Genomic DNA, 56,899 nt, shown 5'->3' on the forward strand with positions numbered 1-56,899 from the left:
TCTGGACAAGGCGGCGAGGGAAATGCTGGACAGTCGTCATGCGATCTGGCGATCCCGCTCAAGATCAATGGTCTAGACCAGCCCGCCGCGGGCGGCCGGACGAGGAGGATGGATCAGGCGCCGATCGGAGCCGTCGCGAGCACCTCGTGGCGCGGTCGACGTCGGGGCCCCTCACCGAGGTGGGACGCGACGACGGCCACCTCGTCGGCGGTCCAGGTCGGCCCGACGTACGTGTCGAGGAGCTTGACCCAGTCACCCATCGGCACCGGGAGGCCCGACCGGGCGACCGTCACGTGCGGCCGGAACCGGCCGCCGTCCACCTCGGCCCCGGCGGTGCTGGCCGCCGTACGCGCACCGGCGGCCAGGAGGTCGAGCTGCTCGGCCCCGTGGCCGTCGAGCGCGAGACCGGCCCAGAGCACCCGGGCGGCGTCGACCGCGGGGAAGGTGCCACCGCTGGCGACGCGGGCCTCGAACGGGGTACGGCGCTGCGCGGCCGCCGCGGTGCGCTCGAGCACCTCGTCGACCCGCCACTCGTCGACGTCGGCGGCGAACGCCAGAGTGACGTGGAAGGTCTCGGCGGGCGACCACCGGAAGTCACCGGCGGCACGGCGCACGTCGAGGAAGTCGTCCAGGTGCTCGCGGACGTCGTCGGGCAGGACCAGGGCGGTGAAGAGGCGCATCGGGCTCGACGCTACGGCGCGCGGCGCGGTGACCGCACGTGAATTGGCGTCAGGCCGCCCCGCGGAGCGCGACGGCGCGGAGGCACGCGACCACCCACTCGGGGTGGTGCATGACCTGCCACCAGGTGAAGCGGAGCACCGTCCACCCCTCGACGACCAGGGCGGTGTAGCGCCAGCAGTCGGTCTGGAACTCCTCCTTGCCGGCGTGGAACTGCCAGGAGTCGGCCTCGAGGACGAGGCGGCGCTCGCGGTCGACGACGTCGGGCCGCAGGGTCCGGGTGCCGCCGGGCGAATCAGCGTCGGGGACCTCGATCTCGACCTGGGCCCGGACCTCGAGGCCGGCCTCGACGGCGAGCGCCCGCAGCATCGACTCGAAGGGGTTGGCGGCTTCGGCGGTGGCGAGGGCCGCGACCCGACGCGCGGCTGCGGCGCCCTTGCCCCGAACGGCGTGGGCGTCCGCGACCAGGGTCTCGTGGTCGAGGCCGTGCCGGAGAGCGGAATCGAGGACACAGAGCGCGTCGCGGAACGGCAGCCGCCGCGCGCAGTCGACGGCCGTCCGGCGCCGGCTCGTGACCAGTCCGTCGTCGTGGTCCTCGGCCTCGCCCCAGAACACGTGTGCCCGGGTCGTGGTGGTGGCCCGGCTGCCGCGAGCGATCATCACCCAGGGCTTGCTCGGGGCCGTGGCGATCTCCCAGCCGTGCGCCTGAGCAGCACTGAGCGCACCCAGCCGCCCCCGCAGCTCGGCCGCCAGGCGCAGGGCGCGGTCGACGTCGGGAAGCCGGTAGAGGCTGCGGGTGACGCGCACGATCTCGCCGTCGGCGAGGGCGCTCTCGATCGCGGACCTCTCGCACATCTCGTCGAGCCGGGCACGGGTGGCGATGCCCCCGAGCATGGTCAGCGCCTCGGGCGGGGTCACGTCGGTCATGGGGAGCTCCTTCCCCACGGCCGCGGGGGTCACCAGCGCTCTCCACAGGCTGCACGGAAATCGCAAAACGTCCCCCGCCAGGCCCTGATCCGGGCGTTTCGGAGGACGTCTTACGAATCTCGTGCGTGCGTCGTCGGGCTACGCGGCCCGGCGAGGCGTCAGAGCCCCAGGTCGCGCCCGATGAGCTCCTTCATGATCTCGTTCGAGCCGGCCCAGATCTTCGTGACGCGGGCGTCGCGCCAGGCGCGCGTCACTCGGTACTCGTTCATGTAGCCGTAGCCGCCGTGCAGCTGGACGCAGTGGTCCAGCACGTCGTTCTGCACCTGCGAGCTCCACCACTTGGCCTTCGCGGCGTCGATCGGGGTGAGCTCGCCCTTCGCGTGGGCGGCGACGCAGGCGTCCATGAACGACTGGGCCACGTCGATCTGCGTGAAGAGCTCGGCGAAGAGGAACTTGTTGTGCTGGAACGAGCCGACGCCCTGGCCGAACGCCTTGCGCTCCTTGGCGTAGTCGAGGGTCTCGCGCAGGATCTGCGCGGCGTGGGCGAGGTTCGCGACGGAGCAGTTGAGCCGCTCCTGCGGCAGCTTCTGCATCATGTGGATGAAGCCGTTGTCGACCTCGCCGATGATCTCGTCGTCGGTGACGCGCACATCCTCGAAGAAGAGCTCCGCGGTGTCGGACTCCGGCTGGCCGGCCTTGTCGAGCTTGCGCCCGCGGCTGAAGCCCGGACGGTCGGCCTCGACGGCGAAGAGCGTGATGCCCTTGGCCTTCTTCTCCGGGCTGGTGCGCACGGCGACGACCACGAGGTCGGCCGAGTAGCCGTTGGTGATGAACGTCTTCGAGCCGTTGATGACCCACTCGTCGCCGTCGCGCACGGCGGTGGTCTTCAGGGCGGCGAGGTCGGAGCCGCCGGACGGCTCCGTCATCGCGATGGCCGTGAGGATCTCGCCCGCGGCCACGCCCGGCAGCCAGCGCTTCTTCTGCTGCTCCGTGGTCAGCTCGACCAGGTACGGCGCGACGATGTCGGCGTGGATGCCGACGCACGACGCGAAGGCCATGTTGACGTGCGCCAGCTCCTCCGTGAGCACGGCGTTGAACCGGTAGTCGCCGGCGCCGGACCCGCCGAACTCCTCGGGGATCTCGAGACCGAGGAACCCCTGGGCGCCCGCGGCGAGCCAGAACTCGCGCGGCAGCACCTTGTTCTCGATGTAGGACTCGAGGTGCGGCTCCACCTCGCGGGCCAGGAACTCGCGGACCGAGCCGCGGAAGGCCTCGTGGTCCTCGTCGTAGATCTCACGCTTCATGCGCCGGAGACTACTCGCAGGTAACAACGGCGCCAAGACGTCGCCGTACGGCGTCAGTCGTCGCTCGTGCCGGACCCCGTGCCGGGCCCGGCGGCGGGCGGACCGGACGTGCGGTCGTCGGCGGCCGCGCCGCGTCGTCCGGGCATCACCAGCACCGCCGCGACGAGCACCAGCGTGAGGGCCGCGGCCAGCGCGAAGACCGCGCGCACGGCGGGATCCAGCACGCCGGCCGGCAGGTCGGCGAGCTCGGGCACGACACCGCCGGCGTCGCGGGCGATCAACCCGTTGGCGACCGCGCCGAACACCGCCACGCCGACGGCGCTGCCGACGGACCGGCCGAACATCGTCATGCCCGTCACGACGCCGCGCTCGCCCCAGTCGACCGCGGCCTGGGCCGCGATCACCGACGGGCTGACGACGAGCCCGAACCCGAGGCCCATCACGAAGCACGGCACGGCGAGGTAGTAGATCGAGCTGTCGGCGGTGACGGTGAGCAGCAGCGCTCCCCCGGCGACGGTGACGGCGGCGCCGAGCACCATCGTCGCGCGGAAGCCGAACCGCAGGTAGAGGCGGCCCGCGTTGGAGGCGGCGATCGGCCAGCCGATGCTCATCGCCGCCAGTGCGGCGCCGGCGGCCACCGCGCTCGACCCGAGCACCTGCTGGCCGTAGACGGGCACGTACGACGACAGCCCCAGCGTGAGCACACCGACGACGAAGCCGGCCGCGGTCGCGGCGGCGGCCGTCCGGTGGCGCAGGATCCACCCCGGCACGACGGGATCGGTGGCGCGGCGCTCCGCGAGGACGAACGCACCGAGGAGGAGCACCGCCGTCCCCAGGATCGCGACGCTCGGTCCTGACGCCCACTCCCAGCGCACACCGCCCTCGAGGACGCCGAGCAGCAGGAGTCCGCAGCCGCCCGTCAGCAGGAGGGCGCCTAGCCCGTCGATGCTCTGCCGGCGCCGCTCGACCTGCTCGGAGAAGCCGCGCTGGAGCATCACGTACGCCGCGAGGCCCAGCGGCAGGTTGATCAGGAAGATCCAGCGCCACGAGAGGTAGTCGGAGAAGAGGCCGCCGAGGGCGGGCCCGACGAGCGAGGAGACCGCCCAGACGCTTGCGATGTAGCCCTGGACCTTGGCGCGCTCGGCGACGGAGTAGATGTCGCCGACGATCGTCATGCCGATCGGCTGCACCGCCCCGGCACCGATGCCCTGCAGCAGGCGGGCCGCGATGAGGGAGCCCATGCTCCACGCCAGCCCGCAGAGCAGCGAGCCCACGACGAAGGTGGCGATCCCCGCCAGCATCACCGGCTTGCGGCCGAAGACGTCGGCGAGCTTGCTGTAGAGCGGCACCGTCACGGCCTGCGCGAGCAGGTAGATCGAGAAGAGCCACGGGAACTGGGCGAACCCGCCGAGGTCGTCCACGACGGCCGGCACGGCGGTGGCGAGGATCGTCGCGTCGAGCGCCACCAGGCCCGTCGACAGCATGACCGCGCCCAGCACCGGTCCGCGCTCGCTGCGCAGGCCGATGTCGGCCCGCTTCACGTCGCTCTGCCGGGGACCGCTCACATCCAGGCGGCAACCGGCGTACGGGCCGGCGCATTCCTTGGGTTGCGGTTCGCGGTACCTCGTACCCGTGGAACGGGTGGCACCTACCGCGAACGGAGGGGCCGCGCGACCGGCCTCAGTCGCGGGGCTGGAGCCTGCGGTGCACCTCGCCGACGACGGCGACGAGGGTGACGAGCACGCCGGAGAGCACGAGGCCGAGCACGAGGCTGTGCTTCAGGGCCAGGGCACCGGCCGCCGCGCCGAGCAGGATCAGGACGACCGCGGCGACCCGGCGCGCGGACGACCCGGGCTTGCCGGCACCGAGCGCCGAGTCGGAGGCGAGGCCGGTGAGGGTCGAGGTGACGACGACGGTCGTGACGTCCTTGACCGCCACGACCCGGGCGGCGGCGGCCTGGACGCCCATCGCGAGGCCGAGCACGGTGGTGACGACGGCGGCGGTCACGTGGTCGGGGTCGTCGACGACCGCGAGGCCGGCGGCGCAGCCGAGCATCAGCACCGCGACCAGGCCCAGCAGCAGCGACGAGCGCCCGCCCCACGCCTCGCCCGTCGACCGCAGCGTGCGTCCGGCCAGGGCCGCGCCCGCCATGAAGCCGAGGAGGGCGACGACCGGCCCGAGGATCGGCAGGTCGTCGGCGCCGACGATCGCCATGCCGAGGATGACCACGTTGCCGGTCATGTTGCCGGTGAAGACCCGGTCGAGCCCGAGGTAGCCGACGGCGTCGATGACGCCCGTGCCGAAGGTCAGGGCGAGCATCAGCAGCAGGTGCACGCGCGTCACCGGGACCGCGGCGAACCGCCCCACCGGGCCACGCCGCTCCGTCGTCGTACCGCTCACCGCCGCGTCTCCTCGCCCCTACCCCGGTCCGTCCCGTTCACCGGGTGATTCTCCCCGCGCTCCTGGGGCACCGAAGCGCCGGGTGGGTACGGGACCCTGTGCTTGGATCGATCCACGCACCGGGGCTCGTCCCGACATCCACTGAGGGAGCAACACATGGTTGAGGTCTGGCCGGGGCACGCCTACCCGCTCGGCGCAACGTTCGACGGGAGCGGCACGAACTTCGCGCTCTTCAGCGAGGCCGCCGAGAAGGTCGAGCTCTGCCTTCTCGACCCCGACCCCGAGAAGCCGGGCGAGTGGGTCGAGACCCGCGTGCAGCTGGTCGAGGCCGACGCGTTCGTGTGGCACGGCTACCTGCCGACGGTGCAGCCGGGCCAGCACTACGGCTACCGCGTGCACGGCCCGTGGGACCCGTCCGCCGGCCTGCGCTGCAACCCCGCCAAGCTGCTGCTCGACCCGTACGCGAAGGCCACCAGCCGCGAGATCGACTGGGACCCGTCGCTGTTCGCCTACACCTTCGGCGACCCCGAGTCGCGCAACGACGACGACTCCGGGCCGCACATGATGCACGGCGTCGTCATCAACCCCTTCTTCGACTGGGAGGGCGACCGCCGGCCGCGCACGCCGTACAACGACACGATCGTGTACGAGGCGCACGTCAAGGGCCTCACGCAGCTGCACCCCGACCTGCCGGAGGAGCTGCGGGGCACGTACGCCGGGCTGGCGCACCCCGCCATCACGGAGCACCTCACGAAGCTCGGCGTCACCGCCATCGAGCTCATGCCGGTGCACCAGTTCGTGCAGGACAACACGCTGATCGAGAAGGGCCTGCGCAACTACTGGGGCTACAACACGATCGGGTTCTTCGCGCCGCACGCGTCGTACGCCGTCAACGAGGCGGCCGGCCAGCAGGTGCAGGAGTTCAAGTCGATGGTCAAGGCGATGCACGCCGCGGGCATCGAGGTCATCCTCGACGTGGTCTACAACCACACCGCGGAGGGCAACCACCTCGGTCCGACGCTCAGCTTCAAGGGCATCGACAACCCGGCGTACTACCGCCTCGTCGAGGACGACGAGCAGTACTACATGGACTACACGGGCACCGGCAACAGCCTCAACGTGCGCCACCCCCACTCGCTGCAGCTGATCATGGACTCGCTGCGCTACTGGGTGACCGAGATGCACGTCGACGGCTTCCGGTTCGACCTCGCCTCCGCGCTGGCGCGCGAGTTCTACGACGTCGACCGCCTCGCGACCTTCTTCGAGCTCGTGCAGCAGGACCCGGTGGTCAGCCAGGTCAAGCTCATCGCCGAGCCGTGGGACGTCGGGCCCGGCGGCTACCAGGTCGGCGGCTTCCCGCCGCAGTGGACGGAGTGGAACGGCAAGTACCGCGACACCGTGCGCGACTTCTGGCGCGGCGACCACACCCTCGGCGAGTTCGCCTCGCGCCTGGCCGGGTCGAGCGACCTCTACGAGCACTCCGGACGTCGCCCGTTCGCCAGCATCAACTTCGTCACCGCCCACGACGGCTTCACCATCCGCGACCTCGTGTCGTACGAGGAGAAGCACAACGAGGCCAACGGCGAGGACAACAACGACGGCGAGAGCCACAACCGCTCGCAGAACTTCGGCGTCGAGGGCCCGACCGACGACCCCGAGGTGCTCGAGCTGCGCGCCCGCGCCCAGCGCAACCACATCGCGACGCTGCTGCTGAGCCAGGGCGTGCCGATGCTGCTGCACGGCGACGAGCTGGGCCGCACCCAGGACGGCAACAACAACACCTACGCGCAGGACTCCGAGATCGCGTGGGTGCACTGGGACAAGGCCGACAAGCCGCTGGTGGAGTTCACGGCCGCCGTCGTGCGGCTGCGCAAGAACCACCCGACGTTCCGTCGCAAGCGGTTCTTCACCGGCGGCCCCGTGCGCGTGCCCGACGGCGCCGAGGGCGACCGCCTCAACGACATCGTGTGGCTGCACCTCGACGGCCGCCCGATGGAGGACGCCGACTGGGAGGACACCTCCGAGCCGTACGGCAAGGCGCTCGGGATGTACCTCAACGGCTACGGCATCAAGGGCCGCGGCGAGCGCGGCGAGCGCATCACCGACGACCACTTCCTGCTCTACTTCAACGCCGACGGCGACTGCGAGGTCGTGCTGCCGCCCGACGAGTACGCCGCGGCGTGGGACGTCGTGATCGACACCGGCGGCACGCTCGCCGACGACCAGCCGCGCGAGGCCGGCTCCCGTCTCTCCGTCGCCTCCCAGAGCGTCGTCGTGCTGCGCGAGCACTCGGCGCCCGAGGAGGAGCCCGACCACTCGGTCGCGGCCAGCATCGCCGCCATGAGCGACGAGGCCTGACGGGCCGGCACCGCAGCACGACCACCCGGGCCGGGGCGAGCGCACGCTCGCCCCGGCCCGGTGCGTCAGAAGACGTTCTCGGGATCCACGACCTCGTCCGCCGGCGGCGGCTCGGGATCGAACGGCTCGTCGAAGTCGGTGAGGTCGGCCGTGCTCGTCGCGCCCTGGTCGGCGCGCAGGAAGTAGTGGGGCTCCGCGACCGCGACGCTGGCGACCGTCTCGGTGCCGTCGCTGGTGGTGTAGCTGATCTGCACCGCCTCCTGACCGCCCACGCGGCGGGTCTCACCGGTCTCGAAGTCGGTGGGGCGGCCGTCGTCGTCGCCGAGGAACGACTCGATGTTGCAGAACTCGGCGAAGTCGCCCGACGTGTCGAGCACCCACTTGTCGACGAGCAGCCCGATCGCGAGGTCGTCGAGGCCCCCGCTGCTCTGGGCCTCCCAGAACTCCTGGCCCGCCCGGAACCAGTAGGTGCCGTCGACGCCCAGCAGGTCGACCGTGTCGCCGTTGAGCGCCATCGTGCCCTCGCAGCCGTCGGTGCCGAGGAACAGGTCGACCCCGACGCTCTGGCCGCCGTCGGCGAAGTCGCCCACGAGCCGCAGCGACGACGCGCTCGCCGTGGCCGCTGTCGCCTCGTCGAAGATCTCCTCCGCGCTCAGCCCGGCGAGCGAGCCGAGCTCGCCGTCCGGACCGGCCGACGTGGTGGTGTCGTCGGTCGGGTCGTCGTCACCGTCGCCGCCCATCAGGGACACCCCGACGATCGTGCCGCCGACGAGCACCGCGGCGCCCAGCGCCGCCGCGCCCCAGACGAGGCCCTTCCTCCGCGGTGCGCCGGGCCGACCCGGCTGCTGCGCGAACGCCGGGTACGGCGCGCCCTGGCCGCCGTACGCGTGCTGCTGGCCGACGTGGGTGGGGTGCTGCCCGGAGCCCGGCACCGGCACGGGCGACCACCGGTCGGCGGCGGCGGTCGGACCGGCGGTGGGCGCCGCGGTGGGCACCGAGCCGCCCGGCGCGACGGCGGGTCCGAGGATGGTGGCGGGGTCGGGGTCGTACGACGGGGACCAGCCACCCGCGCCGCCGCCCCGGCTGATGCGGGCCACGACGGCCTCCAGCTCGAGGCGGAGGACGGCGGCCGAGGACGGGCGCTGGGCGGGGTCCTTGGCGAGCAGCGAGCGGAGCACGGTGTTGAGCTCGGCGTCGAGGGGCCCGCGGACGGCCAGCTGGGGGACCGGCGCGTTCACGTGGGCGAGCGCGACCTCCATGTCGGTGCCGGAGTACGGCGGGCGACCGGTGAGCGTCGCCCACAGCACGCAGCCGAGGGCGTAGAGGTCGCTGGCGGTGGAGGCGGGCAGACCGTGGTGGCGCTCGGGCGCGAGGTAGGCCCAGGTGCCGACCACGGTGCCGGTGCGGGTCTGGTCGCTGACCCCGGCGGCCGCGATGCCGAAGTCGCAGAGGTAGCCGTGGAGCGTGCCGTCGGGCAGCACCCGCAGGAGCACGTTCGAGGGCTTGATGTCGCGGTGGAGCACGCCGGCCCCGTGGGCGGCGTCGAGACCGATCGCCAGCTGCCGCACGACGTGCAGCGCCCGCAGGGGCATGAGCGGTCCGTCGGCGGCCAGGCGCTGACCGAGGTCGCCGTCGCGCACCAGCTGCATCGCCAGGTAGAGCCAGCCGTCGAGCTCGCCCGCGTCGTGGATGGCGACGATGTGCGGGGAGTCGAGCCGCGCCAGGGTGCGGGCCTCGCGCAGGAAGCGCTCCCGGTACGACGCGTCGTCGGCCATCTCGGGCGGCAGGAACTTCAGCGCCACCTGGCGCTCGAGGCCGCGGTGGGTGGCCTCGTAGACGATGCCCATGCCGCCGCGACCGAGCTGGCGACCCACGTGGTAGCTGCCGAAGTCGCTCCCCGGCCCGGGCACGAAGCGCTCAGTCATCTCGGTGGTCCCTCCGTCGTACCGATCGCGGAGTGCCGAACCCGTCCGACGCCGCTTCCGTCGGCCCCGCGCACCTCCGCAGAGGCGTCGGGGCCCGGCGCCGTGTCGGCGCCGGACCCCATCTTGACCCGCTCGGCGGGATCTGAACCCCGCCGATCCGTCAGCCGAGCTGGCTGGGGTCGAGCACCTCGTCGGCCGGCGGCGCCTCCACGTCGAGGTCCTCGTCGAACTCGGAGAACGCGATCGTGCCGTTGTCGCCCTGCTCCAGCTGCAGGTAGTAGTACGGCTCCTCGGTCGCGACCGCGGCGGTGACGTCGTCGCCCTCGCTGGTCGTCCACGAGATCTCCTGGGCCGCCTGGCCGTCGACCTCGGTGGTGTCGCCCTTGGCGAAGTCGGTCGGGCGGTCCTCGTCGTCCTGGTCGCCGAAGAACGAGTCGATGTTGCAGAACTCGCTGAACTCGCCCTCGGTGTCGGGGACCCACATGCCCGACACGAGGTCGAGCAGCGCCTGGTCCTCCGGGGTGCCGTCGGACTGCGACGCCCAGAACGCGTCGTCGCCGCGGAACCAGTACTCGCCGTCGACCCCGAGGAGGTCAATGGTCAGCCCGCTGATCGTCATCGACCCGTCGCACGAGTCGGTGCCGAGCGCGATGTCCATCTCGATGGCCTGGCCGTCGCCGTCGATCGACCCGACGAGGCGCACCGACGACGAGCCCGAGGTCGCCTCCAGCGCGGCGTCGTAGATCTCCTCGGCCGACATGTCGTCGAGGGCGCTGCCGCCCTCGGTCTCCTCGGTGCTGCTCGACTCGCCGTCGGCGGCGTCGTCGCCGTTGTCGTCGCTGCCGCACGCGGCGAGCATCGAGGTCGCCAGGACGGCTCCGGCCGCGATGGCCACGGTGCGGCGGGCGCCGCGTCGCATGGTGCGCATGTCTGTTCCCCACTTCGTCGAAAGGTCTGCCCCTGCCCCCATGAGAGCACGCTCACCCCTCTCCGCGCGCAGGACTCCCCCGACCCTGGGTACCTGTCCCCACGCTCCGGTCGGCACGTCCGGGGCACGCAGACCAGACCGTCGACGGGGGACGTCGGGCCGGGCACCACGCCCTAGGCTGGCCGGACCGCCGCGCGACCCCCAGACGGCAGCCATGGACGGGAGCACCATGACCACCCCCCGCACGCCGAGGAGCACCTACCGGCTGCAGATCACGGCCGACTTCGACCTCCACGCGGCGGCCCGGAGGCTGCCCTACCTGGCCGACCTCGGCGTCGACTGGGTCTACCTCTCGCCGCTGCTGGCGGCCGAGCCGGGCAGCGACCACGGGTACGACGTGGTGGCCCACGACCGCATCGACCCCACCCGGGGCGGACCGGCCGGTCTCTCGGCCGTGTCGGCGCAGGCCCGCGCCCTCGGCATGGGTGTGCTCGTCGACATCGTGCCGAACCACGTGGGGGTAGCGACCCCGACGCAGAACGCCTGGTGGTGGTCGCTGCTGTCGGCCGGGCCCGCCTCGCCGTACGCCGAGGCCTTCGACGTCGACTGGGACGCGGGCGGCGGTCGCCTGCGCATCCCCGTGGTCGGCGACGACGACCTCGGGGCGGAGGGGGCGATCTCGCACCTCTCCGTGGTGGACGGCGAGCTCCGCTACCACGACCACCGCTTCCCGGTGCGGCCCGGAACGCTCTCGGCCGACCCCCAGGCGGTGCACGCGGCGCAGCACTACGAGCTCGTCGGCTGGCGCACCGCCGACGACCGCCTCAACTACCGACGCTTCTTCGCGGTCAACACGCTCGCCGCCGTGCGGGTCGAGGAGCGCGAGTGGTTCGACGCCAGCCACGTCGAGATCGGGCGCTGGTTCACGGAGGGCCTCGTGGACGGCCTGCGGGTCGACCACCCCGACGGCCTGCGCGCGCCGGCGTCGTACCTCGACGACCTGGCCGGCCTCACGGGCGGCGCCTACGTGCTCGTCGAGAAGATCCTCGAGACGGGCGAGCAGCTCGAGGCGGGCTGGGCGACGTCGGGCACGACCGGGTACGACGCGATGGCCCTCGTCGACCGCGTGCTCGTCGACCCCGCCGGCCAGGCGCCGCTCGACGCGCTCGAGACGCGGCTGCGCGGCGGGCCGGTCGACTGGCACGCGATGGTGCACGGCACGAAGCGGGCCGTCGCCGACGGCATCCTCGGCTCCGAGGCACGCCGCATCGTGCGCGAGCTCGACGGCACGCCCGGGCCTGCGGCGTACGTCGACGCGGTCGCCGAGCTGCTCACCACCATGCCCGTCTACCGCTCCTACCTGCCCGAGGGCCGCGAGCACCTCGAGGAGGCCTTCACGGCCGCCCGGGCGCACCGCCCCGACCTCGGCGCCACCCTCGACGCGCTCCACCCGCTGCTCACCGACCCGACCCACCCGGCGGCCCTGCGGTTCCAGCAGACCTCCGGCATGGTGATGGCGAAGGGCGTGGAGGACTGCGCGTTCTACCGCTACTCCCGCCTCACCAGCCTCAACGAGGTCGGCGGCGACCCGTCCGTGTTCGCGGTCGCGCCCGACGAGTTCCACGCCGCGATGGTGGAGCGCCAGGAGCACTGGCCGCACGCCATGACCGCCGGCTCCACCCACGACACCAAGCGCGGGGAGGACGTCCGCGCCCGCATCACGGCGCTGGCCGAGCTGCCCGGCGAGTGGGAGGCGGCGCTCACCCGCCTGCTCGAGGCCTCACCGCTGCCCGACCCGGGCTTCGGCGCGCTGCTGTGGCAGGCCGTGCTCGGCGCGTGGCCGACCGTCGACGCGAGCGACCTGCGCGACCGGCTCCACGGCTACGCCGAGAAGGCGATGCGCGAGGCCGGCGACCGCACCACGTGGACGGCGCCCGACGCAGCGTACGAGAAGGCCGTGCACCGGGCCGTCGACGCCGCGTTCGACGACAAGGGCGCGCGACGCGCGCTGCGCGACCTGCTCGCCCGGGTGGCCGGCCCCGGCTGGTCCAACTCGCTGAGCGCCAAGCTGGTGAGCCTGACGATGCCGGGCGTGCCCGACGTCTACCAGGGCAGCGAGCTGTGGGAGCAGTCCCTGGTCGACCCGGACAACCGGCGGCCGGTCGACTTCGACCTGCGCGCCCGCGTGCTGCCCGCCGTGCTCGGCGGCGTGAAGCCGCCGCTCGTCGGGGGCACGACCGACTCCGGGGCGGCCAAGCTGCTCGTCACCGCGGCGGCCCTGCGCGCCCGGCGCGACCGGTCGGAGCTCTTCACGTCGTACACGCCGCTGACGGCGACCGGGCCGGCCGCCGACCACGTGCTCGCCTTCGACCGCGGCGGTGCGATCACGGTCGCGACCCGCCTGCCCGTCGGTCTCGAGCGCGCGGGGGGCTGGCGCGACACCCGCCTGACGCTGCCCGCCGGACGCTGGACCGACCTCGTCGGGGGCGGCTCGATCGACGTCACCGGCACGCCCGACACCCCCGGCGGCGCACCCGTCGCCGACCTGCTCGCGACGTACCCCGTCGCCCTGCTCGTGAGGGAGGACGCATGACCACCGCGCCCAGCACCCGTGACCGCGGCCCGTTCGACGTCTGGGCCCCGCGGCCGTCGTCGATCCGGCTCGTCGTGACCACCGGCGAGCACGACGAGGTCGTGCCGATGACCCGCGGCACCGACGGCTGGTGGACCCCCACCGGTACGCCGCCCGACGTCGCGGCCTACCCCGAGGGCGTCGACTACGGCTACCTCGTCGACGACGACACCACCCCGCGGCCCGATCCGCGCTCGCGCCGTCAGCCGGCCGGCGTGCACGGGCTCTCGCGCACCTTCGACCCCGGCGCCTTCACCTGGAACGACGGCGCCTGGACCGGCCGTCAGCTCGCCGGCTCCGTGATCTACGAGCTGCACCTCGGCACCTTCACCCCCGAGGGCACGCTCGACGCCGCGCTCGACCGGCTCGACCACCTGAAGTCGATCGGGGTCGACCTCGTCGAGCTGCTCCCGGTCAACGCGTTCAACGGCACCCACAACTGGGGGTACGACGGGGTCGACTGGTTCGCGGTCTCCGAGACGTACGGCGGGCCCGCGGCCTACCAGCGCTTCGTCGACGCCTGCCACGCGGCGGGCCTCGGCGTCGTCCAGGACGTCGTCTACAACCACCTCGGCCCGTCCGGCAACTACCTGCCGCTGTTCGCGCCGTACCTGAAGAGCGGCCGCAACACGTGGGGCGACCTCGTCAACCTCGACGGCGAGGACGCGGGCGAGGTGCGCCGGTTCGTGCTCGACAACGTGCGCATGTGGTTCGAGGACTTCCACGTCGACGGCCTGCGCCTCGACGCCGTGCACGCGCTGCACGACGAGTCCCCCACCCACGTGCTCGAGGAGATGGCAATCGAGACGGCCGCGTGGTCGTCGTACGTCGGTCGGCCGCTCTCGCTGATCGCCGAGTCCGACCTCAACGACCCCGTGATGTTCACGCCCCGCGAGGCCGGCGGCTACGGGCTCACCGCGCAGTGGAGCGACGACTTCCACCACGCCGTGCACGTCGCGCTCAGCGGGGAGACGGCCGGCTACTACGCCGACTTCGAGCCCCTCGCGGCGCTGCAGAAGGTGCTCACCCACGGCTTCTTCCACGACGGCACCTACAGCTCGTTCCGCGAGCGCGACCACGGGGTGGCGATCGACACCGCCACCGTGGCCACCTCGCGGCTCGTGGTGTGCAGCCAGAACCACGACCAGATCGGCAACCGCGCCGTCGGCGACCGCCTCACCGACCACCTCGACGACGACCAGCTGGCCACCGCGGCGCTGCTCACCCTGGGCACCGGGTTCACGCCCATGCTGTTCCAGGGCGAGGAGTGGGCGGCGTCGACGCCGTTCCAGTTCTTCACCTCGCACCCCGAGCCCGAGCTCGGCAAGGCGACCGCCGAGGGCCGCATCGCCGAGTTCGAGAAGATGGGCTGGGACCCGGCCGTCGTGCCCGACCCCCAGGACCCCGAGACCTTCACGCGCTCCAAGCTCGACTGGTCGGAGCCCGAGGGTGGTCGGCACGCGGTGCTGCTCGAGGTCTACCGGCAGCTGGCGGCGCTGCGCGCGACGTACCCCGACCTCACCGACCCGTCCTTCGGCGCCACCACCTGCGAGGTCGACGAGCGCACGCGCCTGGTGCGCATCGGCCGCGGACGCCTGCGCTTCGTGCTGGTGCTCGGCACCGAGGCGGCGACCGTGCCGGTGCCCGAGGGGTACGGCGTGGTCTTCGCGACGCCGGGCGGGTACGACGAGGGGTCCGGCACCGTCGGCGCCACCGTCGTCGTACCGGCCCACGGGGCCGTGGTGCTCGCGCCGGTGTGACGGGGGCTGTCGGGCCCGGCCTCACCGGTGCGAGGCGAAGAACCCCTCGAGCAGGGCGGCCGACGCACCGGCGAGGACGCCGGTGACGACCTCGGGGCGGTGGTTGAGCCGGCGGTCGCGCACGACGTCCCAGAGCGAGCCCACGGCGCCGGCCTTGGCGTCGTACGCAGCGAAGACCACTCGGTCGACCCGCGCCAGGACCGCCGCGCCGGCGCACATCGTGCACGGCTCGAGGGTGACGACGAGGGTGCAGCCGGTGAGGCGCCACTCGCCGCGGGCGCGGGCGGCCTCGCGGAGCGCGACGACCTCGGCGTGACCGGTGGGGTCGGCGTCGGCCTCGCGGACGTTGCGGCCCCGGCCGACGACCTTCCGGTCGGCGTCGACGACCACCGCACCGATGGGTACGTCGTCGGTGGCCAGGGCGGCGCGGGCCTCGGCGAGGGCGGCCTGCATGGGCTGCTCCCAGCGGCGGTCCTGCGGGTGGATCACGCGGAGGTGAGGCCGACCGCGTCGTCGAACAGCGGACCGAACCCCAGCTTGCGGGCGATCTCGGAGACCGTCTCGTCGGGGTAGAGGTCGAAGTCGTCGAGCAGGAGGCCCATGTCCATGGCGTTCATGCCGAGGTCGGCGAGCAGCGACAGGTCGCCCGCGGGCTCCTGGTCGTCGTCCTCCTCGGGCAGCGGCAGGTCGAGCGCCTCGAGCGCCGTGCGGGCCAGCTCCCACTCGTCGGCCGCCGTCACGTCGGAGAGCAGGATGCGCACGCGCGGGCCGGCGACGCGGACGATGAGGAAGAACTCCTCGTCGACGGCGACGAGGCCGAGCGCTCCGCCGTCACCGGGGAAGCGGCGCAGGGCGGCGGCGAGCGTGTCCGTGGACTCGAGCACGTCGTCGACGATCTCGTGGAGCTGCCAGACGCCCTCCTCGCGGTAGGCCACCAGGGCGAAGTCGATGCTGTCGGACTCCTCGGTCACGGCCCCTCCTCGATCGCCTCGCCGGACACTGCGTCCACCAGCGTGACAGACCCGCGGGCGACACGCCACGGCAAAACGACCAGGATCGTTGTCGGGCATGTCTCGTCCGGCTCTCGGCGCCCTCGGTGCGTGCGCGCGGAGCACCACGGCGGCACGCCTTAGGGTGCTGCCCATGGACACTCTCGTCGTCGACCACCCGCTCGTCGCCCACAAGCTGACCGCGCTGCGCGACGAGAGCACCGACTCTCCGACCTTCCGTCGCCTGGCCGACGAGCTCGTCACCCTCCTCGCCTACGAGGCCACCCGCGACGTGCGCGTCGAGCCCTACGGCATCACCACCCCGGTGTCGCCGACGACCGGCGTGCGCCTGGCGTCGCCGAAGCCGCTCGTCGTCCCCATCCTCCGGGCGGGCCTCGGGATGCTCGACGGGATGATGCGCCTGCTGCCGACGGCCGAGGTCGGCTTTCTCGGCATGGTGCGCAACGAGGAGACGCTGCAGGCCTCGACGTACGCCGAGCGCCTCCCCGACGACCTGTCGGGCCGCCAGTGCTACGTGCTCGACCCGATGCTCGCCACCGGTGGCACGCTCGCCGCGGCGATCCGCTTCCTCGTCGACCGGGGCGCCGACCACATCACGGCGATCACGCTGCTCGCGGCGCCCGAGGGCACCGCGCGGCTGGAGTCGGAGCTGGCCGACCTGACGATCCCGGTCCGCGTCGTCACCGCCGCGATGGACGAGCGCCTCAACGAGAAGGGCTACATCGTGCCGGGCCTCGGCGACGCGGGCGACCGCCTGTACGGCGTGGCGCACTGACGCAGACGTGCCGGTTCGGCGCCGTACCGGTGTGCAGACGCGCCGGCTCGGCGCCGTACGACACCGCAGGGCTGCCGGCTCGGCGCCCTAGGTGCGGGGTTCCGAACCCGTCAGCACCGCGAAGGCCACGAGCCGCTCGTCGGTGTGGAACAGCGACGCGCAGGTGGTGAGCGTGAGCAGGCGCTCGCCCTCGCCCTGCGGTGGTTGCACTCCGCCGTCGCGCGGGTTCACCGGTGCGGGGTCGACGACCCAGGTGTCCTCGAAGTCCACCTCGAGCGCGTCACCCGCGGTCACGAGCTCGTAGGTGTAGGTGGTCGACCGGGTCTCGACGACGACCGTGTCGCCCACCTCGAGGTCGGGCATCGCCCGCAGAGGCTCGCCGTGCGTCACCCGGTGGCCGGCGAGCGCGTAGTTGCCGACCTCCCCCGGCGCCGCCGAGGTCGTGAAGTGGCCGAAGCCTGCCTCGAGCGCGTCGTCCTCGACGCCCTCGAGCACGGGGACGGCGTAGTCGTCGCCGAAGCGGGGGATCCGCACCACCGCGTCGGCCTCGCCCTCGTCGCGGACGACGGTCTCGTCACCACCGTCCCAGGCCCGCTCCAGGGCGGCGACGGTGTCGGCGTGCCGCCGCTCCGAGGCGAGGTTGGTGCCCCAGAGCTGCCACGCGACGTACGCGAGGACGCCCAGGCCACCGACCACCAGCACCAGGCCGGCGGCCGTCAGCGGGCGCACCCGTCGGCGGACGGTCGCGGTCGCACCGGAGCCTCGGGTCACGCCCCCGATCATGTCCGACGCACCCCCGGACCGCACCCGATCGCGGCGTAGGGTCGGCCGGCATGAGCACGCCCGCCCCGCTGGCCCGACGGTTCCACGGCATCGAGCCGACGATCTTCTCGGCCATGTCGGCCCTCGCGCTGCGCACCGGATCGGTCAACCTGGGCCAGGGCTTCCCCGACACCGACGGCCCGGCCTCGGTGCTCGAGCGGGCCCGCACGGCGATCGACGAGGGCCGCAACCAGTACGCGCCCGGCATCGGCGTGCCCGAGCTGCGGGAGGCCGTCGCCCGCCACCAGGCCCGCCACCACGGCATCGACCTCGACCCGGCCACCGAGGTCGTCGTCACCACCGGCGCCACCGAGGGCATCGCCTGCGCCCTGCTCGGTCTCGTCGACCCGGGCGACGAGGTGGTGCTGCTCGAGCCCGCCTACGACTCGTACGACGCGATGCTGCAGGCCGTGGGCGCCGTACGACGGCCGGTCACCCTCCGCGCCCCCGACCACCGCCTCGACGTCGAGGCCCTGCGCGCCGCCGTGCACGACGGCACCCGGCTCATCCTGCTGAACACGCCCCACAACCCCACGGGCACCGTGCTGACGCCCGAGGAGCTGGCGGTCGTCGCCGAGCTCGCCATCGCCCACGACGTGCTCGTCGTGACCGACGAGGTCTACGAGCACCTGGTGTACGACGGCCGCCGCCACGTGCCGATCGCCACCCTGCCCGGGATGGCGGAGCGGACGCTCACGCTCTCCAGCCTCGGCAAGTCGTGGTCGCTCACCGGCTGGAAGGTCGGCTGGGCCACGGGACCGGCGGCCCTCGTCGGCGCCGTGCTGGCGGCCAAGCAGTGGACGACGTTCACGTCCGGGTCGCCGCTGCAGCCGGCGGCGGCGCACGCGCTCGACCACGAGAGCGACTTCCCGACCCGGCTGGCGGTGGACCTGCAGCGGCGCCGCGACCTGCTCTGCGCCGGGCTCGCCGACGCGGGACTGACCCCGCACGTGCCCGAGGGCACCTACTTCACGCTCACCGACGTCGCCCACCTCGGCTGGCCGGACGGCGCCGCCTTCTGCGCCGCGCTGCCCGAGCGGGCCGGGGTCGTCGCGGTCCCGATGCAGGGGTTCTACGCCGACCCCGCGACCGGGCGCCACCTCGTGCGCTGGGCGTTCTGCAAGGACGAGCCCGTGGTCGTCGACGGCCTGCGGCGCCTCGCCGCGGCCGAGCTGCGGGCCTAGGGGCGGCACCGCGCCGGCTGCCGACCTCCGGAGACGACAATCGCCGGCCACCCCCGAGGGGTGACCGGCGACCGGGCGGAGCAGGTGGGACGGGGCTCAGCGGCCCTGGAGCTTGGCGATCTTCTTGTTGCGGAACCAGTCGCTCGCGCCACCCGTGTAGAGCAGCACGATCGTCGCGATCGCGGCCAGGGTGAAGATCAGCGGGACGATGGCCGCGAAGAGCAGCAGCGTCAGCAGGATCGTCACGACGCAGGACACGACGAGCGTGACGCGCGCGCCGTTCGAGCCGCGACCGGTGAAGACGGCCAGGGCGAACGCGATGAGGCACCAGACGAGCAGGATGATGCCGACCACGATGACGACGACGAGCACGAAGTCGACGACCGAGTTGATGTCGCCGGAGTCGGCGCCGGCGTCCTCGAGCTGGCGGCGCAGCTCGGAGTCGTTCTCGATCTGGCTGCGCACCTCGTCCTTGAACGCGTCCGCGCCCAGGAGCGAGGCCACGACCAGGAAGAGCGCGGCGAGGCCGGCCAGGATCGACGAGATGTAGGTGATGAAGACGGCCGCGGTGACGGTGCCGGGACGCTTGAGCGAGCCGGTCGGGCCGCCGTAGGCACCGCCGTTGAAGGCCTCGCCCTGGTAGGCGCCGGGGGCGTTGCCGCCGTACGGCGAGCTGTCCTTGCCGGGCTCGCCGTAGCCGGACCCACCCGGGGCGGGCTGACCGTAGGGCGAGCCGCCCTGCTGCGGGGCCGGGGGCTGCGACCCGCCCGGCGGCGGCTGGTACGGCGGCTGCTGCGGGTTGGGCTGGTTCGGCGGCTGGGACGAAGAGTCCGGGTTCCAGTTGCTCACCCGGTCATTGCACCACGTATCCGCGCGATACGTCAGCGCCGAGCCGTCAGCCCCAGGGCTTCTGCGACGGCGGCTGGTCGCCGCCACCCTGCGGCGAGGACCCGTAGCCGGGCTGCTGGCCGTACTGCTGACCCTGCTGGCCGTACTGCTGCCCGCCGTACGGGTCGCCCTGCTGCGGGCCGCCGTAGCCGGGGACGCCGTGGATGGGCCCGCTGCCGCGGAACCACTCCGAGGCGGAGCGCTGCCACATCGTGACGATCGCCGCGATGCACATGCCGGTCCACACGAGGCCGAGCGGCGCGAAGAAGACGGAGACCGGGATGGCGAAACCGGCCAGCACGGTCAGCACGATCCGCGCCCACCGGCGGCGCTTCATCACGAAGAAGGTCACGACGAGGGCGGCCAGCGCGAGAATGGCGCCCGGGCCGCTGACCACGCGGACGATGAACGTGATGTCCTCCCCGTTGACCCCGCCGCCGGCGGCCTGCTGGAAGCCCTCGATGAAGGAGTCCGCGCCCGCCATCGCGAAGAGCAGCAGGCAGCCGAGCAGCGCCAGGCCCGACCCGATGAAGGAGAGGATGACGGTGGCGGTCACCGAGCCGGGGCGCTGGCCCCGGGCCGCGGCCGACGGCGTGTACGGGTTCTGGCCGTAGGGGCTCTGGCCGTACGGGTTCTGGCCGTAGGGGTCGCCCTGGCCGTAGGGGCTCTGGCCCTGCCCGCCGTACGGGCCCTGCTGCTGCCCGCCGTAGGGGCTCTGCCCCGGCTGCTGTCCGTAGGGCTGCTGACCGGGGTCCGGGTTCCAGTTGCTCACGGACTCATTGCATCACGCGACGACGGCGCGTGTGACGGACTGTCCGGACTCAGCGCCAGGAGGCCGGGGGCTGACCGCCGTGCTCGTGGCCGCCGTACCCCGGGGTCATGGCCACCGCGGAGCGGCCGCCCCGGTCGCGGAACCACGGGCCGGCGGGTCCGACGAAGAGCAGCACGACCACGCCCACGCAGACCACGACCCAGGTCAGCAGGACCCCCGCCACGTCGCCGCTCGGCTCGGCGACCACGCCGACCACGCAGAGCGCCGCCGTCAGCACGGCGCTGACGGAGAGCTGGATGCGGGCCGCGGGCGAGCCGCGCAGCACGAACCCCGCCATCACGCAGGCCGCGATCGCCCACACGCCGAGCAGCAGGAAGACCGCCGCCACCGCTCCCAGCGCGAGCCCGAACTGACCCATCCCGGGGGCGCTGGAGTCGGCAGCGCCGAACACGAGGGCCACGAAGGCGCCGATGATCCCGACGACGAGCAGGTACATCGTGGCGATCCCCGCGAAGACGAACGTGAGCACGGCAGCGGCGACCACCGTGCCGGGGCAGGAGCGTCGCGCCGCCATCGGCAGGGGGTAGGCGCCGGGCGGGAGAGCGTCGTACGGGCTGCCGGGCTTGATGCCCGCGTACGGCGAGGCGCCGTGGGGCTGCTGGCCGTAGGGCTGCTGGCCGTACGGCGAGGTGCTCGCCGGCTGCTGGTACGGCGCGTGGCCGCCCGGCTGGCCGTACGGCGACACCTGGGGCGGGCCGTACGGATGCAGGGGCTGGGTGGCGGGACCGGGATCCGTCGACGGGGCGACCCACGTGGCGTCCTCGTCGGGCGGGGGCGGCGGGGCCTGGCCCCAGGTCCAGGCGGGCCCGTCACCGACGTCGGCAGCGGGCCGGTGCGGGTCGCTCTCGTCGGTCACCGGAGCATTCGACCACGGGCGGCGTACCAGCGGGAGGCGTCCGCCCGGGCGAGGGCCACGATCGTGAAGCCCGCGGCGAGGACGACGACCAGGAGCGGCGGGGCGCTCAGCGCCGCCAGCAGCGAGAACCCGGCGGCAGTGCTCGCCGAGACCATGAGGGCGACCCGACCCCACTGCGCCCCGCGGAGGGCGAAGTAGGCGAACAGCGCGGCCGCCGCCGACCACGCGACCAGGATGACCGACATCGTCACCAGGGTCGTGACCAGCAGTCCGGACGTGATCCCTTGGTCGGCCGCGTCGGGCTGCACCTCGACGACGGCGTCCATCAGGGCATCGGGATTGCTCGCGAACGTCACCGTGGCGGCGACGGCGAGCACGCTCATCAGACCGGTGAACACCCACGTGAGCACGCACGCCGCCATGACGAGCGACGGCCGCTCCGGACGGGGCTGGCCCTGCCCGCCGTACTGCTGCGCCGGCCACTGCTGCGCCGGCCACTGCTGACCGGGGTGCTGACCCGGGTGCTGCTGGCCCGACCACGGCGGGGCCTGCTCGGGGCGTCGACCGCCCTGCGCGGAGCCGAAGCCCTGGTACGGCGCGGGCCCGCCCTGCTGGCCCGACTGCCCCCACGACTGCCCGCCGGGCTGCTGGCCGTCACCCTGCTGACCCGGCTGACCCTGCTGGCCCGGCTGCCCCCACGGCTGCTGCACCTGCGGCGGCCGGCCGTCGGGTCGGCCGTCAGGAGGGCGCGGAGCGTCGTACGGGCGCCCGTCGTACCGCGGCCCGTCCTTCTCCGGGGTCTCCTGCCGCGACTGCTGCGTGGCGCGGGCGCCGTCGCGCGGCAGCCGGAAGCGCTCGGGGATGGGGCGTCCGGCGTACCAGCTGCGCGACGGCTCGAGCCACAGCATCACGATCGCCACCGTCACGACGGCGGACGCGAACCCGCCCGCGATGCTGCCGGCGATGAAGATGGGGAACGCGAGGACGCTGAGCCCGATGCGCGCGCCCATGTTGCGCTTGAGCACGTGGATGCCGAGGATCGCCGCCGCCACCGCGGAGGCGGCCGAGACCAGGATCGCGATGCGGCGCAGCTCGCGGGCACCCTCGAAGCCGATGCCCAGCGTGCTGCCGGGCGGCTCGGCGAGGAAGGCCTCGAGACCCTCGCGGGTCTGGAGCGTGCGGAGGGACGACATCGCCTCGAACGCCCCCAGCAGCACGATCACGGAGCCGCCGATGATCATCCAGGCGGCGAACGAGACCTGGGGCGGGCGCTGCTGGGCGGGGGGCGAGCTCACCCCTGTATTCCACCATGCAGCCGAAACCGTCCCAGGCGGTGCGACCAGCGGTGCGACGAACCGTGGGGAGCGGCGCCCACGCCCGACCGGGCACCCGCGGGTCGCGGACCTTGGGCCGCGGGAGAGGGTGTGGAGGTGAACGAGGCCGCCCCGACCGACCAGGCCCCCGCGGCCGAGCCCGACCCGCGACGCTGGCGGATCCTCGGCGTCTCGCTCGTCGTCGGCTTCATGTCGCTGCTCGACGTCACGATCGTCAACGTCGCGATCCCCTCGATCCAGGAGGGCCTCGACACCTCCGCGAGCACCGTGCAGTGGGTGGTCTCCGGCTACGCGCTCGCGTTCGGCCTGGTGCTCGTCACCGGCGGACGGCTCGGTGACGCGTTCGGCCGCCGGCGCCTCATGCTCATCGGCCTGGTGCTCTTCATCGTCACGAGCGCCGCCGTCGGGATCGCCCCCAACGTCGAGCTCGTGATCGTCGCCCGGCTGCTGCAGGGCGCCGCCGCCGGGCTGCTCACCCCGCAGAACTCCGGCCTCATCCAGCAGCTCTTCACCGGCGCCGAGCGCGGCCGGGCGTTCGGGCTCTTCGGCCTCACCGTCTCGGTCTCCTCGGCCCTCGGACCCGTGCTCGGCGGCCTCATCATCGCCGCGTTCGGGGAGGAGGACGGGTGGCGCTGGATCTTCCTCGTCAACGTGCCGATCGGCCTCGTCGCGCTCGTCGCGGTCGCCCGGCTCGTGCCCCGCAAGCCCCGGCAGGCCGGGAGCGCGCGGCCGCAGCTCGACCCGGTCGGCGCGGTCCTGCTGGGGCTCGGCGTCCTCGCCCTGCTCTACCCGCTCGTCAGCATCGAGGGCGGCACCTACGGCTGGCTCGCCCTCCTGCCCGCCGTGCCCGCGCTGTTCTGGGGCTTCGTCCGGTGGGAGGCACGCGTCGTACGACGCGGGGGCTCGCCGCTGCTCGACGTGCAGCTGCTGCGGCGCACCCAGGACTACGCCAGCGGCATCGCCATCGGCTCCCTCTACTTCGTCGGGTTCACCGGGCTCGTGCTCGTGCTCTCGGTGCACCTCCAGGACGCCCTCGGCCTCACCCCGCTCGCGACCGGCGCGCTCATCACCGGGTTCGCGGTCGGCTCGGCGATCTCGGCGCCGCTCGCCGGACGGGCCGTCAGCCGCGTCGGCCGCCCCCTGACCGTGGGCGCGCTCGTGGTCGTGCTGGTGGCGGTGCTGGCGCTGGCGGTCCTGCTGCCGGGCCGGTCCGGCTCGGAGCTGTGGCCCGTCATGGTGCCGCTGCTCGTGCTCGGCGGGCTCGGCGGCGGCGCCGTCATCTCGCCCAACCTCACCCTCAGCCTCGCCGACGTGCCGCCCCGCATGGGCGGGGCGGCCGGCGGCGCCCTGCAGACCGGCCAGCGCATCGGCTCGGCGATCGGCTCCGCGCTCGGGGTGACGGTCTACGGGCTGGTGCTGACGTCGTACGGCGCGGGTGCCGGCCTGCGGGCGGCCCTGCTCACCACGGCGGTGATGGTCACCGCGGCGCTGGTGGTCGCCGTGCTCGCCCTCCGGCACCGCGCGCCGTCGTCGATCACGCAGTAGGCCCGACCGGTTCGGCGGGATCAGGCCACGTCGAGCCGCAACCCCTCGGTGCCCTCGACGTGGTCGACCGTGACCGCGCCACCGTCGTTCACCGCGCCCCCGATGAGCAGCCGGGCGAGCGGGTCGCCGATGGCGCTCTGGATGAGCCGGCGCAGCGGGCGGGCGCCGTACGCCGGGTCGTAGCCCGTGTCGGCCAGCCACTTCTTCGCCACCTCGGTCACGGAGATCGTGATCCGCCGCGCGGCGAGCCGCTGACCGAGCAGGCCGAGCTGGAGGTCGACGATGCTCGTCAGCGCCTCCTTGCTCAGCGCCTCGAAGAGCACGATCTCGTCGAGCCGGTTGAGGAACTCCGGCTTGAACGACGCCCGCACCACGCCCAGCACCTGCTCCCGCTTCTTGTCGGGCGCCAGCGTGGGGTCGACGAGGTACGTCGAGCCGAGGTTGGAGGTGAGGATCAGGAGCGTGTTGCGGAAGTCGACCGTGCGGCCCTGGCCGTCGGTGAGCCGGCCGTCGTCGAGCACCTGGAGCAGGATGTCGAAGACCTCCGGGTGCGCCTTCTCCACCTCGTCGAGCAGCACGACGCTGTACGGGCGCCGCCGCACGGCCTCGGTGAGCTGGCCGCCCTCGTCGTACCCGACGTAGCCGGGAGGAGCACCGACGAGCCGCGAGACGGAGTGCTTCTCGCCGTACTCGCTCATGTCGATGCGCACGATGGCGCGCTCGTCGTCGAAGAGGAAGTCGGCGAGCGACTTCGCCAGCTCGGTCTTGCCCGTGCCCGTCGGACCGAGGAAGAGGAACGAGCCGGTCGGCCGGTTCGGGTCGGCGATGCCGGCCCGCGAGCGGCGCACGGCGTCGCTCACCGCGGTCACCGCGGCGTGCTGGCCGATGAGCCGCGCCCCGATGACGTCCTCCATCTCGAGCAGCTTGGCGCTCTCCCCCTGCAGCAGGCGTCCGGTCGGGATGCCCGTCCAGGCCTCGACGACGTCCGCGATCTGCTCGGCGCCGACCTCGTCGCCGACGAGCGGCTCGACGTCCTTCTCCATCGCGTGCTCGGCCGCCTCCTGGGAGGCGAGCTGCTTCTCCAGCTCGGGGATGCGGCCGTAGAGGAGCTCGCTGGCCGCGGCGAGGTTGCCGTCACGGGTCAGCTTGTCGGCCTCGACGCGCAGGGCGTCGAGCTCGCGCCGTACCTCGCCCTCACCCTCGAGCGAGCGGCGCTCCCGCTCCCAGCGGGCCTCGAGCTGGCGCAGCTCCTCCTCGTGGTCGGCGAGGTCGGCGCGCAGCTTGGCCAGCCGCTCGACGGAGGCGTCGTCGTGCTCCTTCTCGAGCGCGAACTGCTCCATCTTGAGACGGTCGACGAGCCGGCGGAGCTGGTCGATCTCCTCCGGGGAGGACTCGTGCTCCATGCGCAGCCGGCTCGAAGCCTCGTCGATGAGGTCGATGGCCTTGTCGGGCAGCTGGCGGCCGGTGATGTAGCGGTCGCTCAGCGTGGCGGCGGCGACGAGCGCGGCGTCGGTGATGCGCACGCCGTGGTGGGCCTCGTACTTCTCCTGGATGCCGCGGAGGATCTGGATCGTGTCCTCCACGCTGGGCTCGCCGACGAACACCTGCTGGAAGCGGCGCTCCAGCGCGGGGTCCTTCTCGACGTGCTCGCGGAACTCGTCGAGGGTGGTCGCCCCGACCATGTGCAGCTCGCCGCGGGCCAGCATGGGCTTGAGCATGTTGCCCGCGTCCATCGCGCCGTCGCCCCCGGCCCCGGCGCCCACGACGGTGTGCAGCTCGTCGATGAACGTGATGACCTGGCCGCCGGCGTCCTTGATCTCCTCGAGCACGGCCTTCAGCCGCTCCTCGAACTCGCCGCGGTACTTCGCCCCGGCGACCATCGCGGCCAGGTCGAGGCTGAGCAGGCGGCGACCCTTCAGGGAGTCGGGCACGTCGCCCGCGACGATGCGCTGGGCCAGGCCCTCGACGACGGCGGTCTTGCCCACGCCGGGCTCGCCGATGAGCACGGGGTTGTTCTTGGTACGGCGGCTGAGCACCTGGATGACGCGCCGGATCTCGGCGTCCCGGCCGATCACGGGGTCGAGACGACCCTCCTCGGCGGCGGCGGTGAGGTCGACGGAGTACTTCTCGAGCGCCTCGTACGTCGACTCGGCGTCCTGGCTGGTCACGCGGCGCGAGCCCCGGACGGTCACCAGCTGCTCCGAGAGCCCGGACGCCGTCAGACCGGCGTCGGTCAGCACCTTCTGCGCCGACGACTCGACGGAGGCGAGGGCCACGAGCAGGTGCTCCGAGGCGACGTAGTCGTCCTTCATCGCGCTCGCGAGGTCGATGCCCTTCGCCAGCACGCGCGTGAGCGCCGCGGAGGCGCCGGGCTGCTGCACCGTCGAGCCCGTGGCCCGCGGGAGCGCGGCGACCGCCTGCTCGGCGGTGGCGAGCAGCGAGGTGGGGTCGACCCCCGACTTGGTGACGACGCTGCGGGTGACGCCCTCCGGCTCGCGCAGCAGCGCGGCCAGCAGGTGCACAGGCTCGGTCGTGGTGTTGCCCGCCGACGTCGCGGCGATCTGGGCGGACTCGATCGCCTCCCGGGCTCGGGTGGTGAACTTGTCGGCTCCGAACTGGCTCATGAACGGCTCCTCAGACGTCTCTCGCGGGACCGGACGGTCCCCTGCTCCACACGAACGGCCCAGTCTGGCCGTCCATCGATCACAACGCACCAAGACTTGAGTCTGTTCCACTCAAGTCTGTGAACTTCTCACCGTCCGCATCGGCCGAACGGACGGGCCTCCGGGACGTCTGGCCCCACCCCTATCGGCCGCACGGGCGGCCCCGGCGCACCCGACTCAACACCCCCGCAAGATCGGGTAAAACGCCCACCGCGCCGCGACCCGCACGCCCTACCGTGGACGCACCCCCGCGGGGCCCGGCCCGCGCCCGCGCCCCACCGGCGCCACCGCCCGATCGGACGTGCCCCTTGCTCACCACCGCGCCGCCCACGACGAGCGCCGTCGCACCGACCGCCCCCCGGGTCGTCGTCGTCGACGACACCCCCGACCTCCGCAACCTGCTGCGGCTCATGCTGCTGCGCGGCGGTCTCGACGTCGTCGGCGAGGCGGCCGACGGTCGCGCCGGCATCGAGGTCGTCCGGCGCGAGCGGCCCGACATCGTGCTGCTCGACATCGCCATGCCGGTGATGGACGGCCTCGAGGCCCTGCCCACGCTGCGGCGGGTGGTGCCGCAGGCCAAGATCATCGCGATGTCGGCCTTCGGCGCGACCCAGATGGCGGCGCGCGCGGTGGCCGCCGGTGCGGACGGCTACGTGCAGAAGGGCACCTCGCTGCACGCGATCCTGGCGTACGTCGCCGAGCTCAGCGGCGTGGAGCAGCGCCCGGCCCGGCCGGTGGCGGTCACCCGCACCCACGAGGGCGGACGCTCCCGCCCGGTGAACGCGGCCCCGGCCCCGATCGACCGCCGGAGCAGCGGCAGCCGGGACGAGTCGTCGACGCTGGCGGTGGCCCACGCGCCGTACGGCGTGCTCGAGGTCAGCGACGAGCCCTCGCCGCGGGTGCGGTCGACCAACCCCGTGGCCCGTCGCCTGCTCGGCGGCAGCCCCGCGGTCGGCGCGCTGCTCAGCCTCTCGGCCCCCGGACTGGCCCACCACGTGGCGACCCACCGGCACGAGGCCGACGCCGTCTTCGACGCGCTCCTCGACGCGGGCTCGGTGCGGGCGACGCTGCGCCGGGCCGGCGGCAGCCTGTTCGTCTACCTCGACTCCACCACCGAGGACGTCGGGCTGCTGCGCCGCGCGATCGCGACGGCCTCCCACGACCTGCGCGGCCCCATCGCCGTCATCGACGGCGTCGTCGAGGCCCTCGCGTGGGGCGAGACACCCGTGCCCGGCGCGGAGCGCGACCGCCTGCTGCAGGCGGTCGGCCGCCAGGTCGCCGAGCTCGACCGGGTGACGGCCGACCTCTTCACCTCCACGCAGGTGCACCGCGGCACGCTCCACGTCGACCTGCACACGTTCCGCGCCGGCGCGCTCCTCGTCGACCTGCTCGGCGACCACGACGACATCACCGTCGACGTGCGCGAGGACCCGCCGGTCGTCGCCGATCCGCTGCGCCTCGAGCAGATGATCGGCAACCTCCTCAACAACGCCCGCCGGTACGGCGCCGCGCCGTACGCGGTGGTCGTGCGCCCCGGCACGGGCGGGCGCACCGTGCGGATCGAGGTCGCCGACCGCGGGCCCGGGGTGCCCGTCGACTTCGAGCCCCAGCTCTTCCGGGAGTTCACCCGCGCCCAGGGCACGGTGGCGACGGGCACGGGGCTCGGCCTGTACGTCGTGCGCACCCTCGCCGAGGCGCAGGGCGGCACGGCGTCGTACCGCCGCCACCCCGAGGGCGGCGCCGTCTTCACGCTGCAGCTGCCCGCCGCGCCCTGAGCCACGACGTCGCGCGACCGGTCCAGACCAGGTCGTCGATCCGGGCGCCCGCGCCATCCGGCGAGAACGCGGCACCGAACCGCCCTGGTCATTGCACTTTCAACCATCTCCGTGGTCGAGCCTGCGAGGGCGTCGCGGCCCCTAGCCTCGACGCCGCTCCCGCCGCCTCGACCGATCCGCGAAGGAACCGCCCCACCATGCGCACGATCGAGCCGACGGCCCTCGCCGCCGCACCCGACGCCACCGCCCCGCCGACCGCGACCGCCACGGCGCCGGTCGTCCGCGTCGTGGTCGTCGACGACACCCCCGACCTCCGCCACCTGCTACGCCTGATGCTCACGCGTGCGGGCTTCGACGTGGTCGGCGAGGCCGCCGACGGCGCGGCCGCCGTCGAGGTCGTCGGCCGCACCCAGCCCGACGTGGTGCTGCTCGACGTCGCCATGCCGCGCATGGACGGCATCGAGGCACTCCCCCAGCTGCGCCGCACCGCTCCCGGCGCCAAGGTCATCGCCATGTCGGCGTTCGGTGCGGCCCACATGGCGAACCGCGCCGTCGCGGCCGGTGCCGACGGGTACGTCGAGAAGGGCACCTCGCTCCACTCGATCCTCGACCACGTCGCCGCGGTCGGGGCCGCCACCGACCGGCCCGCCCAGCCGCTGACCGTGACGCCCGGCCCGAGCGCCCAGCCCGCCACCACCCCGGTACGACCGGCGCCGGGCGCGCGCACCCCGAGCGGCACCGGCGTCGACCTCGCGACCCTCGCGCTCGAGCACGCGCCGTACGGCGTGCTGGTGGTGAGCGACGAGCCGGCCCCCCGCCTCGTCACGGCCAACCCCGCGGCGCGCCGGCTGCTCGGTGCGGCGGTGCCGGTCGGCGGCCTGCTCGGCCTGGGCGCCCCGGCCCTGGCCGACAAGATCGCCGCCCACCGCCACGAGGACCGCACCGAGGTGCGGGTCGTGCTCGACGGCGGCGAGGTCCTGCACCTGACGCTGCGCCGCACCGAGCAGGGCATCCTCGTCTACCTCGACCACACGGGCGAGGAGCTCGGCATGCTCCGGCGCGCGATCGCGGCGGCCGCCCACGAGCTGCGCGGCCCCATCACGGCCATCGACTCGGCCGTCGACGTGCTGCACTGGAACGACGAGCCCGTCACCGAGCCGGAGCGCGACCGGTTGCTGCGCACCGTCGTGCGCCAGGTGCAGCACCTCGACCGGATCACCTCGGACCTCTACACCGCCACCCAGATCCACCTCGGCACGTTGCACGTCGACCCGCGGCCCGTGGCCGTCGGCGCGCTCGTCGCGGAGGTGCTCGCCGACCTCGACGACGTCGCCGTGGAGGTCTCCACCGACCGGGTCGCGCTCGCCGACCCGCTGCGCGTCGAGCAGATCCTGGGCAACCTGGTGAGCAACGCGTTCAAGTACGGCGCCGCGCCGGTCACCGTCGTGGTGCGCGACGGCGCCCACGGCACCGTGGACGTCGAGGTCGTCGACCGCGGCCCGGGCATCGCGCCCGAGTTCGAGCCCCGCCTCTTCCACGAGTTCACCCGCCAGCGCGGCAGCGTCGCCCGCGGCACCGGTCTCGGGCTCTTCGTCGTGCGCACGCTCGCCGAGGCCCAGGGCGGCACGGCGAGCCACCGCCGCCACCCCGAGGGCGGCGCCGTCTTCACCGTGCAGCTGCCCGCGGCCCGCTGACGGGCCGCCCGCCGGCAGGGCGGGTCAGAGGCCGAGCGCGTCCGCCCGGTCGGCGACGAGCGCCTCGAAGAGGGCGTCGGCCGGCTCGAACCCGCCAACGAAGTGACCGTTCAGCTCGAGCGTGAGCAGTCCCACCACCTGGGCGAACGCCCCGACGAGGAGCAGGGTGCGCCCGGCGTCGACGTCGAGCTCGAGCGCCTCGGCGGTCACCGCCAGCTGCCCCGTGAGCGCACGCGTCAGCGGATCGCCCCGCGTCCCTGGCGCGGCCTCCCCTGCGGCGGCGGCCGGCACGCAGAACGCCCGCACCACCCGGCCGGCGGGCTCGATGGTGGTGGCGGGGGCGGCGTAGCCCGGGATCGCGGAGCCGTAAACGAGGGCGAACCGGTGGGGCTGCGCCAGCGCCCAGGCCCGGAGCGCCCCGCAGACCTCGAGCCACCGCCGGCGGGCACCCCGGCGGTCCGGGCGGCCCGCCCGCTCGAGGTGGTCGGCGAGGTCGTCGTACGCGTCGACGATCAGCGCGGTGAGCAGTTCGTCGCGGGAGGCGAAGTAGCGGTAGACGGCGCTCGAGACGACGCCGATCTCGCGGGCGACGGCGCGCAGCGAGAGCTCGGTGGCGGACGACGACGCGAGCTGCTCGAGCGCCAGCGCCTTGATGCGGGCGGTCGTCTCCTCGCGGGCGAGCTGGCGGGGCGTGGGCGGCGTCACGGAGACAGCCTGCCACAGAAGTGAGCACCGCTCTTGCTTTCCGAAGAGAGAGCAGTGCACACTCTTCTCAGTTCAGAGAGCAGTGCTCACTTCACGAGGAGAACCCGATGACCCCCGCCCGACGCTCCGCCCTCCTGCTCGCCGCCGCCGGGGCCGCCCTCGCGGCCTACCCGGCCCTGCGCGGCTACGGCCCCGAGACCGGACTGGCCGCCGCCGAGCTCTGGGCCCGACCCGCCTGGCTGTGGGCGCACCAGCTCGGCATGGCCGGGTTCGTGCTCGCCGGGCTCGGCATCGTGACGGTCGACCGGTGGGCCGGGCGGGCGCTGCTGGTGGGAGCGGTGCTGGTGCTGCCCTACTACGGCGCGGAGGCCTACGGCCTGCACGCGCTCGGCCGGGGGATGCTCGCCTCGGGCGACGGCTCGGCGGCCGGAGCCGCCGACCTGTTCCGCTACGAGCCCGTGGCGATGACCCTCTTCGCGGCCGGCTGGGCCGCGATGGCGGCCGCCGGCGTGCGGCTGCTGCGACTCGCGGGGTCGGGGATCGACGGCCAGCGCATCGGGCTCGTGCTCGTCGGGCTGGGGCTCGTGACCTACCTGCCGCAGTTCTTCGGCACGCCCGGCCTGCGGGTCGCGCACGGAGCCGTCGTGGGCGTCGGCCTGGCGCTGCTCGCGCTCACCGTGGCCACCCGCGCCCCGCTCGCCCGGCTCCGGGAGCGGCGGGACCAGCGGGCGGGCGTGCCGGTCGCCTGAGGCGGCCGGACGATGCGGCTGGACGATCCGCCCGCGGGGGCGTCAGCCGTGGTCGGCGCCGTCGGGCGTCGGGAGGTCGCGGGCCGCCGCGTGGCGCCCCGGGATCGCGTTCGGACCGGCCTCGCCCTCGTTCGGGCGGGTGCCCTCACCGGCCAGCTGCGTGCGCTCGTCGCCGTCGCCCAGCGGGTAGCCCGCGGTGGCGTCGGACGGGAAGATCGTGGCGTCGCGGCGGTCGGGGAACGCGCTGATCTCGGAGACCTGACCGCCCGACGACGAGTCCGGCGCCGCAGGGCCCCCGGCCCCGCGTCGTACGACGACCGCGGCCACGGCTCCCGCGGCGAGCAGGAGCAGCACGGGGGCCGCCCAGCGGGAACGGCGGGCGGTGACGGCGGAGCGGACGGTACGGCGGGACATGACGCCTCCTCAGGTGTCTGGTGACCGCCCCCCATCCTGCCCGGCGGGGAAAGCGGCGGCCCGTCAGCCCTTCCGCGGCAGCGACGGCTCCGGGGTCGCCGCCTCCGGCGGGGTCTCGTGCGTCGGGAAGACGCCGACCTCGGCCTCCTGCTCCGTGGTGAAGCAGGTGCGGGCGAAGTCGACGCCGAACGGCGTCAGGTGGAGGCTGCGGCGCATGATCCGGGCGAACTTCACCGCGTGGGTGGCCGCCAGCACGTCGGGCTGCGCCTCGAGCACCTGGTAGCGCGTGAGGTCGTCGAGGGACTCCGACGACTGCCACACCAGGCCCAGGCGCGAGAGGTTGTTGAGGTACTGCGGCACGAGGTCGACGTGCCGCAGACCGGCCCGCGCCGCCACCATCGTGAGCCCGCGGGCCACCAGCTGGGAGTTCACCCGGCCCATCGGGCCGCCCGTGCGGACGTCGACCGCGGGCTGCGGGCCGTCCTTGAGCAGCAGCACCAGGATCCGGGCCTCGTCGGGCGCGAGGTCGCCGAGGATGCGCTCGTACGCCGGGTGCCCGGCGTCGGAGTGCCACACGTCGCGCGACTGCTGGAGCAGCTGCGCACCCTTGGTGCGCAGCCGCTGCTCGTCGGAGTCGCGGCGGCTCGCGCCGCCCTCCTCCGGCACCGGCGGGGTGTCGGCGACGAGCCGCAGCTGGGCGACCGCCTCGGGCAGCGGCACTCCCGCCGAGACCGCCCGGGCGAGGTGGCCGACGAGGGCGGCGGCCTCGTTGAGCTCGCGGTTGAGGTCGGCGGCCGCCTCGGGGTCCGACATGGCCCGCAGGATCTTGCGCCCGGTGCGGGCGTACGCCGTGACCCCCCACTCGGCGGTGTGGAGGGCGGTGGCGGCGGTGATGCGCGCCAGGCCGGGCAGCGCCTCGACGGCCGGCCCCAGCCCCGCGGGCACGCGCGAGGTCAGCGCCGCCGGCAGGAACGACGGCACCCGCGCCGGGAGGCGGGGGCGCCGGAGCCGGCCCTCCCGGGAGTCCCGCGACGGCAGCGCCAGCGGCTCCGGCACGAGGACGTCACCGTCGTCGACGCTCGGCACCGACCGCGACGGCCGCGCGGGACGGGCGGGACGGGCGGCAGGGCGGTCACCGGGCCGCGGCGGCCCCCACCCGTTCGACGTACCTCTGCTCACGCGGTCACCGTCCTCCGACGCCGAAGATCCACAGGTGGAGGAACCCACCCGCGGCGCCCATGATCGCGCCGTGGGCGTAGAGCATCCACTCGTCCTCCTTGATGGCGGCCCGCATCATCTCGACGAAGTCGCGGGGCGGCAGCTCCTTCGTGCGGCGTGCGATGAGCGTACGGATCTTGGTCGACTGCTGCGCGCTGAAGGCCGGGTCCTGGAACGGCTTGAGCGTGCGGCCCACGGCCTCCTGGGCGACGGACTCCCGGATCGTGTCGAAGCGGTTCGCGCCGACGGCGACCCGCACGGCGCCCCGGGCGGGCCCGATCGCCATGTCGATCGCCGGCTGGAGCGCCGTCGCGAGCATCTGCCGCGTGCGGTCGCCGCGCGGGCCGTCGAGCAGGAAGTCGCCGATGCGCTCGAGCGTGATGACGTCGTCGGCGATGTGCTGCGCGTAGATCTCGGCGGCCGCGTCCTGCCGCTTCGGGAAGAGGCCCTGGAACGTGAAGGGTCCGACCCTGCGGGGCTCGGCCGGGTCGAAGATCAGCCACATGCCGAGCTTGTTGGTCACCCAGCCGACGAGCACGCCCATCAGCGGCAGGGCCCACCACTGGCCGAACGCGTGGTCGATGACCGCCACGGGGATGCCGAGCAGGAAGCCGAACACGAACCCGAAGAGCACCATGAGCCGCAGCTCGCGGGCGCCGAAGTCGCGGAAGATCTTCACGACCAGCTCGGGGTTCTTCTCGAAGTGGTCGATGACCATGATCTTCGGATCGAGCAGCTGGTCGATGTGGATGCCGATCTCGGTGGTCACGCGCCGCACGACGTGGGGCAGCTGGTGCTGCACGCGCTCCGTGACGGCCGCCCGGACGGGTCGGGGCAGGTCGCGCCACAGCCGCGGGTGCTCGCGCCACATGACCTCGTCGACCAGCTCGGGGATCTCCGGGGAGAAGATCTCGACGATGTGCTCGGCGATCTGGTCGGGCTCGAGCTCCTGGTAGAACTCCGCCGGCGTGCCGAGCTTGGCGATGGCCTTGTCGACGGCGATGCTGCCCATCTTGCCGGCGCGGGCGGGCACGATGCCCTGCCAGCCGAGACCGCCCTGGAGCATGCCGGGGATCTCCTGGAACTTGCGCGGCATCACGACCGCCAGCTCCTTGAGCCCGGGCACCCGCTTGCCGTGGAAGTGCACGGGCGAGAAGAGCATCCAGAGGCCCGACCAGTTGATGAGCCACCCGACGACGGCGGTGAAGACGGGGATGGACCAGAAGTGCACCCAGTTCATGTGGGCCAGGTAGTCGCGCACCCAGTCCAGCACTGCCTCGAGCGTCGCCCTCACCCGCCTCGTCTCGCGGCGACCCTCGTTGGTCGCGCGCCGCACCGGCCCACACACGGGTCGTGCTCCCGAGCAACGACGAGGCGCAGCGTGAGGTTACCGACAAGTTGCCTGCGTGACCATGGCGCGCTCACCCCCCGATCGACCCCGGTCGACCCGGGTCGACCCGGGTGGATCCGGGCCGCCCCCGGTCAGACCCCGCGGTTGCGGCGCCAGACGACGACGGACTGGTCGGGGTCGGGGCGGCGGAGCACCGGGAGGTTGGCGGGCCGCGCCGGCGGGGCCGCGTTCGTCGTACGACGCTGGGCCAGCGCCTGGCGCAGGGCGTCCCGCGTCGCCTCGAGCTCGGCGACGAGCTCCTCGTTGCGGTGCCGCAGGGCGGAGACGTGCGTCTCGAGCTCGAGGATGCGGCGCACGCCCTCGATGCCGGTGCCGGCGGACGTGAGGTCGGCGATGTCGCGGAGCCGGTCGATGTCGCGGGCGGAGTAGCGCCGCCCGCCGCCACCGGTGCGGCCGGGCATGACGAGCCCCATCCGCTCGTAGGCGCGGAGCGTCTGCGGGTGGAGGCCCGTGAGCTCGGCGGCCACCGAGATGACGAAGACGGCGGCGTCGGGGTCGGGCGGACCGGCGGGACGCCGCGGACCGCCCGCCATCACGACTCCTCGAACAGGTTCGCGCGCAGCGGCCGACCGGCGGTGGCCGCGCGGTAGGCCTGGACGGCCTCGCGGGCCGCCTCGTCGAGCGAGACGGGCACCTGGACCTCGACGGTGGCGAGCAGGTCGCCGTACGAGCCGTCGGCCTTGCGCGCACCCTTGCCGCGCACCCGGAAGGTGCGGCCGTTGGGCGTCCCGGCGGGCAGCCGCAGCGTGACGGGCGCGCCACCGAGCGTCGGCACCTTGATCTCGGCGCCGAGCGCGAGCTCGTCGAAGGAGACCGGCACGTCGAGCGTGAGGTTGTCGTCCTTGCGGCCGAAGAGGCGGTGGCCGGAGACCTTCACGGTGACGAACAGGTCGCCCGCGGGGCCGCCGTTCTCGCCGGAGCCGCCCTTGCCGCGCACGCGGATGCGCTGGCCGTCCTTCACGCCCGCGGGGATGCGGGCCTGGATGGTGCGGGCCGAGGTGCCGCGACCGGAGCCGTGGCACGTGGGGCAGGCCTCGTCGTACACGAGCTGGCGGCCGTGGCAGACGGGACAGGTCTCGTTCATCGAGAACGCGCCGCCGACCGAGCCGGTGACGTAGCCCGCACCCTCGCACTCGGTGCAGATGCGGGGCTTGGTGCCGGGCTTGCCGCCCGTTCCGGAGCACGTCGCGCAGGCCGCGTCGCTGCTGAGGCGCAGCGAGATCGTGACGCCGTCGATGGCGTCGGTGAAGCTGATGGTGGCGGTGCTCTCCACGTCCTGGCCCTTGGCCGGGCGCGGTCGGGACTGACGGCGTCCGCCGCCGCCCCCGAAGATGTCGCCGAACATGTCGCCGAAGCCGCCGCCCCCGCCCGCGCGGTCGCGCAGCAGGTCGGAGATGTCGAAGCCGCCGCCGGCGCCGCCGCCCCCGCCGAAACCGCCGCCGAAGCCCGTCGGCGCCGCGCGCACGTCGTCGTACTGCTTGCGCTTCGCGGGGTCGCCGACGACGTCGTAGGCCTCCGCGACCTTCTTGAAGACCTCGTGCTTGGCGGTGTCGTCGGGGTTCGAGTCGGGGTGGTTCGCGCGCGCCAGCTTGCGGTAGGCCTTCTTGATCTCCTCCGTGGTCGCGTCCTTCGACACGCCCAGCACCTTGTAGAAGTCCTTCGTCGCCCAGTCCGCGTTGCTCATCCGCGCACCTCCCTCCTCGTCGTCCTCGTGGGTCTCGTCGTGCGTACGTCGTGCCGGGGGCCGCACCGTCGCGGCGCCGCCCCCGGCACGGGTGGCGCTACTCCGCCGCCGGCGGGGCCGTGGCCGGGTCGACCACGAGCACCTGCGCCGCGCGGACGACGCGGTCGCCGATGCGGTAGCCCGCCTTGGCGACGATCTTCACCGTCTGCACCGTGACGTCGGGGTCCTCGCCCAGGTGGGAGAGGGCCTCGTGCACGTTCGGGTCGAACGCGTCGCCCGGCGTGCCGAACCGCGTCAGGCCCTGCGCCCCGACCACTCGTTCGAGCTGGTCGGCGACGGCCTTGAAGCCACCGTCGAGCGGCCCGTGCTCCTTGGCGCGGTCGATGTTGTCGAGCACCTCCACGACGGGGGCGAGCACCTTGTACGACGCGTTCTGCGCCAGCAGGTCGCGGTCGCGCTCGACCCGTCGCTTGTAGTTGAGGAACTCGGCCTGCAGGCGCTGCAGATCGGCCGTGCGCTCGGCCAGCTCCATCTTCGTGACGACGAGCTCGTCCTGGGCCGGGTCGGGCTCGGCGCCGGCCTCGGGGTCGCCCCCGGTGACCACGTCGTCGCCCGCCAGGGCGTCCGCGACGACGTCCGGGTCGGGCCCGGTGTCGCCGGGGCCGCCCTCGGCCGAGGACTCCGGCTGGTCCGGCGCGTCGCCCTGCTCGCCCGGGTCGTCGCCCGGGTGGGGGTGGGCGTCGGTCACTTGGACTCACCCTCCGCGGGGCCGTCCGTGCCGTCGGTGGCCTCGGGCTCGTCGACGATCTCGGCGTCGACGACGTCGTCGTCGGCCTCGCCGGTCGAGCCGGTCGTGCCGCCGGCGGCGGACTGGTCGGCCTCGGCCGCGGCGTAGAGCGCCGCACCCATCTTCTGGCTCGACGTGTTGAGCTTGTCGACGCCCGAGGAGATGTCCTCCGCGCTCGCGTCGTCCTTGGCCAGCGTGGCCTTCAGCTCGTCGACGTCGGCCTGGACCTCGGTCTTGACGTCCTCCGGCAGCTTCTCGGCGTTCTCGCCGAGGAACTTCTCGGTCGTGTAGACGAGCTGGTCGGCGGTGTTACGAGCCTCGACGGCGGAGCGACGGTTGGCGTCCTCCTCCGCGTACTGCTCGGCCTCCTTGACCATGCGGTCGATCTCGTCCTTGCCGAGGGCGGAGCCGCCGGAGATCGTCATCGACTGCTCGCGGCCCGAGGCCTGGTCCTTCGCCGACACGTGCACGATGCCGTTGGCGTCGATGTCGAACGTGACCTCGATCTTCGGCACGCCGCGCGGGGCCGGCGGGAGACCGGTGAGCTCGAAGTTGCCGAGGGGCTGGTTCTGGCCCCACATCTGGCGCTCGCCCTGCGCGACCTTGATCTCGACCGACGGCTGGTTGTCGTCGGCCGTCGTAAAGATCTCGCTGCGCTTGGTCGGGATCGTGGTGTTGCGCTCGATCAGGGTGGTCATGACGCCGCCCTTGGTCTCGATGCCGAGGCTCAGCGGCGTGACGTCGAGGAGCAGCACGTCCTTGACCTCGCCCTTGAGCACGCCGGCCTGGAGGGCCGCACCGAGCGCGACGACCTCGTCGGGGTTGACGCCCTTGTTGGGCTCCTTGCCGCCGAGCAGCTCCTTGACCGCCTCGGCCACGGCCGGCATGCGGGTGGACCCACCCACGAGCACGACGTGGTCGATCGCGGCGACGGCGACGCCGCCGTCCTTCAGCACCTGCTGGAAGGGCTTCTTGGTGCGCTCGAGCAGGTCGGCCGTGAGGCGCTGGAACTCGCCGCGCGTCAGCTTCTCCTCGAAGTGCAGCGGGCCCGACTCGCCGTGCGTGATGTAGGGCAGGTGGATCGTGGTCTCGCTCGAGCTCGAGAGCTCGATCTTGGCCTTCTCCGCGGCCTCCTGGAGGCGCTGCGCGGCGATCTTGTCGGCGGCGAGGTCGACGCCGTTGCTGTTCTTGAACTTGGTGACCATCCACTCGACGACGCGGTGGTCCCAGTCGTCACCACCGAGCTCGTTGTCGCCGCTGGTGGCCTTGACCTCGACGACGCCCTCGCCGATCTCGAGCAGGGACACGTCGAACGTGCCGCCACCGAGGTCGAAGACGAGGATCGTCTGGTCGTCGCCCTTGTCGAGGCCGTAGGCGAGGGCGGCCGCGGTCGGCTCGTTGACGATGCGCGAGACGTTGAGGCCCGCGATCTCGCCGGCCTCCTTGGTGGCCTGGCGCTGCGAGTCGGAGAAGTACGCCGGCACGGTGATGACCGCGTCGGTGACGGGCTCACCGAGGTAGGCCTCGGCGTCGCGCTTCAGCTTCTGCAGCACGAAGGCGCTGATCTGCTGCGGGGTGAACGACTTGTCGTCGACCTTGGTCGTCCAGTCCGTGCCCATGTGGCGCTTCACGGAGCGGATGGTGCGGTCGACGTTGGTGACGGCCTGACGCTTGGCCACCTCGCCGACGAGGACCTCGCCGGACTTGGCGAACGCGACGACGGACGGCGTCGTGCGCGCGCCCTCGGCGTTGGCGATGACGGTGGGCTCTCCACCCTCCAGGACGGCGACGACGGAGTTCGTCGTGCCGAGGTCGATACCGACTGCGCGAGCCATGTGTGCCTCCTGATGAACGGGACTGCTGGGAATGCTGCGGGTGCTGCTGGTCTGTGGTGCTGCTGGTGGGGCGGGGGTCGGGCGCCAGGTCTTCTCGGCCGGCGCCGGCCTCGTTCCTCCATCCTGCGTCGCCGGAGCGAGTCTGCCAAATAACTTGAGTCGTCTCAACTCAACTTTGTTCGTACGACGTAACGCACCCCTGGTCTCGGTCATTCCCGGGGCGGGCACCTCGCGGTCCACCGACGACCGGCGACCACGGACAATGGCCCCGATGGACGACGCGAGCAGGCCCGAGGCCCCCTTCCGCCTGCGGAGCGTGGCGCTGCCGGCCTACGGACCCAGCATCGCCGCGAGCATCGGGCAGGGCGCGATCCTGCCCGTGCTGGCGCTGCGGGCCCGCGAGCTGGGGGCCGACGTCGGCACCGCCGCCCTCGTCGTCGCCCTCCTCGGGGCGGGGATGCTGGTCGCGTCGCTGCCGGCCGGCTCCCTCGTGGCGCGGATCGGCGAGCGCCGCACCCTGGTGCTCGGCGGCGTCGTGCAGGCCGGGGCGACGGCGGTGGCCGCGCTCACCGGGTCGGTCGTCGCGCTCGCGCTCAGCGTCGTGGCCGCCGGCATGGCCTGGACGGCGTTCCACATCGCCCGGCAGGGCTTCATCATCGACGCCGTCCCCGAGTCCTACCGCGCCCGCGCCCTCTCGGCGCTCGGCGCCAGCAGCCGCGTCGGCTTCCTCGTCGGGCCGCTCCTCGGTGCGCTGCTCATCCCGTACGCCGGCATCGCCGGGGCCTTCTGGCTCGCGACCGGCACCGGGCTCGTCGGCGGGCTCGTCGCGCTCCTCGTGCCCGACCTCGGGGCCGACACCCGTGCGGCGCAACGCCTGGCGGGTCCCGTCCGGGTGGTCGACGTCATCCGCGACCACCGGCGCACGCTCCTCACCCTCGGCGTCGCCGTGGTCGTGATCGGCGTCAGCCGGTCGCTGCGGCAGGGCCTGCTGCCGCTGTGGGCGGAGTCCGTCGGCATCTCGGCCTCCACCACGTCGTTGATGTTCGCCGTGGCCGCCGCGGTCGACATCGCCTTCTTCGTGCCGGGCGGCTGGCTGATGGACAAGCGCGGGCGCGCGCTGGTCGCCGTACCGGTGGTGCTGGCCGTGGCCGTGGGGTGCCTGCTGCTGCCGCTGACGTCGGGCACGGCGAGCGTGCTGGCCGTGATGGTGCTGATCGCCGCGGGCAACGGGCTCGGGTCGGGCATCGTGATGACCCTCGGGGCCGACACGGCACCCACCGTGGGTCGGGCGCAGTACCTCGGCGCGTGGCGGCTGTGCGCCGAGACCGGCAGCGTGGGCGGGCCCGCGTCCGTCAGCGCGCTGGCCGCCGTCGCCCCGCTCGGGGTGGTCGCGGTCGTGATCGGCGGCCTGCTGCTCGCCGGCACCGGCTGGGTGGGGTACTGGACCCGTCGGGTCGACCGGTCACGGGCGGCCCGCGTCGTCACTGGATGACGACGGTGACCTCGTTCGACTCCAGACCGTTCTCGCTGTCGACGACCCGCAGCACGTTGTCGCCGGGACGACCCAGCTCGACGAAGGTCGAGAACAGCTCGCCGGACACGTTCGCGGCGCCGCCGACGTCGTTCCAGGAGCCGTCGGTGAGCCGCTGCACCGTGAGGATCGCGCCGTCACCACCCGTGTAGAGCCCCGAGAGGTCGATGCGCTCCATCGGGCCGGCCGTCGCCGTGCTGGCCTGCAGCGTGATCGAGGGCTCGGCGGCCTCGGTGGTCGTGGTCTCCGCCGGCTCCTCCGGAGCGGGCTCCTCCGTCGACTCGCCGCCCTCGGGCGTCAGCGTGATGAGCGGGCCCGTCGGGGAGTCCGTGAGCGACACCTCCGGCAGCACGAGGGTCGGCTGCTCGGCCGCACCCCCACCACCGCCGCCGCCACCCTCGCCGAGCCCGAGGAAGCGCGTGCCGCCGAGGGCCACGAGACCCACGATCAGCCCCACGACCAGCCCGACCCCCACGAGGGCGATCACGCCCACCAGTACCGGCCGGTCCTCAGCCTCGTCCGCCACCGTCTGGCTCCCTCGTGTCTCGGCTCCGCGCGGGCTCGCGCTCGGGCCATTGTGGTCGGAGGTGTCAAGGCGACCAAACCCGCCCGGCCCCCGACCGGACCGGCACCGACCGGCTCAGCCGTCGACGCGCTCGGCGTCCACCGCATACGTCGCGGCCGGCTTGACCTTGTCGTCGCCGCAGCTCTGCCGCCGGGGCTCGCCGCGGCCGGTCGTGACGGTGCACTCCCACCGCTCGACCCCGCCCGCCCGCCGGACCGTGAAGACCGGGCGCGCACCGGGCTGGGCGTCGGGCTGGGCGTCGGGCTCCCGCCGTACGTCGTCGGCCGCGCGCAGCGCCAGCAGCGTCCGCAGGTGCAGGTCGGCCGCCTGCACCGCGCCCGGGTCGCCGGCGCGGCCCCGGGTGCGCGCGACGGGCACCTCCCCGGCGGCGACGGCGGCGCACACCGGCACGGCGTCGCCGGCGTCGAGCCGACCGAGCGTCAGGCCCGAGGGCAGCGCCAGGAGGGTCGCCGAGAACCGGTGACCGCCGAGGTGGGTCGTCTCCCAGGTGCCGTCGGGCCAGCGCGCGGCGAGGGCGTCGACCACGGGGCGGCCGAGCTCGGCGCAGCACACGTCGCGCCGGCCGTTGGTGCAGACGAGCCAGAGCGGGGCGTCGTACGGCGCGAAGCCCGGCGCCGTGCCCGCGCGCAGGTGGTCGGGGGTCAGCGCGAGCACCTCGTCGTCGGCGAGGAGGGCGGAGGCGACCGCGAAGCCGGCCTCGCCGCGGCGGGCCAGGAACACGCGGCGGGCGGCGTCGGCGTTCTCGGGCCGGCCGGGCCGGCGCACGAGCTGCACCCGCGCGCCCGCCACACCGTCGAGCTCGCGGAGGTGGGCGGCGACGGCGTCGGGCAGGCGGCTCTCCTTCAGGGCCTTGCGACCCCACGGACCGGGCTGCTCGACGAGCAGCCAGAGCGTCTCCGTCGGGGCCGAGCCCGCCAGCGGCTCCTCGTCGGCGGCGCTGGCCGCGGCACAGCGGAAGGTCGCCTCCCCGACCGGCCCGACCGGCCCGCCGCTCACGGGAGCAGCCCCTTGCGGCGGGCGAGGGCGGCGGCCTCGGTGCGGCTCGCGGCGCCGAGCTTGCCGAGGATGTTCGAGACGTGCACCGACACCGTCTTCACGCTGATGTAGAGCTGGCGCGCGATCTCGCCGTTGGTGCGGCCCTGGGCGACGAGCGCCAGGATCTCCTCCTCGCGGGGGGTGAGCGCGTCGGAGGCGGGGGCGGGACGCCGCGCCCGCCCGGTGCGGCTGCCCCGTCCGGCCCCGCCGGCGGCCGTCAGGTCGTCGATGAGCGGCGAGAGACCCAGGTGGCGGGCCGTGTCACGGGCCAGGTCGGCGACCTCGCGGGCGCGGGCCGTCTCCCCCACCGCGCGCAGCACGATCGCGAAGTGGGTGCGCACCTGCGCGAGCGCCGAGGGGTTGCCGTAGGCCGACGCGGCCTCCTCGGCCCGCCGCCACGCGGCGACGAGCGTCTCCTCGTCCGGGGGCTCCAGGTCGGCGGCCCAGCGCCAGCGCAGCACCTCGGCCTCGAGCCGCGCGGCCCACGCCTGCCCCTCCGGCCCCATCGTCAGGCCGGACTCGCGCACGTCGGCCAGCACGCGGCGGCCGTCCTCGGCCAGCCGGTCGGCCGTGGGCGCCCAGGCGAGGCGCTGCTCCTCGACGAGGCCGTCGCCCCCGCGTCCGGCGGCGGCGGAGGCCAGCACGCCGAGCGTCGTCGCGGCGAGGCGCAACCGGGCCTGGAAGAACTCGCGCCACGTGACCGTCACGGAGCGCACCACGGCGTCGTACACCTCGACCGCGGCCTGCGGGTCGCGGCGGTGCTCGTGCACGGTCAGCTCGGCGGTGGCGCCGCCGATGGCGACGAGCCCCTCCTGGCGCCACGTGCGGCGCAGCGCCTTCGCGCGGGCGAGCGCGTCGGCCTCGCCCCGCGCCGCGCCCACCCGCACGCGCAGCGACGTCAGCATCGCCTCGTTGAGCGGCGGCGGCGCCTGGCCGCCCATGTCGGTCAGCTCGAGCACGTCGCTCCAGGCCCCGCGCTCCAGCGCTACGGAGGCCTGCATGAAGCGGCAGTCGAACGCGTACGGCGCCCAGGGCGTGCCGGCCGCGGCGCCGCGTCGTACGCCCCGCGCGAAGGCGTCGGCCGCGAGGTCGTGCTCGGCGCGGTCCTGGTGGAGCCGACCGAGGAAGTAGAGGGCGCGCAGCTCGGCGTTGACCGCGCGGGCGGCGCGGGCGCGGCGGATGACGTCCTCCATCGAGCGGCGCACCTCCTCGACCGGGCCGTCGCGGTCGAGGCCGACGAGGGTGGTGAGCGCGTCGGTCGCCAGTCGCGGCAGGTCGTGCTTCTCGGCCTCGCCCAGCGCCTCGAGCGCCACCTGGCGGGCCGGCTCGTGCTGGTCGTCGGCGCTCAGCGCGCGGGCGTGGAACGACAGCGCCCGCACCCGGACGACGGCCGGGGCGTCGGCGGTGAGGTCGACGGCCTCGCGGGTCCAGGCCACGAGGTCCTCGGAGGTGTCGGTCATGCCGACCGCGGTCGCCAGCGCGGTGAGCAGCTCGCCGCGCAGGGCCGGCGGGGCGTCGGTGTCGAGGCGGTCGAGCTGCTCGCGCACCACGGCCGCGGCCCGGTCGAAGTGGCCCGCCGCGATGAGGGCGTCGGCGGTGCGGGTCACGAGGCGGGCGAGCGTGGAGTCGTCGAGCTCGCCGACGCCCGGGGCGGTGCGCAGGGCGAGCGCGTGCTGGAAGTGCTGGGCGGCCTCCTCCGGCGCGCCCACGCGCATGGCGTCGCCGCCCGCCTCGATGCTGGCGCGCAGGGCGGTCGCCGGGTCCTGGCCCAGGCGGGCGTGGCGCGCGAGCTCGGCGGCGCTGCCGGGGGCGCGACCGTCGACGATCGCGGCGGCGTACGTGGCGTGCAGGCGCACCCGCTCGCCGGGCAGCAGGTCGTCGTACACGGCCTCGCCCAGCAGCGCGTGGCGGAACACGTAGGAGTCGTCGCCGCGCGGCTCGAGCACGTTCATCTCGACCGCGCGCCGGATCCCCTGCTCGAGCTCGTCGTCGACCAGCCCGGAGGCCTGGGCGAGCATGGCGTGGCTGACCCGACGCCCGGAGGCGGAGGCCACCCGCACGATCCGCGTCGCGTCGTCGTCGAGCCGGTCGAGGCGCACCAGCAGCACGTCGGCGAGGTCGTCGGGCAGGCCGCCGTCGCTGCCGCGGGCGGCCACCACCAGCTCCTCCACGAAGAAGGCGTTGCCCTCGGCCCGGGCCACGATCTGGGCCACCTCGGCCGCCGTGAGCCCGTCGGCGTGCAGCCCGCGCACGAGGCCGCGCACGAGGCGTCGTACGTCGGGGGCGCGCAGCGGGTCGAGCTGCAGGCGCTGCACGTCGCGCAGGCGGGACCACTCCGCGACCTGGCGGCGCAGCGGGTGGCGGCGGTGCAGGTCGTCGGAGCGGTAGGACGCCACCACCGCGACCGGGCCCGAGAAGGGGCGGGTGAAGAGGAAGGACAGCATGTCGCGCGTCGACTGGTCGGCCCAGTGCGCGTCCTCGATCACGACGAGGAAGGGGGCGTGCTCGGCGACGGCCTCGAGCAGCGCGTGGATCGCGGGGAAGAGGTCGCCGCGGGCCAGGCTGGCGGCGTCGTCGCCCTCGCCCGTGCGCAGCCGGCGACCGGGCTGCAGGCGGGCCAGCGTGGGGTGGGCCTCGACGACGGCGGCGACCACGTCGGGCAGCTCGCGGTCGAGACGACCGAGGATCTCGGAGAACGGCAGGTAGGGCAGCGCCGAGTCGGCGAAGTCGAGGCAGTGGCCGGCGCCGACGTTCCAGCCGGCGGCGAAGGCCCGGTCGCGCAGCTCGGTCAGCAGGCGGGTCTTGCCCACGCCGGCGTCACCGGCGAGCAGGACGGCGGGCGGGGCGACGTGGTCGGGACCCGCAGCCGCCCCGGACGCACCGATGCCGAGCCACGAGCACAGCTGCTCGAGCTCGGCGTCACGCCCGACGAGGGTCGAGCTGCGTGGGGCGGCGGGCACGGGGTCCATGATCCCCGAGACCTCGGACATCGGGTGCACCGCCGGCCCCCGTGTCGGTCAGGGCGTGCGGCTCAGCGGAACTTGGGGCGCGGGGTCTCGTCGGAGACGCGGCGGGCGGCGCGACGACCGAGCGAGCGGCGCAGGGACTCGACGCGGTAGCGGTGCTCGGCGGCGAGGTAGGCGGGCGTGGACTGGAACATGGGGGTCTCCTCCGTAGGAGCCGATCGAACCCAGGGGTGGGGTCGCCGGCAGCGTGGGACCTACGTTCGCCGTCTGAGGTAGGGCGGCACATCGGGCATGTGCCTTAGGTGGGTCTGTACAGGACGCTGATCGTGTGATAGCGGTCACTCGGCGTGTGACCGGGCCCGCCCGCAGTTTCGCCGCTCGAGCGGCGAAACTGGAACCTTGCGACCTGAATTCAGGGTGCCAAGAGGAGGTTTAACCGCTCGAGCGGCGAAACTGCCGCCCGCTCGGTGCCGCCCGCTCGGTGCCGCCCGCTCGGTGCCGCCCGCTCACACCCGCCCGAGCACGGGCCGCCCGCGCTGCCAGACGCCCGCGACGAGGGGCACGCCGGGGCGGTAGGCGAGGTGGGTGTGGCTCGGGGCGTCGAGCAGCACGAGGTCGGCGTCGGCGCCGACGCGCAGCACCCCGACGTCGTCGCGGTCCAGCGCCCGGGCCCCGCCGCGGGTCGCCGCGTGCACGGCCTCGGTCGGCGTCATCCCCATCTCCCGCACGGCCAGCGCGACGCAGAACGGCAGCGAGCTGGTGAAGCAGGAGCCGGGGTTGCAGTCCGACGCGATCGCGACGTGCGCGCCGGCGTCGATCAGGCGGCGGGCGTCGGGGTAGGGCTGCCGCGTCGAGAACTCCACGCCCGGCAGCAGCGTCGCGACCGTGCCGGAGTCGACCAGCGCGTCGACGTCCGCGTCGTCGAGGTAGGTGCAGTGGTCGACCGCCGCCAGGCCCAGCTCGGCGGCGAGGCGCACCCCGGGGCCCGGGCCGAGCTGGTTGGCGTGCAGCCGACCGCGCAGGCCCGCCGCGGCGCCCGCCGCCAGCACGGCCCGCGCCTGGTCGGCGTCGAAGGCGCCGGTCTCGCAGAAGACGTCGATCCACCGCGCGTACGGCGCGCAGGCCGCGAGCATCGGGCCGGTGACGAGGTCGACGTACGCCGCCGCGTCGCCCGCGCCGCCGTCCGCCGCGGCCGGGACGACGTGGGCGCCGAGGAAGGTCGTCTCCGGGGTCAGCTGCTGCGCGACGGCGAGGCTGCGGGCCTCGTCGTACGGCGTGAGCCCGTAGCCCGACTTGATCTCGACGGTCGTCGTGCCCTGCCGGAGCATCTCGCCGACCAGCCGGGTCGCGTTCGCCAGGAGGGCCTCGTCGGTGGCCGCACGGGTGAGGCCGACGGTGCGCCGGATGCCGCCCGCGGCGTACGACTCCCCGGCCATCCGCGCCGCGAACTCGTCGGCCCGGTCGCCGGCGAAGACCAGGTGGCTGTGGGAGTCGACGAAGCCGGGGAGGACGGCCCGCCCGCCCGCGTCGACGTGCTGGTCGGCCGCGAGCGCGTCGGGGCGCTCCCGCGCCTCGGCGGCGGTGCCGATCCACGCGACCCGGGCGCCGTCGACCACGAGCGCCGCGTCGGCCACCAGGTCGGGGCCCTCGTCGCCGACCCGGCCGGTCAGCAGCTCGCCGATGTTCGTGAGGAGGGTGCTGGTCACGGGGTGGCCTCTCCGTCGTCGGTGATCCCCTCGGGGGGCTCGTCGTGGAGCCGCGCGACCGCGGCCCCCAGCTCGGCGCCGATCGCGGCCCGGTCGGCGGAGGTGTGCACGACGCGCCCGTCGACCACCACGTGCACCACGTCGGCCGCCGTCGCGGCGAAGACGGCGGTCTGCTCGTCGGCGCCGGTCCCGGCGGTGGCGGGCGAGGAGGTGTCGAGCGTGACCAGGTCGGCCCGGGCGCCGACGGCGATGCGGCCGGCGTCGGCGAACCCGAGGCTGGTGTGGCCGTCGTACGTCGCCGCGGCCAGCAGCTCGCCCGCCGACCAGTGCCCCCGCTGCTGCGTGCGGAGCCGCTCGTCGAGCTCGACGGCCCGCATCTCCTCGAAGGGGTCGATGACGGCGTGGCTGTCGCTGCCGAGCGTGAGCCGCGCACCGGCCTCCGCCAGGGCGCGGCTCGGGCCGATGCCGTCGCCGAGGTCGCGCTCGGTGGTGGGGCAGAACGACGCGTACGCCGCGGCGCCGCCGATGCGCGCCACGTCGTCGTCGGTGAGGTGGGTGGCGTGCACGAGGCTCGTCATCGGCCCGAGCACCCCGTGGCGGTCGAGCAGCGCGGTCGGGGTCAGCCCGGTCGCCGCGAGGCAGGCCTCGTTCTCGGCCACCTGCTCGGAGAGGTGCACGTGCAGCGGCCGACCGGCCCCGGTCGCGGCCACGACCCCGAGCGCGTCCGGCGGCACGGCGCGCACCGAGTGCACGGCGGTGCCGACGACGACGCCCTCGCGCTCCGCGGCCGCGCGCAGGGCGGTCGTCCGGCGCGCCCACGCCTCGGCCGTGCCGTCCGAGAACCGCACCTGGGCACCCTCCGGCGCCCGCCCGAACCCGGCCGCGAGGTAGCAGGTGTCGAGCAGCGTGATCCGCATGCCGACGTCGCGCGCGGCGTCCACCAGCGCCAGCGCCAGCGCGTTCTCGCGCTCCCCCGCCGCGCCGCCCGCCGCGCCGCCCGCCGCGCCGCTCGCGCCGTACGGCGTGCCGTCGGGCCGGTGGTGCACGTAGTGGAACTCGCCGACGCTCGTCACGCCCGCCGCCAGCATCTCGCGGTAGGTGGCGCGGGCCAGCGCGCCGTACGACGCCGGGTCGAGGCGCCGCGCGACGCCGTACATCTGCTCGCGCCACGTCCAGAAGCTGCCGCGCTCGCGCTGCGTGCGCCCGCGCAGGGCGCGGTGGAAGGCGTGGGAGTGGGTGTTCGCGAGACCGGGCAGCGTGAGGCCGGCGAGCAGGACCGCCGACGGGTCGCCGGGGCTGTCGGGGCTGTCGGGCTCGACGGAGGTGAACCGGCCGTCGGCGACCGTGACGCGCACCTGGTCGCGCACCTCGACGGGCCGCCCGGGCAGGGCGACGAGGGCGCGCTCGAGCAGGTACGACGCCGGGGCGCTCATCCGGCCAGCCGCTCGAGGCTGGTCGCCAGCGCCTCGACGCCGGCGAGGCAGTCGGCCGTCCCGGCGTGCTCCGACGGGGCGTGCGAGACGCCGGTCGGGTTGCGGACGAAGAGCATGGCGGTCGGCACGCCCGCGGCGGCGAGCACGCCGGCGTCGTGGCCGGCCTGGGTCGGGACGACGGGCCAGTCCGGACCGTCGTGGCCGGTGACGAGGCGGGCGGTGAGGTCGGCGTCGAACGTGACGGCCGGCGAGACGGACTCGGCGGTGACGACCAGGGTCGTGCCGTCGCGGCCGGCGCGCTGGGCCGCCTGCTCGGTGATGGCCGCGACGAGCGTCTGGAGGCCCTCGTCGGTGGAGCACCGGGCGTCGAGCCAGGCGGTCACCCGCGACGGCACCGCGTTGGTGCCGTTGGGCGCCACGTCGACGCGTCCGAAGGTGGCCCGCTGGCCGGCCAGGCGCGCCTGCTTGTTCGCCGCGAGCGCGGTCATGGCGAAGGTGAGCATCGGGTCGACCCGGTCCTCCATCCGCGTGGTGCCGGCGTGGTTGGCCTCGCCCGTCACGTCGAAGCGGTAGCGCCCGTGCGGCCAGATCGCGCTCGCGGCGCCGACGGCGGCGTCGCGGTCGACCAGGTCGCGCCCCTGCTCGACGTGCAGCTCGACGAACGCCCCCACCCGGGCCAGCCACGGGCTGCCCGCCGACGGGTCGAGACCGACGTCGGCCCAGACGTCGCCGAGGCGGGTGCCGTCGCGGTCGGTGAGCGCCGCGGCGGCCTCGGGCGTCGTCGTACCGGTCGCGAGGCGCGAGCCGAGGCAGGCGAGGCCGAAGCGGGAGCCCTCCTCCTCCACGAACGCCGCCACGGCGATCGGCCGGCGGGGCACGACGCCCCGCGCGCGCAGCAGGTCGATCGCCGCCAGTCCGGACACGACGCCGAGCGGGCCGTCGAACGCCCCGCCGTCGAGCACGGAGTCGAGGTGGGAGCCGGTGAGCACGGCGGGCCCGTCGGCGCCCTCGGGCTCCCACCAGGCCAGGGTCGTGCCGAAGCCGTCGGTCTCGACGCGCAGGTCCCGCGCGGTCGCCGCCTCGACGAACCAGGCGTGCGCCTCGCGCTCGGCGGAGCCGAAGGGCTGCCGGAAGTAGCCGCCGCTGGCCGTGGAGCGCCCCACCGGGGCGAGGTCGGACCAGAGCCGCTCGAACGTCATGGGTCGAGTCCATCGGTCGCGACGCCGCAGGTCAACGTGGCGGAGCTCGGGCAGGTCTCGGATCCGAGACGGCGGGCCCGTCGCCCTCCGCGGCACCGATGAGTCGGCGCGCACCGCCGGGTCGGACCTCCCATGACCACCCGACACCTCCTGCTGATCCCGGGCGCCGGCGGCGCCGCCTTCGTCTGGCACCGCGTCGTGGCCGAGCTCGCCGCCCGCGGCCACGTCGGGGTGGCGGTCGACCTGCCCGCCGACGACCCCGCCGCCGGCCTCGCGGCGTACGCCGACGTCGCCCTCGCCGCCGCGACCGCGTACGACGGGGGCCGCGGCGCGTCGTACCGCTGGACGGTGGTCGGGCAGTCGATGGGCGCCCTCACGGCGCCGCTGCTGGTCGGCCGGCTCGAGGTGGCGGAGCTCGTGCTGCTCAACCCGATGGTGCCCGCGCCCCGCGAGACGGGTGGCGCGTGGTGGGCCGCCACGGGTCAGGGCCCGGCGGCGCAGGAGGCGGCCACGGCGGGCGGCTACCCCGGCGACTTCGACCTCGACGTCGTCTTCCTCCACGACGTCGACCCGGCGGACGCCGTCGCGCTCGAGGCGCACGAGCGCGAGGAGACGGACACGGTCTTCGACGAGCCCTGGCCCCTCGCGGCCTGGCCCGCCGTACCGACCCGGGTGCTCGCCGGCGCCGACGACCGGCTGTTCCCGCCCGCCTTCGTGGAGCGGGTGGCGCAGGAGCGCCTCGGCGTCGCGGCGGTGCGCGTGCCGGGCGGCCACCTCAACACCCTCAGCCGACCCCGGGAGGTCGTCGACGCGCTGCTCGCCTGAGAGGCTGCCCCGCATGGAGTTCTCCGAGGTGGTGCGCCGGCGGCGCATGGTGCGGCGCTACGACGACCGGCCCGTCGACCCGGCGGTCGTCGACCGGATGCTCGAGCACGCCACCCGCGCCCCGAGCGCCGGGTTCAGCCAGGGCTGGGCCTTCCTGCGGCTCGACACCCCGATCGACGTGGCCCGGTTCTGGGACGCCACGACCCCCGCGACCGCCGACCCGGAGAACCGCTGGCTCTCCGGCATGCGCACCGCCCCCGTCGTGCTGGTGCCGCTGACCTCCAAGCAGGCCTACCTCGACCGCTACGCCGCCCCCGACAAGGGCTGGACCGACCGCGACGAGGCCCGCTGGCCGGTGCCCTACTGGTACGTCGACGCCGGCATGGCCACGCTGCTGATCCTGCAGACCGTGATCGACGAGGGCCTCGGCGCCTGCTTCTTCGGCATCACCCCCGAGCGGGTCGAGACGTTCCGCCACGCGTTCGGCATCCCCGAGACCCACCAGCCGCTGGGGGCCATCACGATCGGTCACCGCCTGCCCGACACCGGCTCGCCCGGGTCGCCGCAGCGCCGCGAGCGCCGCGCCCTCGACGAGGTCGTGCACCGCGGGCACTGGGGCGGCTGAGCGCGGACCACGGACGGCCCGCCACGCGGGTGCGTGGCGGGCCGTCCGTGGGGCGCCCTGATCGGACGCGGTCGAGCGTGGCTCAGCTGTCGGCGGTGCGAGCGGCCCCGAAGGTGACGAGGAAGGCCAGCACGGCGGGCGCGACCACCCAGAGGTGGGCGTCGGCGGCGGCGATGCCGAAGGAGACGCTCAGCAGCACGAGGGCGGCGACGAACGCGCCGGCGACGGCGGCCGTGCGGGCGACCCGGCCGGCCCGCGGGTGGACCGCGGGGCGCTTGCGGAGCAGGTAGAGGATCACGCCCGACGCCGCCAGCGCGAAGAGCAGCGCCCCGTTGTTGGCTAGCTCGGGGAGCCCGGGCGAGGCGACGAGGGCGCCGACGACGAGGGCCAGGGCGAGGTGCAGGCCCTTGCGCTGGGGGTCGACGGTGGTGGTCGGACGGTTCATGACGGTGCTCGCACTGTTCACGGTGCTCCTCCTCGGTGGGTCCTTCACGGTGGTCCGACGCCGTCAGGCGGCGACGGGGCTCGACTCGGGCGGGGTGGTGGACCCGCCCGTCCAGTGGGCCAGGGCGGCCCTCAGGTTCCGGGTCTGCCGGTCGACGTGCCCGGCGTCGAGGGCGGCGACGGCGGCGCGCACGCCCTCGGCCGGGGTGACGACGACGCGCACCCCGGTGTCGCGACCGCGCGCGTCGAGCAGGCGGTCGTCGTGCAGGTCGACCCCGAACGCCGGGATCTCGGCGGCCGTCAGCTGACGGATCTCGGCCGCGACGAGGTCGTCCGCGGTGGCGGGGGCGAGCACGGCCAGGCGGCCGAGCACGCGTCGTACGTCGGCGTCCGCCGCGAAGCGGGGGTGCGTGGCCATCCGCAGCAGCAGCGCGTAGGTCATCGTCGGGCGGTGGATGTAGCGGCAGCGGCCCCCGCGGAGGTCGGCGGCGATGCGGTCCAGCACGGCGTCGCGGTCGGTCAGGACGAGGTGCATCACGCGGACGAACGCCTCCACGAGGTCCTCGGCGTCCGCCGGGGAGTGCGTCGCGCCTCGGTCGTCACCCGTCGGCACGACGTCGGGGTGGTCGACGACCACCGGGCCCATCTCCAGGCGCATGTCGTCCCGCCCCGGGTGCAGCAGGTGCCACGCCCGGAACGGCGACGCGCCGCCGCTGCGGTAGTCGAGGGCGCCGAAGTCGAACCCGCTCCCGCCGAACGGCAGGGACACCAGGCCGGTGGTGGTCACGTCGAGCAGCACGTCCGGCTCGGCGGTCGCCCCGCGCAGCGTCGGGGTGAACAGCGCCTCGGCGTCGACCACGACGGGGCGGCCCTCGGCGTCGGCGAGCAGGTTCTCGTAGTGGACGTCGGTGCCGCGGAGCAGGTGGAGGGCCGCGAGGTGCACGCCGACCATCCGGAAGAAGTCGGGGTGGGCGCCGGCGCCCGCGTGGCCGACGTGCTCCATCCAGCCCGCGTCGGCGGTGCGGTGGAAGCGGGGCCGCGGCATCGCGACGCCCAGCGCCGTGCGCCCCAGCCAGGCCGAGAACGCGCCGTACCCCTCCTCGAGGTCGGTGGCGCGCGGCTTCATCACGACCCGGCGACCGGCCGCGGTCTCGAGCACCAGGACGCACCGGCCCCCGCCGTGCGTGTCGCCGCTGGGCACGAGGTCGCGCACCCGGTCGGCGGGGTCGAGGTCGAGGTCGGCACAGATGCCGGGCCAGGCGGCCGCCGTGCGCGCCAGCTGGTCGGCGAGGGCGTCGAGGCGCAGCGCCGTGAGCGCGCGCACCCGCGGGAGCAGGTCGGGGTGGTGCCGGTCGAGGTCGGCGGTGCCGGCCGGCGAGCGCAGGTGGTCGACGAAGTCGGCGTAGCGGGCCTCCGGGGTGGCCCCCGCGAGGCGGCCGGCGGCCGAGGCCTCGGCGAGGCGGCGCACCAGCACGCGCGTCAGCTGGTCGGCTGCGGCGCGGTGCACGACCCGGCGTGCCTGCTCGACGACCCGCTCGGGGTCGGCGACGAGCGTCGTACGACGCACCCCGGCGGCGAACCGGGCGAGGTCGGGGGCCACCACGTCGGCGACGAACCCGCCGAACACGCCGTCGTCCGGGCACGTCCCGTCGAGGTGGAGTCCTCCCGTCCCGGAGCCGGTCGACCGGTCCGGGACGGGAGGGGCGGGGGAGGTCGGGCGCGGGACCGGGAGGTCGGACGGCACCTGGTCGACCCACGCGAGCAGCGCCTCCAGACGAGCCGGGTCCGACGTCTTCCCCCCCGAGAGCTCGGGGAAGACGTCCGCCCAGCCGTCGGCTGCGCCGTCGTGTGCGGTCATGGTGTCGCCCTCCGGTCCCTGCGCCCGCTCAGAGCCGCGGGAGCAGCGTGGTGTCGTGGCGCGAGGTGAGGCAGTGGATGGTCGAGATGCTCGGCATCGTCGTGAGGCCGGCGACCTGCTCGCCCACCGCCTGCTCGAACAGCTCGTCCTCGAGGCCGCCCGCCACGTCGCGCACGTCGGTCGGTGCGGTCGTCGCGTCGTCGGTCCGGGCCTGGTCCAGCATGAGCGTGGTCATCGCCGTCTCCCTCGGGTCCATGTCGCCGGCGCCCCGATGGCGCCGCCTCACGTCCACGACAGTAGGGAGGACGTGAGGGGCCGCACATCGGCCCGGGGGTGGACCACCGCCTCCCCCACGAGACGGAGGCGCGCGGCCCCGGGAGGCGCTAGCCGCCCGGCCCCGTGCCGCCGGGGCTACCCTGCTCGCAGCGGCACCGCGGAGGGGCGGTGCCACGATGCGCCTGCCTCGGGGGAGGGGACGTCGTTGCTCCACCATCTGTACCGCCTCTACGGCGTCGACCAGGACTGGGTGCGCCCGGTCCGGCGGCGCTACGCCGTGCGCGTCGACGGCCTGTTCGCGGTGGCCCTGGCGTTCGGGGCGCTCGTGTCGGTCGAGACGACGCGCAGCCTCGGCACGCTCGCACCGTCGACGCTCGGCGAGGTCGGCACCTACCTCTGGATCGCCCTGCCGGTGCTCACGCTGGCCGTGCGCCGCGTGCTGCCGCTCACCGTGCTCGGCATCGCCGTCGCGCACTACCTGACCACGGCCGTCTTCGTGCCGGAGGTCTCACCGGTCTTCGCCCTGCAGGTCTACTACTTCTTCACGCTCTTCAGCGCCGTCGCGTGGTCGGCCCACCGCCGGGCCGCGCTCGCCATGACGGGCGTCATGGCCGGGGCCTCGGTGCTGTGGGTCGTCGCCGAGGTGCTGCTGCACGACGTGCTCGACGCGCTCGCGCTGCTGCCCGAGCTCGGCCTGTTCTCCCCCACCGCCGCGGCCCTCGTGCAGGCCGCCATCTCGGTCACCACCTTCTTCCTGGCGTCGTCGCTCGGCGGCGTGGCGACGTGGTGGTCGGCCCGGCGCGAGGCCCAGGCGCGGGAGCGGGGCCTCACCATCGCCGAGCAGGCCGACAGGCTCCGCCACCGCTCGGTCACCGAGGAACGGCTGCGCATCGCGCGCGAGCTGCACGACGTCGTGGGCCACCACATCGCCCTCATCGGCATCCAGACCGGGGCGGCCCGCGCCGTCCTGAGCAGCGCGCCCGACGAGGCGGCCACGGCGATGCGCCACGCGGAGGAGATCAGCCGGACGGCCACGCGCGACCTGCGGCTGCTGCTCAACGCGCTGCGCGTCCAGCACGACGACGACGCCGTGCCCAGCAACGGCAGCCTGCGCTCGGTGCCGGACCTCGTCGCGACGTACGACGCCCTCGGGCTCAGCGTCGACCACCACCACGAGGGCCCCCACGACGCGGTGCCGGCCGCCGTGGCCCTCTCGGCGTTCCGGGTGATCCAAGAGTCCCTCACCAACGTCTGCCGCCACTCCGAGGCGACGACCGCCGAGGTCGACGTGACGATCGTCGACAAGCCCGGTGGGGCGGGCGCCGTGCGGGTGCGCGTCGGCGACCCCGGACCAGCCCGTGGCGACACGTCGGGTTCACGGATGGGGATCGTGGGCATGAGGGAGCGGGTGACGCTCCACGGAGGGTCGCTGGAGGTGACACCGAGAGACGAGGGAGGGTTCGTGGTGGCGGCCGAGCTGACGTGGGACACATCCGCGGCGACGACATGAGCACGCCTGCCGACGCGCCCGTGCGCGTGCTGCTGGTCGACGACCAGACACTGGTGCGCGCCGGGTTCCGGCTGCTCTTCAGCGTCGACCCGCGCCTCGAGGTGGTCGGGGAGGCCGCCGACGGCGAGGAGGCGGTCGAGCGGGCCACCGAGTTCGCGCCCGACGTGGTGCTGATGGACATCGAGATGCCCCGGATGAACGGCATCGACGCCACCAGCCGCATCACCGGCGCGACCGACGCCCGCGTGCTGATGCTGACGACGTTCGGCGACGAGGAGAACGTGCTCGCCTGCCTCCAGGCGGGGGCCAGCGGGTTCCTCCTCAAGAACACCGAGCCGGAGCACCTGACCCAGGCGGTGCTCGCCACGGCCGCCGGCCACTCGCTCCTCGCCCCGGAGGTCACCGGTCTCGTGATCGACCGCGGTGTGCGGGCCGACGGGGCGGCCCCGATGGGCATCACCCCCACCAACCGGGCGGCGCTCGACCAGCTGACCGAGCGCGAGCGGGAGGTCCTGCGGGAGGTGGCGCACGGCCGCTCCAACCTCGAGATCGCCGAGGTGCTGTACGTCGGCGCGGCCACGGTGAAGACCCACGTCTCGTCCTGCCTCGCCAAGCTGCAGCTCCGGGACCGGGTGCAGCTGGTCGTGTTCGCCTTCGAGTCCGGCTTCATGGACACCGCCGCCGACGGCTGAAGATCCGTCTCACGGCCGATGCGTCGGCCCGATCACCCCCTCTACCGTGGAAGGCCGCCCGCCCGGGCGGACGCGACCGACCGGTCGAGGTGAGGAGGTCGCCCGTACGGGCCTGGCGGCATGGACACGCGACGGATCACGGTGACGGCACGGGCCCACGCGCCCGTGGGGCAGGCGTCCCTCGAGGACGACCTGCTGGCCGGGCGTGACCCCCACCTGCTCCTGAGGGCGGTCTGGGCGGCGGGGCACTGGCTCCGCTCGCACCACGGCGACACCGTCCGGCCGCCGGCGGCGCCCTGGGCGCCGTACCGCTGGCGCACCGACATCGGCCTCCCCGCCGCCCACCGGCACTCCCTGGTGCAGTGGTCGGACATCCTGGCCGCGGACGACGGCCGGGCCGTGCCGCTCGTGGGCCCGCTGGGCCTCGACCGGCTCCACCTCCTCGACGACGACACGCTCCTCGTCGCGCCGGGGCCCGGGGAACCCCCGCCCGTCGGGCATCCGGCCGTCGACCTCGGCGGCGTGCTCGGCGACCTCCAGTGGCTGCGCCGGAGCACCGACCACGGGCGCGCCGACGACGGCCGGCGCGGCCTGCGGGTGCCCGAGCGGCTCGCCGCGGCCCTCCTCACCAGCTACGGCGGGCTGCCCGTCGACCGCACGGTCGACGGGCTCGCCCTCGCCCGCGCGAGCGCGCTCCGCGTCTGCGACCGCGTGGCCCGGGGCGCCGTACCGGTCGACGGTGTCGACGACGTCGCCCTCGTGCGCGCGCTGGTCGAGCGCGCCTGGCGCCACGCCGGCTGACTCCTCCCCCGTACGGCGGAGGCCGCAGCCCCTGTCCTCCCCCATCGGTAGAGAGAAATGCTTTCCCGCATTCATCCGCACGGCCGATGTGACCCCATTCACGGGTCGGCAGAGTAGTGCTCACCAAGACGAACTCCGAAAAGCGGAACGGGGAAAGCCGAGATATTCGGACCTCTTCGATCGGCACTATCGGACCGACATGCGTGGAGGGAGGGAAACATGAAGAACATCGAGTGGATCGAGGAGATCGACGAGCAGTCGTTCGACAACGAGGTCTTCGGGGCCTGCACGACCAACACGTTCTCGCTGAGCGACGCCT

Annotated in this window: 49 protein-coding genes (1 of these 49 cut by a window edge); 16 read left to right on the forward strand and 33 right to left on the reverse strand. The window is 74.3% G+C overall.

What is annotated here, in order from left to right:
- Nucleotides 1-113 precede the first annotated feature (113 nt).
- The 5 genes from thpR to K329_RS0117980 all read right to left on the reverse strand — a co-directional run bounded on the left by thpR (nucleotide 114) and on the right by K329_RS0117980 (nucleotide 5,309).
- On the reverse strand, nucleotides 114-680 hold the full coding sequence (gene thpR / locus K329_RS0117960) for an RNA 2',3'-cyclic phosphodiesterase (RefSeq protein ID WP_028474131.1): 567 nt from the start codon (nucleotides 678-680) through the stop codon (nucleotides 114-116).
- A gap of 49 nt (nucleotides 681-729) precedes the next feature.
- A complete protein-coding gene (locus K329_RS27755; protein ID WP_052337078.1) occupies nucleotides 730-1,605 on the reverse strand; it encodes a DUF559 domain-containing protein in 876 nt (291 codons plus the stop codon).
- 158 nt (nucleotides 1,606-1,763) lie between these two features.
- On the reverse strand, nucleotides 1,764-2,909 hold the full coding sequence (locus K329_RS0117970) for an acyl-CoA dehydrogenase family protein (RefSeq protein ID WP_028474132.1): 1,146 nt from the start codon (nucleotides 2,907-2,909) through the stop codon (nucleotides 1,764-1,766).
- 53 nt (nucleotides 2,910-2,962) lie between these two features.
- Nucleotides 2,963-4,474: an MDR family MFS transporter gene (locus K329_RS27760; RefSeq protein WP_245596593.1), complete on the reverse strand. Its 1,512-nt coding sequence runs from the start codon at nucleotides 4,472-4,474 to the stop codon at nucleotides 2,963-2,965.
- A 115-nt stretch (nucleotides 4,475-4,589) separates the two neighbouring features.
- Complete coding sequence (locus K329_RS0117980; protein ID WP_245596594.1) at nucleotides 4,590-5,309, reverse strand: YoaK family protein; 720 nt, start codon at nucleotides 5,307-5,309, stop codon at nucleotides 4,590-4,592.
- Nucleotides 5,310-5,465: 156 nt separating this feature from the next.
- Between K329_RS0117980 and glgX the strand changes: the two genes are divergently transcribed.
- Nucleotides 5,466-7,667, forward strand: coding sequence for a glycogen debranching protein GlgX (gene glgX / locus K329_RS0117985; RefSeq protein WP_043644149.1), 2,202 nt, complete (start codon nucleotides 5,466-5,468; stop codon nucleotides 7,665-7,667).
- A gap of 65 nt (nucleotides 7,668-7,732) precedes the next feature.
- Here the strand turns inward: glgX and K329_RS29815 are convergent, their stop codons facing one another.
- Both K329_RS29815 and K329_RS0117995 read right to left on the reverse strand, forming a co-directional pair.
- Nucleotides 7,733-9,592, reverse strand: coding sequence for a serine/threonine-protein kinase (locus tag K329_RS29815; protein ID WP_052337079.1), 1,860 nt, complete (start codon nucleotides 9,590-9,592; stop codon nucleotides 7,733-7,735).
- A 160-nt stretch (nucleotides 9,593-9,752) separates the two neighbouring features.
- Nucleotides 9,753-10,520, reverse strand: coding sequence for a hypothetical protein (locus K329_RS0117995; RefSeq protein ID WP_028474135.1), 768 nt, complete (start codon nucleotides 10,518-10,520; stop codon nucleotides 9,753-9,755).
- A 229-nt stretch (nucleotides 10,521-10,749) separates the two neighbouring features.
- On the opposite strand from K329_RS0117995, the gene treY reads away from it, so the two are divergent.
- Complete coding sequence (treY, locus tag K329_RS0118000; protein WP_043644649.1) at nucleotides 10,750-13,113, forward strand: malto-oligosyltrehalose synthase; 2,364 nt, start codon at nucleotides 10,750-10,752, stop codon at nucleotides 13,111-13,113.
- The gene (gene treZ / locus K329_RS0118005) at nucleotides 13,110-14,912 is read left to right on the forward strand and encodes a malto-oligosyltrehalose trehalohydrolase (RefSeq protein ID WP_028474137.1); all 1,803 of its coding nucleotides are present in this window, start codon (nucleotides 13,110-13,112) and stop codon (nucleotides 14,910-14,912) included. The genes treY and treZ overlap by 4 nt, the downstream gene beginning before the upstream one ends.
- A 21-nt stretch (nucleotides 14,913-14,933) precedes the next feature.
- Here treZ and K329_RS0118010 read toward each other — a convergent pair whose 3' ends face one another.
- Nucleotides 14,934-15,365, reverse strand: coding sequence for a nucleoside deaminase (locus K329_RS0118010; protein WP_043644652.1), 432 nt, complete (start codon nucleotides 15,363-15,365; stop codon nucleotides 14,934-14,936).
- Between the two features lie 32 nt (nucleotides 15,366-15,397).
- Complete coding sequence (locus K329_RS0118015) at nucleotides 15,398-15,883, reverse strand: tRNA adenosine deaminase-associated protein (RefSeq protein ID WP_028474139.1); 486 nt, start codon at nucleotides 15,881-15,883, stop codon at nucleotides 15,398-15,400.
- Nucleotides 15,884-16,055: 172 nt separating this feature from the next.
- Here K329_RS0118015 and upp point away from each other — a divergent pair, with 172 nt between their 5' ends.
- A complete protein-coding gene (gene upp / locus K329_RS0118020; RefSeq protein ID WP_028474140.1) occupies nucleotides 16,056-16,697 on the forward strand; it encodes a uracil phosphoribosyltransferase in 642 nt (213 codons plus the stop codon).
- Nucleotides 16,698-16,784: 87 nt separating this feature from the next.
- Here the strand turns inward: upp and K329_RS27770 are convergent, their stop codons facing one another.
- Nucleotides 16,785-17,468, reverse strand: a complete 684-nt coding sequence (locus tag K329_RS27770) for a class E sortase (protein WP_169721615.1) — start codon at nucleotides 17,466-17,468, stop codon at nucleotides 16,785-16,787.
- A 62-nt stretch (nucleotides 17,469-17,530) separates the two neighbouring features.
- On the opposite strand from K329_RS27770, the gene K329_RS0118030 reads away from it, so the two are divergent.
- A complete protein-coding gene (locus K329_RS0118030) occupies nucleotides 17,531-18,703 on the forward strand; it encodes an aminotransferase class I/II-fold pyridoxal phosphate-dependent enzyme (protein WP_052337081.1) in 1,173 nt (390 codons plus the stop codon).
- Between the two features lie 96 nt (nucleotides 18,704-18,799).
- Here the strand turns inward: K329_RS0118030 and K329_RS0118035 are convergent, their stop codons facing one another.
- Genes K329_RS0118035 through K329_RS29825 form a run of 4 tightly spaced genes read right to left on the reverse strand, consistent with a single transcriptional unit; the run spans nucleotide 18,800 to nucleotide 22,574 of the window.
- Nucleotides 18,800-19,552, reverse strand: coding sequence for a hypothetical protein (locus tag K329_RS0118035; RefSeq protein WP_028474142.1), 753 nt, complete (start codon nucleotides 19,550-19,552; stop codon nucleotides 18,800-18,802).
- Nucleotides 19,553-19,598: 46 nt separating this feature from the next.
- Nucleotides 19,599-20,363 (reverse strand): hypothetical protein, encoded by a 765-nt coding sequence (locus K329_RS0118040; protein ID WP_028474143.1) that lies wholly within the window; start codon nucleotides 20,361-20,363, stop codon nucleotides 19,599-19,601.
- 49 nt (nucleotides 20,364-20,412) lie between these two features.
- The gene (locus K329_RS29820) at nucleotides 20,413-21,279 is read right to left on the reverse strand and encodes a hypothetical protein (RefSeq protein WP_028474144.1); all 867 of its coding nucleotides are present in this window, start codon (nucleotides 21,277-21,279) and stop codon (nucleotides 20,413-20,415) included.
- A complete protein-coding gene (locus K329_RS29825) occupies nucleotides 21,276-22,574 on the reverse strand; it encodes a YML083C domain-containing protein (protein ID WP_028474145.1) in 1,299 nt (432 codons plus the stop codon). Before K329_RS29825 ends, K329_RS29820 begins: the two co-directional genes overlap by 4 nt.
- Nucleotides 22,575-22,709: 135 nt before the next feature.
- Between K329_RS29825 and K329_RS0118055 the strand changes: the two genes are divergently transcribed.
- Entirely contained in the window at nucleotides 22,710-24,158 is a 1,449-nt protein-coding gene (locus K329_RS0118055; protein ID WP_028474146.1) for an MFS transporter, read from the forward strand.
- A 20-nt stretch (nucleotides 24,159-24,178) separates the two neighbouring features.
- On the opposite strand, the gene clpB is transcribed toward K329_RS0118055, so the two are convergent.
- Nucleotides 24,179-26,782, reverse strand: coding sequence for an ATP-dependent chaperone ClpB (gene clpB / locus K329_RS0118060; RefSeq protein WP_028474147.1), 2,604 nt, complete (start codon nucleotides 26,780-26,782; stop codon nucleotides 24,179-24,181).
- 347 nt (nucleotides 26,783-27,129) lie between these two features.
- Here clpB and K329_RS0118065 point away from each other — a divergent pair, with 347 nt between their 5' ends.
- Nucleotides 27,130-28,596 carry a sensor histidine kinase gene (locus K329_RS0118065; RefSeq protein WP_028474148.1) on the forward strand — a complete coding sequence of 489 codons (1,467 nt, stop codon included), beginning with the start codon at nucleotides 27,130-27,132 and terminating at the stop codon, nucleotides 28,594-28,596.
- Nucleotides 28,597-28,793: 197 nt separating this feature from the next.
- Nucleotides 28,794-30,290 carry a hybrid sensor histidine kinase/response regulator gene (locus tag K329_RS0118070; RefSeq protein WP_028474149.1) on the forward strand — a complete coding sequence of 499 codons (1,497 nt, stop codon included), beginning with the start codon at nucleotides 28,794-28,796 and terminating at the stop codon, nucleotides 30,288-30,290.
- Nucleotides 30,291-30,314: 24 nt separating this feature from the next.
- Here the strand turns inward: K329_RS0118070 and K329_RS0118075 are convergent, their stop codons facing one another.
- Nucleotides 30,315-30,995 carry a TetR/AcrR family transcriptional regulator gene (locus tag K329_RS0118075; protein WP_043644152.1) on the reverse strand — a complete coding sequence of 227 codons (681 nt, stop codon included), beginning with the start codon at nucleotides 30,993-30,995 and terminating at the stop codon, nucleotides 30,315-30,317.
- A gap of 107 nt (nucleotides 30,996-31,102) precedes the next feature.
- On the opposite strand from K329_RS0118075, the gene K329_RS27785 reads away from it, so the two are divergent.
- Complete coding sequence (locus tag K329_RS27785; protein ID WP_052337082.1) at nucleotides 31,103-31,744, forward strand: hypothetical protein; 642 nt, start codon at nucleotides 31,103-31,105, stop codon at nucleotides 31,742-31,744.
- Between the two features lie 42 nt (nucleotides 31,745-31,786).
- On the opposite strand, the gene K329_RS0118085 is transcribed toward K329_RS27785, so the two are convergent.
- The 7 genes from K329_RS0118085 to dnaK form a co-directional block, all read right to left on the reverse strand.
- Complete coding sequence (locus K329_RS0118085; protein ID WP_028474151.1) at nucleotides 31,787-32,158, reverse strand: hypothetical protein; 372 nt, start codon at nucleotides 32,156-32,158, stop codon at nucleotides 31,787-31,789.
- Nucleotides 32,159-32,221: 63 nt separating this feature from the next.
- On the reverse strand, nucleotides 32,222-33,337 hold the full coding sequence (locus K329_RS29830; protein ID WP_245596595.1) for an Abi-alpha family protein: 1,116 nt from the start codon (nucleotides 33,335-33,337) through the stop codon (nucleotides 32,222-32,224).
- 4 nt (nucleotides 33,338-33,341) lie between these two features.
- Nucleotides 33,342-34,670, reverse strand: coding sequence for a DUF445 domain-containing protein (locus K329_RS27795; RefSeq protein WP_245596596.1), 1,329 nt, complete (start codon nucleotides 34,668-34,670; stop codon nucleotides 33,342-33,344).
- A 188-nt stretch (nucleotides 34,671-34,858) separates the two neighbouring features.
- Nucleotides 34,859-35,320 (reverse strand): heat shock protein transcriptional repressor HspR, encoded by a 462-nt coding sequence (locus K329_RS0118100; RefSeq protein WP_028474152.1) that lies wholly within the window; start codon nucleotides 35,318-35,320, stop codon nucleotides 34,859-34,861.
- Nucleotides 35,320-36,471 (reverse strand): molecular chaperone DnaJ, encoded by a 1,152-nt coding sequence (gene dnaJ / locus K329_RS0118105; RefSeq protein WP_028474153.1) that lies wholly within the window; start codon nucleotides 36,469-36,471, stop codon nucleotides 35,320-35,322. The genes K329_RS0118100 and dnaJ overlap by 1 nt, the downstream gene beginning before the upstream one ends.
- 97 nt (nucleotides 36,472-36,568) lie before the next feature.
- Nucleotides 36,569-37,219, reverse strand: a complete 651-nt coding sequence (gene grpE, locus K329_RS27800; protein WP_245596597.1) for a nucleotide exchange factor GrpE — start codon at nucleotides 37,217-37,219, stop codon at nucleotides 36,569-36,571.
- Nucleotides 37,216-39,093, reverse strand: coding sequence for a molecular chaperone DnaK (gene dnaK, locus K329_RS0118115; RefSeq protein ID WP_028474154.1), 1,878 nt, complete (start codon nucleotides 39,091-39,093; stop codon nucleotides 37,216-37,218). Before dnaK ends, grpE begins: the two co-directional genes overlap by 4 nt.
- Nucleotides 39,094-39,364: 271 nt before the next feature.
- Between dnaK and K329_RS27805 the strand changes: the two genes are divergently transcribed.
- Nucleotides 39,365-40,585: an MFS transporter gene (locus tag K329_RS27805; RefSeq protein WP_211225903.1), complete on the forward strand. Its 1,221-nt coding sequence runs from the start codon at nucleotides 39,365-39,367 to the stop codon at nucleotides 40,583-40,585.
- On the opposite strand, the gene K329_RS27810 is transcribed toward K329_RS27805, so the two are convergent.
- The 7 genes from K329_RS27810 to K329_RS0118155 all read right to left on the reverse strand — a co-directional run bounded on the left by K329_RS27810 (nucleotide 40,575) and on the right by K329_RS0118155 (nucleotide 49,549).
- Nucleotides 40,575-41,150, reverse strand: a complete 576-nt coding sequence (locus K329_RS27810; protein ID WP_043644163.1) for a hypothetical protein — start codon at nucleotides 41,148-41,150, stop codon at nucleotides 40,575-40,577. The genes K329_RS27805 and K329_RS27810 overlap by 11 nt on opposite strands.
- A gap of 114 nt (nucleotides 41,151-41,264) precedes the next feature.
- On the reverse strand, nucleotides 41,265-42,206 hold the full coding sequence (locus K329_RS29835; protein ID WP_052337083.1) for a ferredoxin family protein: 942 nt from the start codon (nucleotides 42,204-42,206) through the stop codon (nucleotides 41,265-41,267).
- Nucleotides 42,203-45,235, reverse strand: a complete 3,033-nt coding sequence (locus K329_RS0118135; protein WP_052337084.1) for a helix-turn-helix transcriptional regulator — start codon at nucleotides 45,233-45,235, stop codon at nucleotides 42,203-42,205. Before K329_RS0118135 ends, K329_RS29835 begins: the two co-directional genes overlap by 4 nt.
- Before the next feature lie 41 nt (nucleotides 45,236-45,276).
- Nucleotides 45,277-45,405 carry a hypothetical protein gene (locus tag K329_RS31980; protein WP_281169827.1) on the reverse strand — a complete coding sequence of 43 codons (129 nt, stop codon included), beginning with the start codon at nucleotides 45,403-45,405 and terminating at the stop codon, nucleotides 45,277-45,279.
- Nucleotides 45,406-45,717: 312 nt separating this feature from the next.
- On the reverse strand, nucleotides 45,718-46,917 hold the full coding sequence (gene hutI / locus K329_RS0118145; RefSeq protein ID WP_028474156.1) for an imidazolonepropionase: 1,200 nt from the start codon (nucleotides 46,915-46,917) through the stop codon (nucleotides 45,718-45,720).
- Nucleotides 46,914-48,350, reverse strand: coding sequence for a formimidoylglutamate deiminase (locus K329_RS27820; RefSeq protein ID WP_084541425.1), 1,437 nt, complete (start codon nucleotides 48,348-48,350; stop codon nucleotides 46,914-46,916). The genes hutI and K329_RS27820 overlap by 4 nt, the downstream gene beginning before the upstream one ends.
- The gene (locus K329_RS0118155) at nucleotides 48,347-49,549 is read right to left on the reverse strand and encodes an allantoate amidohydrolase (RefSeq protein WP_028474157.1); all 1,203 of its coding nucleotides are present in this window, start codon (nucleotides 49,547-49,549) and stop codon (nucleotides 48,347-48,349) included. Before K329_RS0118155 ends, K329_RS27820 begins: the two co-directional genes overlap by 4 nt.
- 132 nt (nucleotides 49,550-49,681) lie before the next feature.
- On the opposite strand from K329_RS0118155, the gene K329_RS0118160 reads away from it, so the two are divergent.
- Together K329_RS0118160 and K329_RS0118165 are read left to right on the forward strand one after the other, a co-directional pair.
- Complete coding sequence (locus tag K329_RS0118160; RefSeq protein WP_028474158.1) at nucleotides 49,682-50,374, forward strand: alpha/beta fold hydrolase; 693 nt, start codon at nucleotides 49,682-49,684, stop codon at nucleotides 50,372-50,374.
- A gap of 13 nt (nucleotides 50,375-50,387) precedes the next feature.
- Nucleotides 50,388-50,999, forward strand: a complete 612-nt coding sequence (locus K329_RS0118165) for a nitroreductase family protein (RefSeq protein WP_028474159.1) — start codon at nucleotides 50,388-50,390, stop codon at nucleotides 50,997-50,999.
- Between the two features lie 82 nt (nucleotides 51,000-51,081).
- On the opposite strand, the gene K329_RS0118170 is transcribed toward K329_RS0118165, so the two are convergent.
- Genes K329_RS0118170 through K329_RS0118180 form a run of 3 tightly spaced genes read right to left on the reverse strand, consistent with a single transcriptional unit; the run spans nucleotide 51,082 to nucleotide 53,536 of the window.
- Nucleotides 51,082-51,465: a hypothetical protein gene (locus K329_RS0118170; RefSeq protein ID WP_028474160.1), complete on the reverse strand. Its 384-nt coding sequence runs from the start codon at nucleotides 51,463-51,465 to the stop codon at nucleotides 51,082-51,084.
- A gap of 42 nt (nucleotides 51,466-51,507) precedes the next feature.
- Nucleotides 51,508-53,301, reverse strand: a complete 1,794-nt coding sequence (locus tag K329_RS0118175) for a DUF4135 domain-containing protein (protein ID WP_028474161.1) — start codon at nucleotides 53,299-53,301, stop codon at nucleotides 51,508-51,510.
- 28 nt (nucleotides 53,302-53,329) lie between these two features.
- Nucleotides 53,330-53,536 (reverse strand): hypothetical protein, encoded by a 207-nt coding sequence (locus K329_RS0118180; protein WP_157571819.1) that lies wholly within the window; start codon nucleotides 53,534-53,536, stop codon nucleotides 53,330-53,332.
- Between the two features lie 246 nt (nucleotides 53,537-53,782).
- On the opposite strand from K329_RS0118180, the gene K329_RS31985 reads away from it, so the two are divergent.
- The 4 genes from K329_RS31985 to K329_RS0118200 form a co-directional block, all read left to right on the forward strand.
- Nucleotides 53,783-55,087 carry a sensor histidine kinase gene (locus tag K329_RS31985; RefSeq protein WP_052337085.1) on the forward strand — a complete coding sequence of 435 codons (1,305 nt, stop codon included), beginning with the start codon at nucleotides 53,783-53,785 and terminating at the stop codon, nucleotides 55,085-55,087.
- Nucleotides 55,084-55,779 carry a response regulator gene (locus K329_RS0118190; RefSeq protein WP_028474163.1) on the forward strand — a complete coding sequence of 232 codons (696 nt, stop codon included), beginning with the start codon at nucleotides 55,084-55,086 and terminating at the stop codon, nucleotides 55,777-55,779. The genes K329_RS31985 and K329_RS0118190 overlap by 4 nt, the downstream gene beginning before the upstream one ends.
- A gap of 120 nt (nucleotides 55,780-55,899) precedes the next feature.
- A complete protein-coding gene (locus tag K329_RS0118195; RefSeq protein WP_028474164.1) occupies nucleotides 55,900-56,580 on the forward strand; it encodes a hypothetical protein in 681 nt (226 codons plus the stop codon).
- Between the two features lie 219 nt (nucleotides 56,581-56,799).
- Nucleotides 56,800-56,899: the 5' portion of a plantaricin C family lantibiotic gene (locus tag K329_RS0118200; RefSeq protein WP_028474165.1), read on the forward strand. The gene runs 59 nt beyond the window's last position; the window shows 100 of its 159 coding nt (coding positions 1-100); its start codon is at nucleotides 56,800-56,802; its stop codon lies off the right edge, out of view.

It is taken from the genome of Nocardioides alkalitolerans DSM 16699 (genome assembly GCF_000426525.1).
GTDB classification, from domain to species: Bacteria; Actinomycetota; Actinomycetes; order Propionibacteriales; family Nocardioidaceae; genus Nocardioides; species Nocardioides alkalitolerans.

What these genes read in the sequence shown, in the direction of transcription:
- K329_RS0118010 (WP_043644652.1), bottom strand. Translation starts at nt 15,365, where the DNA reads ATGCAGGCCGCCCTCGCCGAGGCCCGCGCCGCCCTGGCCACCGACGAC.
- K329_RS0118190 (WP_028474163.1), top strand. Translation starts at nt 55,084, where the DNA reads ATGAGCACGCCTGCCGACGCGCCCGTGCGCGTGCTGCTGGTCGACGAC.
- K329_RS0118100 (WP_028474152.1), bottom strand. Translation starts at nt 35,320, where the DNA reads ATGGCGGGCGGTCCGCGGCGTCCCGCCGGTCCGCCCGACCCCGACGCC.
- K329_RS0117970 (WP_028474132.1), bottom strand. Translation starts at nt 2,909, where the DNA reads ATGAAGCGTGAGATCTACGACGAGGACCACGAGGCCTTCCGCGGCTCG.
- treZ (WP_028474137.1), top strand. Translation starts at nt 13,110, where the DNA reads ATGACCACCGCGCCCAGCACCCGTGACCGCGGCCCGTTCGACGTCTGG.
- dnaJ (WP_028474153.1), bottom strand. Translation starts at nt 36,471, where the DNA reads ATGAGCAACGCGGACTGGGCGACGAAGGACTTCTACAAGGTGCTGGGC.
- K329_RS0118195 (WP_028474164.1), top strand. Translation starts at nt 55,900, where the DNA reads ATGGACACGCGACGGATCACGGTGACGGCACGGGCCCACGCGCCCGTG.
- dnaK (WP_028474154.1), bottom strand. Translation starts at nt 39,093, where the DNA reads ATGGCTCGCGCAGTCGGTATCGACCTCGGCACGACGAACTCCGTCGTC.
- K329_RS0118030 (WP_052337081.1), top strand. Translation starts at nt 17,531, where the DNA reads ATGAGCACGCCCGCCCCGCTGGCCCGACGGTTCCACGGCATCGAGCCG.
- K329_RS0118085 (WP_028474151.1), bottom strand. Translation starts at nt 32,158, where the DNA reads ATGTCCCGCCGTACCGTCCGCTCCGCCGTCACCGCCCGCCGTTCCCGC.
- K329_RS0118135 (WP_052337084.1), bottom strand. Translation starts at nt 45,235, where the DNA reads ATGTCCGAGGTCTCGGGGATCATGGACCCCGTGCCCGCCGCCCCACGC.
- K329_RS0117995 (WP_028474135.1), bottom strand. Translation starts at nt 10,520, where the DNA reads ATGCGCACCATGCGACGCGGCGCCCGCCGCACCGTGGCCATCGCGGCC.
- upp (WP_028474140.1), top strand. Translation starts at nt 16,056, where the DNA reads ATGGACACTCTCGTCGTCGACCACCCGCTCGTCGCCCACAAGCTGACC.
- K329_RS0118165 (WP_028474159.1), top strand. Translation starts at nt 50,388, where the DNA reads ATGGAGTTCTCCGAGGTGGTGCGCCGGCGGCGCATGGTGCGGCGCTAC.
- K329_RS27755 (WP_052337078.1), bottom strand. Translation starts at nt 1,605, where the DNA reads ATGACCGACGTGACCCCGCCCGAGGCGCTGACCATGCTCGGGGGCATC.
- clpB (WP_028474147.1), bottom strand. Translation starts at nt 26,782, where the DNA reads ATGAGCCAGTTCGGAGCCGACAAGTTCACCACCCGAGCCCGGGAGGCG.
- K329_RS27805 (WP_211225903.1), top strand. Translation starts at nt 39,365, where the DNA reads ATGGACGACGCGAGCAGGCCCGAGGCCCCCTTCCGCCTGCGGAGCGTG.
- glgX (WP_043644149.1), top strand. Translation starts at nt 5,466, where the DNA reads ATGGTTGAGGTCTGGCCGGGGCACGCCTACCCGCTCGGCGCAACGTTC.
- K329_RS0118175 (WP_028474161.1), bottom strand. Translation starts at nt 53,301, where the DNA reads ATGACCGCACACGACGGCGCAGCCGACGGCTGGGCGGACGTCTTCCCC.
- K329_RS0118155 (WP_028474157.1), bottom strand. Translation starts at nt 49,549, where the DNA reads ATGACGTTCGAGCGGCTCTGGTCCGACCTCGCCCCGGTGGGGCGCTCC.
- treY (WP_043644649.1), top strand. Translation starts at nt 10,750, where the DNA reads ATGACCACCCCCCGCACGCCGAGGAGCACCTACCGGCTGCAGATCACG.
- K329_RS29815 (WP_052337079.1), bottom strand. Translation starts at nt 9,592, where the DNA reads ATGACTGAGCGCTTCGTGCCCGGGCCGGGGAGCGACTTCGGCAGCTAC.
- K329_RS0118070 (WP_028474149.1), top strand. Translation starts at nt 28,794, where the DNA reads ATGCGCACGATCGAGCCGACGGCCCTCGCCGCCGCACCCGACGCCACC.
- K329_RS27785 (WP_052337082.1), top strand. Translation starts at nt 31,103, where the DNA reads ATGACCCCCGCCCGACGCTCCGCCCTCCTGCTCGCCGCCGCCGGGGCC.
- K329_RS31980 (WP_281169827.1), bottom strand. Translation starts at nt 45,405, where the DNA reads ATGTTCCAGTCCACGCCCGCCTACCTCGCCGCCGAGCACCGCTACCGC.
- thpR (WP_028474131.1), bottom strand. Translation starts at nt 680, where the DNA reads ATGCGCCTCTTCACCGCCCTGGTCCTGCCCGACGACGTCCGCGAGCAC.
- K329_RS27820 (WP_084541425.1), bottom strand. Translation starts at nt 48,350, where the DNA reads ATGAGCGCCCCGGCGTCGTACCTGCTCGAGCGCGCCCTCGTCGCCCTG.
- K329_RS0118180 (WP_157571819.1), bottom strand. Translation starts at nt 53,536, where the DNA reads ATGACCACGCTCATGCTGGACCAGGCCCGGACCGACGACGCGACGACC.
- K329_RS0118160 (WP_028474158.1), top strand. Translation starts at nt 49,682, where the DNA reads ATGACCACCCGACACCTCCTGCTGATCCCGGGCGCCGGCGGCGCCGCC.